The organism is Herbaspirillum sp. alder98, assembly GCF_020179755.1.
Lineage (GTDB): Bacteria > Pseudomonadota > Gammaproteobacteria > Burkholderiales > Burkholderiaceae_D > Herbaspirillum.
In genome coordinates this window covers 858,372-915,556 of sequence record NZ_JAIUCY010000001.1, presented here as the reverse complement: position 1 = coordinate 915,556, position 57,185 = coordinate 858,372, and the positions used below count along the sequence as shown (strand labels likewise).

The window sequence follows — 57,185 nt, the reverse complement described above, 5'->3', positions numbered from 1 at the left end:
GGTACGTGGGCGATGCCTTCGCCCAGGGTTTCTCGCTGGACGAAGTACATGCGCTGACCCACATCGACCCGTGGTTCCTGTCGCAGATCAAGGAGATCGTCGACATCGAACTGTGGCTCGAAAAAGAAGCATCGCTGGCCGCGCTGGACCGCGCCACCCTGTTCCAGCTGAAGCAGAAGGGTTTCTCGGATCGTCGCCTGGCCAAGTTGCTCAAGACCACCGACACCGAAGTGCGCCAGCAGCGTCACAAGCTGAACGTGCGCCCGGTCTTCAAGCGCGTCGATACCTGCGCCGGCGAGTTCTCGACCAACACCGCCTACATGTATTCGACCTACGACGAAGAGTGCGAGTCGAATCCTACCGACAAGAAGAAGATCATGGTGCTGGGCGGCGGTCCGAACCGCATCGGCCAGGGCATCGAGTTCGACTATTGCTGCGTGCACGCGGCGCTGGCCATGCGCGACGATGGTTATGAAACCATCATGGTCAACTGCAACCCGGAAACCGTCTCGACCGACTACGACACGTCCGACCGCCTGTACTTCGAGCCGCTGACGCTGGAAGACGTGCTGGAAATCGTCGACATCGAGAAGCCATATGGCGTGATCGTGCAATACGGTGGCCAGACCCCGCTGAAGCTGGCGCTGGACCTCGAAGCCAACGGCGTGCCGATCGTCGGCACATCGCCCGACATGATCGATGCGGCCGAAGATCGCGAACGCTTCCAGAAGCTGTTGCAGGACCTGGGCCTGCGCCAGCCACCCAACCGTACTGCCCGTACCGAAGCCGACGCGCTGCGCCTGGCGCAGGAAATCGGTTACCCGCTGGTGGTTCGCCCATCCTATGTGCTGGGTGGCCGCGCGATGGAAATCGTGCACGAGCAACGCGACCTGGAGCGCTACATGCGCGAAGCCGTGAAGGTTTCGCACGATTCGCCGGTGCTGCTGGACCGCTTCCTCAATGACGCCATCGAAGTCGACGTCGACTGCCTGTCGGACGGCGAGCGCACCTTCATCGGCGGCGTGATGGAACACATCGAACAGGCCGGCGTGCACTCGGGCGATTCGGCCTGCTCGCTGCCGCCGTATTCGCTGTCCAAGGACACCATCGACGAACTGAAGCGCCAGACCGCATTGATGGCCAAGGGCTTGAACGTGGTCGGCCTCATGAACGTGCAGTTCGCGATCCAGCAAGCCGAAGTCGACGGCAAGACCGTCGACACCGTGTTCGTGCTGGAAGTGAACCCGCGCGCCTCGCGCACGGTGCCGTTCGTGTCCAAGGCGACCGGCCTGCAACTGGCCAAGATCGCGGCGCGCTGCATGGTCGGCCAGTCGCTGGACAGCCAGGGCATCAAGAACGAAGTGGTGCCGCCTTACTACAGCGTCAAGGAAGCCGTGTTCCCGTTCGTCAAGTTCCCGGGCGTCGATACCATCCTCGGCCCCGAGATGAAGTCGACCGGTGAAGTCATGGGCGTGGGCAAGACCTTCGGCGAAGCCTTCGTCAAGTCGCAACTGGGCGCCAGCGTCAAGCTGCCGACGTCGGGCAAGGTGTTCCTGAGCGTCAAGAACAATGACAAGCCGCGCGCCGTGCAGGTGGCACGCGACCTGGTGGCGCTGGGCTTCTCGGTGGTGGCGACCAAGGGTACTGCGGCCGCCATTAGCGCTGCCGGCATCGCCGTCACGACCGTCAACAAGGTGGTCGAAGGGCGTCCGCACATCGTCGACATGGTGAAGAACAACGAGATCGCGCTGGTGGTCAATACCGTTGAAGAAAAGCGCAACGCGATTGCCGACTCGGGCGCCATCCGTACTTCGGCCCTGGCCGCACGCGTGACGACCTTCACCACCATCGCCGGCGCCGAGGCTGCGATCCAGGGTATGCGTCAATTGGAGGCGCTGGACGTCTACGATTTACAAGGTCTTCATAAAGCTATACACTAAACCCACAACACGTTACCTTGCCGGCAAGCATTAATGGCCGGCAAGTCCAGAGGGCATCTGAGCAATCGATGCCCTCTGTGACTTTTGGGACGTCCTGTGCGGTGATACGCAATGGGATGTCCTGCTGGGAATCCCCAGTAAATGAGCGTGTTGGATGAATGCCGAAGGAACTTCTCGACGGCATGCCATTCATCAACAAGGTGCTTCCCCGTAAAGACAAGAGTCGGTCGCCTGACGGCGGCGGGGTCTTTTTTTTTGTTTTATATCGGGACCGTTGGATTAGCCGGCGTTTTCCGGAATTCCCTAACCTTTAGCAAGAGACTTATGAGCACAGTTCCCCTTACCAAGCGTGGCGCAGAACTCCTCAAGGAAGAACTGCAACGATTGAAAACCAAAGAACGTCCCGACGTCATCAATGCGATCGCCGAAGCGCGCGCGCAGGGTGACCTGTCGGAAAACGCCGAGTACGAATCGGCCAAGGAGCGCCAGGCCTTCATCGAAGGCCGCATCGCCGACCTGGAAGGCAAGCTGGGCGCCGCGCAGATCGTCGATCCGACCGAACTCAACGCCGAAGGTCGCGTGGTGTTCGCGTCCACCGTCGACCTCGAGAACCTCGATAGCGGCGAGAAGGTGACCTATCAGATCGTCGGCCTCGACGAAGCCGATATCAAGGTGTCGAAGGTGTCGGTGACCTCGCCCATCGCGCGTGCCCTGATCGGCAAGAGCGCCGGTGACGTGGTGGCCGTGGAAGCGCCGTCCGGCATCAAGGAATACGAAATCCTGGAAGTGCGTTACGTCTGATGATGTAATGCGCTGAGCCGGCGCCGGGCGCATGCCCCGACGCCGGCATGCGCCAGAAAACAAAATGCCCGCATCAGCGGGCATTGTATTTTTGCAGGTCAGGCGAATCGTCGATGCGATTCGCCTTGCAGCATCAGCCGCCTGGCTTCTTGGTGCTGCGCTGGCGTGGCTTGGCCTTGCGGATATTGCCGCCGGCGGTGACCCGTTCGTTACCCTTGAGCATGACCTTGTTGACGGTCGGACGCTTGGTGGTGTGGGTCTTGACGATGGTGACTTCGCGCAGGCCGCCCTTGGCGCCGGCCGACTTCTTCTTTTCTTCGTCCTTCTTGGGGCGATAGATCACCAGCAGTTTGCCGATGTGTTGCACCTGCGCTGCATTGAGCTGTTCGCAGATGGCGTCGTAGATGCCGATGCGGGCTTCGCGGTCGTCGCCAAATACGCGCACCTTGATCAGGCCGTGGAATTCGAGGCTGTTATCGATTTCCTTCATGACCGATTCGGACAGGCCGCTTTCGCCGACGATCACGACAGGGTTCAGCGCATGGGCTTGGGCGCGCAGTTCGCTGCGCTCGGCGGGGGTAAGTTTCAACATGGGAATGCGATGGCGGGGCGGCGCGGTAGTGCCAAGCCGTCCCTGAAAGATATAAAACCAGTATTCTACGCGAATGGCAAAGAACAAATTAAACAAAAACTGGCTGCACGACCATATCAACGATCCTTACGTCAAGCTGGCGCAAAAGGAAGGTTATCGTGCGCGCGCGGCTTACAAGCTAAAAGAAATCGACGAAGACGAGCGTCTCATCAAGCCCGGGCAAGTCATCGTCGACCTTGGCTCGACCCCGGGCAGTTGGTCGCAATACGTGCGCAACAAGCTGGCCGGCGCCGACGGCGGGGGCATTCACGGCACCGTGATCGGGCTCGACATGCTGCCCATGGAGCCGATCGCCGACGTTCATTTCATCCAGGGCGATTTTCGCGAGGAAGCCTTGCTGGTGGAGCTCGAAGCCTTGCTGGCCGGGCGCAAGGTGGATCTGGTGCTGTCCGACATGGCGCCCAACCTGTCGGGCGTGGCCATCGCCGACGCGGCCCGGGTCGAGCATCTTATCGATCTGGCAATCGAATTTGCGCAGGCGCACATGAAGCCGTCCGGCGCGCTGCTGGTGAAATGCTTCAACGGCACCGGCTATAACGAATTGCTGCACAAGTTCAGGGCCGAATTCAAGACCGTGACGTCGAAGAAGCCCAAGGCCAGCCGCGACAAATCGTCCGAAATATTCCTGCTGGGGAAAATCCTGAAGAACCCGCGCTGAAAGGTGCGCTACAGTGAGGCAGGTTCGCTTAATTTATCGTGAGATAGGGGCGTTCCGGTCTTGTTTTGGATGTTCTCGGCACAATATCGAATGACGGGAGTCGTCATGATGGCAGGAAGTCGATGCCGGCGTGGCGGCCAGCGTGCCTTTTGATACCGCCCGTGTGATGCAACTCTGATAATAATCGGAGATGGTCCCGGTGCCCGTGCTGCACCATTGCGCGATTAAACTTAATGTCGCGTTGCGGTGTCGCACGCAATGGCGGGTGGTTTCCTAGTAAGGGTAATTGAATCCGGGTAAAATCCCGGGATACAAAGGCAACGTGGCGCGCTTCGCGTCGGAGGAGTTCCAGTGAACAACATGTTTTCCAAGGCTGCCATCTGGGTAGTCATTGCACTCGTCCTGTTTATGGTATTCAAACAGTTCGACAGCCGCAGCGTCGCTTCGGGTGCAAAGTCGATCGCGTATTCGGATTTCATCAGCGAGGTGAAGGCCGGTCACATCAAGGACGCGACCATTGAAGACCGCACTATCGTTGCCACCACGCAAGACGGCACCAAGGTCAAGACCGCCGCGACCTACCTGGATCGCGGCCTGGTCGGCGACCTGCTCAACAATGGCGTCAAGTTCGACGTGAAGCAGCCGGAAGAACAATCCTTCCTGTCGCAGGTATTCATTTCGTGGTTCCCGATGCTGTTGCTGATCGGCGTCTGGATCTTCTTCATGCGCCAGATGCAGGGCGGCGGCAAGGGCGGTGCGTTCTCCTTCGGCAAGTCCAAGGCGCGCATGCTCGATGAGAACAGCAACTCGGTCACCTTTGCCGACGTCGCCGGTTGCGACGAGGCCAAGGAAGAAGTGCAGGAGCTGGTCGAGTTCCTGCGCGATCCGACCAAGTTCCAGAAGCTGGGCGGTCGTATTCCGCACGGCGTGCTGATGGTCGGTCCTCCAGGTACCGGTAAGACATTGCTGGCACGTGCCATCGCCGGTGAAGCCAAGGTGCCTTTCTTCACCATCTCCGGTTCGGACTTCGTTGAAATGTTCGTCGGCGTGGGCGCATCGCGGGTGCGCGACATGTTCGAGAACGCCAAGAAGCACGCTCCCTGCATCATCTTCATCGACGAAATCGACGCCGTCGGTCGCCATCGTGGCGCCGGCATGGGCGGTGGTAACGACGAACGTGAACAGACCCTGAACCAGATGCTGGTCGAGATGGACGGTTTCGAGGCCAACTCGGGCGTCATCGTCATCGCCGCCACCAACCGTTCCGACGTGCTCGACAAGGCGCTGTTGCGTCCGGGTCGTTTCGACCGCCAGGTGATGGTTGGCCTGCCCGATATCCGCGGCCGCGAACAGATCCTGTACGTGCACATGCGCAAGGTGCCTATCGCACCTGACGTCAAGGCTGACATCCTGGCCCGTGGCACCCCCGGTTTCTCGGGCGCCGACCTGGCCAATCTGGTCAACGAGGCAGCGCTGTTTGCCGCCCGTCGCAACAAACGCCTGGTCGAGATGCAGGACTTCGAGGATGCCAAGGACAAGATCGTCATGGGCCCCGAGCGCAAGTCGGCTGTCATGCGCGAAGAAGAGCGTCGCAATACCGCTTACCACGAGTCGGGTCACGCGGTGGTGGCCAAGCTGCTGCCCAAGGCCGATCCGGTCCACAAGGTCACGATCATGCCGCGCGGGTATGCGCTGGGCCTGACCTGGCAGTTGCCGGAGCATGATCGCGTCAACATGTACAAGGACAAGATGCTGGAAGAAATCTCCATCCTGTTCGGTGGCCGTATCGCCGAGGAGATCTTCATGCACCAGATGTCGACCGGCGCCTCCAACGACTTCGAGCGCGCAACCAAGCTGGCGCGCGCCATGGTCACCCGCTACGGCATGTCCGAGACGCTGGGCACCATGGTCTACGAAGATTCCGAGCAGGATGCCTACTTCGGTCGCATGTCGGCCAAGACCGTGTCCGAGGCGACCCAGCAAAAGGTCGACGCCGAGATCCGTTCGATCCTCGATACGCAATATGCACTGGCGCGCAAGCTGCTGGAAGAGAACAGCGAGAAGGTCGACGTGATGGCCAAGGCGCTGCTCGACTGGGAAACGCTGGACGCCGACCAAGTCAGCGACATCATGAACGGTGACGAGCCGCGTCCGCCCCGCAATGGGATACCGGTCAAGAAGTCGTCGTCCGACAATCGTCCCGGCGATGTGACGCCGAGCGCAACCGCACCAGCCTGATTGCCCATGCTGTAACGGCAGCGGGCAAGTAAGGGCGAGGAGAAATCCTCGCCCTTTTTTCCGCCTGCTGCAAAAGCGCGGCCGTGGTTGGCCGGCGCTGGTTATTCGATAGACCGAAACAAACAGCTGATGACACACGCATTCCTGAAATGTGGCAGGTTCCGCCTGCCGATGGCGCCAGGGCGCCGGCCGCTGGTGATGGGCATTCTCAATGTCACGCCGGACTCGTTCTCTGACGGTGGGCGCCACGCCCAGCTCGAATTTGCCTTGTCGCATGCCGAGCAGATGATTGCCGATGGCGTCGACATCATCGACATCGGCGGCGAATCGACCCGTCCCGGCATCGCGCCGCTGTCGCTCGAGCAGGAGCTGGAGCGCGTCATGCCGATCATCTATGCGCTGCGCGACTGCGGCAAGCCATTGTCGATCGACACCTACAAGCCGGCCGTGATGCGCGAAGCGCTGCTGGCCGAGGTCGACATGATCAACGACATCAATGGTTTTCGTGCCGAGGGCGCCATCGATGCGGTGCGCGACAGCGAAGCCGGCCTGTGCGTGATGCACATGCTGGGCCAGCCGCAGACCATGCAGCAGGAACCGCGCTATGACGATGTGGTGCGCGAGGTCGGCGAGTTCCTGGCGCAGCAGGTGCAGCAGTTGAGCGCCGCCGGCATTGCCCGCGAGCGCATCTGTATCGATCCTGGCTTTGGATTTGGCAAGACCTTGGCGCATAATCTGGCTCTGCTCCAGCACACCCGACAATTGATCGATCAGCTCGGGCTGCCGCTGTTGGCAGGCATGTCGCGCAAGTCGATGGTGGGCGGCGTCACCGGCAAGCCGGTCGACAAGCGCATGGCCGGCAGCATCGGCGCGGCATTGGCGGCCGCGCAGCAAGGTGCCATGATCATCCGGGTGCACGACGTCGCCGAGACGGTCGATGCGCTGGCGATGTGGCAGGCGGGACGCCCGCAGAACTAACAACACTGGAGACCGCCGGTCGGCGATTCAACCCGTCTGCTGACGGTGTTATTTGGAAGGGGAACAAACATGGCAGCAAAATATTTTGGTACCGATGGCATCCGTGGTCGCGTCGGCACCGCACCGATCACGCCCGATTTCGTCATGCGCCTGGGCTACGCCGCCGGGCGCGTGCTGGCCAAGTCGCGCGATGGCGTGGCGCGTCCAACGGTATTGATCGGCAAGGACACGCGCATTTCCGGCTATATGCTCGAAGCCGCGCTCGAGGCCGGCCTGGCCGCCGCCGGCGTGGATGTGATGCTGGCCGGCCCGGTACCGACGCCGGCCGTGGCCTATCTCACGCGTGCATTGCGGCTGTCGGCCGGCATCGTGATCTCGGCCTCGCACAATCCTTTCCACGACAACGGCATCAAGTTCTTCTCGGCCTCCGGCAACAAGTTGCCCGATGCGGTCGAGGCCGATATCGAGGCCGCGCTCGAACAGCCGATGGAATGCGTGTCTTCCGAAAAGCTGGGCAAGGCGCGCCGGCTGGACGACGCCCAGGGCCGTTACATCGAATTCTGCAAGAGCAGCTTCCCCAATGCGCTCGACCTGCACGGCATGACGCTGGTGGTCGATTGCGCCCATGGCGCCGCCTATCACATCGCGCCCCATGTTTTCCACGAACTGGGCGCCGAAGTCATCAGCATCGCCAACAAGCCCAACGGCTTGAATATCAACGACAAGTGCGGCGCCACCGCGCCCCAGGCCTTGTCGGAAGCTGTGCGTACCAATAACGCCGATCTCGGCATTGCCCTCGATGGCGACGCCGACCGTTTGCTGATGGTGGACGCCGCCGGTCGCATCTACAACGGCGACGAGTTGCTGTACCTGATGGTCAAGGATCGGCTGGCCACTGGCCCGGTGGCCGGTGCGGTCGGCACGCTGATGACCAACATGGCGCTGCAGGTGGCGTTCAAGCGCATGGGCATCCCCTTTGAGCGGGCCAAGGTGGGCGACCGCTATGTGCTCGAAGTGCTGCAGGAAAAGGGCTGGCTGTTGGGCGGCGAGGGCTCCGGCCATTTGCTGTGCCTGGACAAGCACACCACCGGCGACGGCATTGTCTCGGCGCTGCAGGTGCTGTCGGCGCTCAAGCGCAGCGGCCAGACGCTGGCGCAGATGACGGCCGACCTGACGCTGTTTCCGCAGGTGCTGATCAACGTCAAGATCCCGGCCGGCTACGACTGGAAATCCAACACCGCGCTGCAGGCCGAGACGGCGGCAGTCGAAGCCGCACTGGGCGAGCGTGGACGGGTATTGTTGCGGCCCTCCGGCACCGAGCCCCTGATTCGCGTGATGGTCGAGGCTGAAGATGGAACGCTGGCGCGCAGCATGGCGCAACGCATCGCCGACAAGGTCTTGTAGTTGAAGATGCGGCACTCGAATCTGTCTATGGAAGAGCGATGACACAGCCCCAGGTTTTATTGGTGGAAGACGAACCGGCGATCGCCGAGCTGCTGCGTTTCACGATGCAGGGCGCCGGCTTTGCCACCACCCTGGCCATTGACGTGCAGCAGGCGCGCAGCCAGATCGCCGAGGCCTTGCCGCATGTCGTGCTGCTGGACTGGATGCTGCCCGACAGTTCGGGCCTGGCGCTGCTGTCGGAGCTGCGACGCGATCCGCGCACGGCTGCCTTGCCGGTCATCATGCTGACCGCCAAGGGCATGGAAGAAGACAAGGTGCGCGGCCTCAACGAAGGCGCCGACGATTACGTCACCAAGCCATTCTCGCCCAAGGAACTGGTGGCGCGAGTGCAGGCGCTGTTGCGTCGCAAGGCGCCCGAGGTGGGCAGCCAGGCGCTGACCTACGGCGCCATCATGGTCGATGCCGAACGTTTGCAGGTATCGGTGGCCGAGCGCCCGGTGGCGCTGGACCAGGCCGAATTCAAGCTGCTGCGTTTTCTGGTGGCGCACCCCGAGCGGATCTTTTCGCGGGCGCAGTTGCTCGACAAGGTGTGGGGCGACCATACCTTCATCGAAGAGCGCACGGTGGATGTGCACATCATGCGCTTGCGCAAGTCGCTGGGCGAACTGTCGCACTATGTTCAAACCGTGCGTGGCGTGGGCTACAAGTTCAGCGCCAGCGGCGAGTGAACCCAAGCCCTGATCGCCTTCAATCCAGTGGCACGCCGCGCAGCCGATTGACCTCCGCCGCCGTTACCACGCCACTGCGATTGCTCCAGCTGTTGCGCACGTAGCTCACCACAGCGGCTACTTCTTCATCCGACAACTGGTGCCCGAACGGCGGCATGCCGAACGGGTAGGGATTGCCTGCCGTCGACGGCGCATAACCACCATGCAACACGATCCTGATGACGTTCACCGGTAACGCTGCGGTGAGCGCCGGGTTGCCGTCCAGCGGCGGATAATCGGGCGCAATGCCCTGGCCGCGCACATTGTGGCAATCCACGCACAGCTGTCGATAGAGTCGCTCACCGGTACGCATGGCCTGCTCGGTCTGTGCCGCCGGCGGTGACGTCCTGTCGCCAGCCGCTGAGGTCATCACTGGCAGCGAATGCAGATAGGTGGTCATCGCGGCGATGTCTTGCGGACTCAGGTATTGCAGGCTTTGCCCGACCACTTCCGCCATCGGCCCCATCACCGATGCACGTTGCGACACGCCGCTCGATAGCAGCGCCGACAATTCTTCGCTGCGCCATTGTTTCAGCCCATGCGGCCCGTCATCCTGCAGCGAGGGGGCGACCCAGTCCAGGCCCGGAATCAATCCCCCGGTGAGATCACCCGGGTTGCCGGCCGCGCCGAACATGTTGCGTGTGCTGTGGCATCCACTGCAATGGCCCAGACCCTGCACCAGGTAGGCTCCCCGGTTCCACTGTGCGCTTCGCTGCTGCTGTGGCCGATATTCGCCCGGCTCGAAGTACAGCGCGCGCCAGCCCGCCAGCAGCCAGCGCTGGTTGTACGGAAAGCGCAACTGATGCGGGGTATTTTCGCGCGCTGCCGGAGGCAGGCTTTGCAGGTAGGCGAACAGGGCGTCGGCATCGGTGCGCGAGACCCGGGTGTAATTGGTGAAAGGGAAGGCCGGATAGAGAAAGCGGCCATCCTTGCCGCGACCATGATGCAGCGCGCGCCAGAAGTCGTCGGCATTCCACGCACCGATGCCGCTGTGGCGATCCGGGGTGATATTGCTGGTATAGAGCGTGCCGAAGGGCGTCGGCATAGCGCGTCCGCCGGCGTAGGGCGTGCCGCCGCGCGGCGTGTGGCAGGCCATGCAATTGCCGGCACGCGCCAGGTAGGCGCCGCGCGCCACCTGGGCTGCCGGATCGGCGACGGCGGTGGCCTGGCCCATCTCTTCAGGGCGCAACCATTGCCAGGCCAGCAACGCTGAAGCCAGCAACAGGAGCAGGGCCAGTGCGGCCGCCAGCAGCATCAATGCGCGCTTCATGGCGCAGCCCCCATGCTGCCGCACGGCACCGGCCAGGGCGCTGCCGGCTGGTCCGGAGGCGGTGCGGTCGATGGCGGCTGCGACGCCAGCCAGGTGCTGACGGCATTGATATCGTCGGGCGTGAGCGCCTGGGCCACATCGGCCATGCAATCCGGCGCATGGGCGCGTCGCGCGCCGTTGCGCCAGGCGCCCAATTGGGCACTGATGTAATCACGTGGCAGACCCAGCAGTCCGGGCGTGGCCGGTTGCAGGCCCGACAGCGCCTGGCCGTGGCAGGCCGCGCATGCCGGTAGCCGGCGTTGCGGCGCGCCTTGCAAGGCCAGCAGCCGGCCGCGTTCGAGTGTCGCCGCCGAGCTGTTGGCGGCGCTCGGCGTGGAGTAGGGCGGATGTTGTTCGGCGAAGTGGCGCGCGATCTGGCGCAGGTAGTCGTCCGACAGATTGGTCAGCAGGTAATTCATCGGCGGATAGCGCCGCCGCCCGTCGCGAAAGTTACGTAACTGGTTATAGAGGTAAGCTTCGGGTTTGCCGGCGATGCGCGGATAATAGCCGTCAGGCCCGGCCCGCCCTTCGGCGCCGTGGCAGGCAGTGCAGGCGGCGACCCGCTCGGCCATCGCGGGCACCCGCTGATCGCTATTCTGGGCTTGGGCCACATGGCATGCCAGCATCAGCACCACGCCCCACAGTGCAAGCAACCAGCCGTGGCACAGAGCCGGCATCAGGCGTTCAAGGCGGGTTGCGGACGTCGACGTCAACTTTGTCTCCCTGGCTGGCCGCTGCCAATGGTTGCGGCTCGATGCAGCTATTGTAGTGCAAGGCATGCAGCGATCCATCCCTACATTGTCCCTGCAAGATCGCATATCGACCGTCGGCTTTGCAATGACGGTCGCTACGGCTACAATAGCGGCCTTGCTGCCCCCGTAGCTCAGTGGATAGAGCGATCCCCTCCTAAGGGATAGGTCACACGTTCGATCCGTGTCGGGGGCACCAGCATAAAAAAAGCGCAGAAGATTCGTCTTCTGCGCTTTTTCGTTTGTGGTCCCGGGTTCAGGGGCTCTGGTTGGTGCTGTCGTAGAAGCGTTTGGCTGCCGATGACGGCTGCGATGGCGCTGCGCCGGGCGCCGCCGGCGCCGTAGGTGCTGCCGGCGCCCCCGATCCGGCTGGCGCTGCGGGTGCCGAGCTGGGTGTCCATCCGAAGAAGTTCGAAATGGCGTCGACCACGGTCACGCCGACATTGGTCACCTGGCCATTGCCGGGGGTGAAGTTGTCATAGTAGGGTTCGCCATCGATGAAGCGGATGCCGTCCGGCACCGGCAACTCGGCCTGCGGCACGCCCTTGAGGGCGGCGCGCATGTAGTCGACCCAGATCGGCAGGGCCAACTGGGCGCCGAACTCCATGCCGCCCAGGCTCTTGGGCTGGTCGTAGCCCATCCACACCACGGTGGCCAGTGTGCGCTGATAACCGGCGAACCAGCCATCGATGGCATCGTTGGTGGTGCCGGTCTTGCCGGCCAGGTCGGTGCGGCCGATGCTGTTGCTGCGCGCGCCGGTGCCGCGCTGGGCGACCGACTTGAGCAGGTTGGTCATCATGTAGCTATTGCGCTCGGCCACCACGCGCGGCGCGCCACTGCCCACCACCAGCGGCTCGGCCTTGGACAGCACCTTGCCGCGGGCGTCGGTGATCTGGGCGATCAGATACGGCGCGATGCGGTAGCCGCCATTGGCAAACACCGAATACGCGGCCGACAATTGCAGCGGATTGGTCTGGCCTGCGCCCAGCGCCATCGGCAGGTAGGGCGGCACCTTGTCGGGATCGAAACCGTAGGTGGCGGTGATGAATTCCTTGGCATATTGCACACCGATGTTGTCCAGCGTGCGAATGGCGACCAGGTTGACCGACTTCTGCAGCGCGGTGCGTACTGTCATCGGGCCGGCCGGCGCTTCATCATCCTTGGGTTCCCAGTTCGGCTGGCCACTGCCGGCGGGGTACGACACCGGCGCGTCGTTGACGATGCTGGCCGGACCAAAACCCTTTTCCAGCGCCGCTGCATAGATGAATGGCTTGAAGGTCGAGCCGGGCTGGCGCCACGCTTGCGTGACGTGGTTGAAATTGTTCTGGGTGAAATCGAAACCACCCACCAGCGCGCGGATGGCGCCATCCTGCGGCACCACCGACACCAGCGCAGATTCGACCTGCGGCAACTGCACGATCTGCCAGTTCTGCTTCGCATCCTGCATCACCCGGATCAGCGAGCCGGGGCGGATGCGGATTTCTTTCTTGGCCTTCTCGGACAAGGCATTGGCCACGAAGCGCAGGGCCTCGCCCTTGATGCTGACGCGCTCGCCCGAGCGCAGCACTACATCGACCTGCTTGGGGCCGGCGGCCAGCACCACGGCGGCCAGGATGTCATCGTTGTCGGGGTGGTCGTCCATCAGGTCATCGATGGCGGCGGCGCGCTGGTCGGCATCGGCCGGTAAGTCGATGCTCTCGACCGGGCCGCGATAGCCGTGGCGGCGGTCGTAATCCATCACACCCTTGCGCACGGCCGTATAGGCCGCCTGCTGGTCGGCGGCGTTGATGGTGGTATAGACGTTGAAGCCCTGGGTATAGGTTTCTTCCTTGTACTGCGCGTAGACCATCTGGCGCGCCATTTCCGTGACGTACTCGGCGTGCACGGTGTACTGGCTGCCCGGCGCGCGCACCTTCAGTTGTTCCTTGGCGGCGACGTCATACTGGGCCTGGGTGATGAAGCCCACGTCCAGCATGCGCTGCAGGATGTATTGCTGGCGGATGTGGGCGCGCTTGGGATTGACCACCGGGTTGTACGCCGAGGGCGCCTTGGGTAGTCCGGCCAGCATCGCGGCTTCGGCCAGCGAGACATCCTTGAGGTCCTTGCCGAAGTAGGTGCGGGCGGCTGCAGCAAAGCCGAAGGCGCGCTGGCCCAGGTAGATCTGGTTCATGTAGACCTCGAGGATCTGGTCCTTGGTCAGTGCATTCTCGATCTTGTTGGCCAGCAGCACTTCGTAGAGCTTGCGGGAGAAGGTCTTTTCCTTGGTCAGGAAGACATTGCGGGCCACCTGCATGGTGATGGTGCTGGCGCCCTGCGAGGCGCTGCCGCGTAGCACGTCGGTCACCAGTGCGCGGGCGATGCCGATGTAGTCGATGCCACCGTGCTGGTAGAAGCGATAGTCTTCGATCGCCAGCACCGCATTCTTCATGTCGGCCGGGATGTCGTCGAGCTTGACCAGGCTGCGCTTTTCTTCGCCGAATTCGCCTAGCAACACCTTGTCTTCGGACCAGATCCGCAGTGGCACCTTGGGCCGGTAATCGGTGATCAGGTCCAGCGAGGGCAGGCGCGGATTGATGAAGATCAGCGCATACACGACCAGCAGCGCACCGGCGATGCCCAATCCGAGGATGGACAGCCCGAGAAACTTGGCGATGTTGGGGTTGAGAAAACCGCGCTGGCGGCGCTGGAGACTGCTGGGCGTTGGAGAGTGCATGAGATGGCCGGAAATCTGGATGCGCTATCTTACAGCATGCGGCCAGCCGCCCCGGCCGGCGGTGGCGGCAATGCTTTACTGAATGTAACAGCGCCGCAGCTGCCCATCGGCGACGGCAAGCCGGTACAATGCCGCTCTTTCGGGCGTTTTCCCGCAATTCATCTGGATCGGCAGCGCGTCGCGCTCGCCCTACAAGCTATGGCAGTCATTTCCCTTTCCGATGCGCAACTGGCCTTTGGCCACGTGGCGCTCCTCGATCACGCAGAATTCTCGCTGGAAACCGGCGAACGGGTCGGTCTCATCGGCCGCAACGGCACCGGCAAGTCGTCGCTGCTGAAAATCATCGCCGGGCGCTCCAAGCTGGACGATGGCGTGCTGGTGATGCAGCAAAGCGTGAAAATCGCCTATGTCGACCAGGAGCCGCATTTTCCGGCCGACATGACCGTCTATGACGCCGTGGCCTCCGGCCTGGGCGAACTGCCGGCCCTGCTGGCCGAGTACGAAGCCATCACCGGCCAGTTCGGCGGCGACAACGACGATGCCCTGCTGGAGCGCATGCACCAGATCCAGACCCAGCTCGACGCGGCCGACGCCTGGTCGATCGGCAACAAGGTCGAGACCACGCTGGACAAGCTCAACCTGAACCGCGATGCGCGCATCGGCGAGCTGTCGGGCGGGATGCACAAGCGCGTGGCGCTGGCCTGCGGCCTGGTCGGCAACCCCGATGTGCTGTTGCTGGACGAACCCACCAACCACCTCGATTTCGGCTCCATCCAGTGGCTCGAAGGCTTGCTGCGCGACTTCAAGGGCAGCATCCTGCTGATCACCCACGACCGGCGCTTTCTGGATAACGTCAGTACCCGCATCATCGAACTCGATCGCGGCAAGATCCTGTCGTTCCCCGGTAATTTCAGCACCTACCAGGCACGCAAGGCCGAACTGCTGGCCAATGAAGAAGTCGAGAACGCCAAGTTCGATAAATTCCTGGCGCAGGAAGAAGTCTGGATCCGCAAGGGCGTGCAAGCCCGTCGTACCCGTGACGAAGGCCGCGTGCGCCGGCTGGAGGCGTTGCGTCTGCAGCGCGGCGAGCGCCGTGACCGCCAGGGGCAGGTCAAGCTGGAAGTGTCGGGTGGCGAGCGCTCGGGCAAGATCGTGGCCGAGCTGGAAAACGTCAGCAAGAGCTACGGCGCCAAGACCATCGTGCGCGATTTCAGCGGCATCCTGATGCGCGGTGACAAGGTCGGCCTGATCGGCCACAACGGCGCCGGCAAGACCACGCTGCTCAAGCTGATCCTGGGCGAGGAAACCGCCGACAGCGGCACCATCAAGCAGGGCACCAAGCAGCAGGTGGCGTATTTCGACCAGATGCGCGCGCAGCTCAATGAAGAGGCCAGCCTGGCCGACACCATTGCGCCCGGCAGCGACTGGGTCGAGGTCAATGGCCAGCGCAAGCACGTGATGACGTACCTGTCGGATTTCCTGTTCGCTCCCGAGCGTGCCCGTTCACCGGTGCGCACGCTGTCGGGTGGCGAGCGCAATCGCCTGCTGCTGGCCCGCCTGTTCGCCAAGCCGGCCAATATCCTGGTGCTGGATGAACCCACCAACGATCTCGACATCGATACGCTGGAGTTGCTCGAAGAGTTGCTGGAAGACTTCGAGGGCACGGTGTTCCTGGTGAGCCACGACCGGATGTTCCTCGATAACGTGGTCACCCAGGTGATCGCGGCCGAAGGCGACGGCGTCTGGCGTGAATACGTGGGCGGTTATTCGGATTGGGAACGCCTGCGTGTGACGGCGCCTGCCAAGCCGGCGCCGCGCGCCGACAAGTCGCTCTCGACCATGGCCGCGCCCGAGCCGGTGGCGCCGGCTGCGGCCAAGAAGAAGTTGAGCTACAAGGAGCAGCGCGAGCTGGAAGAACTGCCGCGCCGCATCGCCGAGCTGGAAGCCGAGCAGAAGGTCATCTCGGCCAAGCTGGCCGATCCGGATATCTACAAGAGCAAGACCGACGACGTGGTCAAGCTGAACCAGCGCTTCGCCGAGATCGACGAAGAAATGCTGACCAGCCTGGAACGTTGGGAAGAAATCGAAAAGCGGAACTAGTTGGGCCGGCGCAACGCTTCCCGCAGGTCGGGCAGCATGTCGCGCAGGCTCTCCGCATCCTCGGCCTGGGGCCGTAGCGCCAGGTAGGCCTCGAGGTCTTCCAGTGCTGCCTGGGCCAGGCCCAGGTTGGCCCGGGCCAGGCCGCGATCGCGCCGCTCGGTGACTTCTTCGGGCAGCAGGATGACCAGTCTTTCCTGCACGTCCAGCACCTGCTGCCAGCGCTGGCTTTCCATGAAGATGGCTTTCAGGTTGCGCAGCATGCGCGCCAGGATTTCGCGCGGGTGGGCCGCGCGCAGGTACGCCGCCAGTGGCAGCTCGTCGTCGTCCTCGTGTTCCTGCTGGCGTTCGAGGTAGGGTTCGAGCCGTTCTTCGAGCTCTTCGCGCGAGAGGCTGGAGCCGTTCATCGGATCGAGCACGATTTCACCCGACTGCACCGACAGCTTCATCAGGAAATGACCGGGGAAAGACACCCCTTTCATGTCCAGCCCGACCTGCTGCGCCAGTTCGATGAACACCACCGCCAACGAGATCGGAATGCCGCGACGGGTGGCGATGACGCGATGCAGGTAACTGTTGTCGGGATCGTAATAGTTGTTGATGTTGCCGGCGAAGGCCATTTCCTGGAAGAAGAAATGGTTCAGCATGCGCAACTTCTGGATCTGTGACGCATCCGTGGGCAGGCGGTCTCGCAGCTTCAGGGCCAGGTTGTCGAGCTCGACCTCCTGTTCGCCGAAGTCCATCTCCGGATAGAAGTCCTGGCCCAACGTCAAGGCAGATTCGAACAGCGGGATCGAATCGTCCTGGCGCACCAGCGAAGCAAAGTATTCGAGGGAGGTCAGCGTCATGCAGGACATCCTATCAAAATATTTTGGGAAGCGTCACCCGATTTGCTAACGACGTGCAATCCGCTTGAATTCGCTCAGGCGAAACCCCATAGCGAATAGGGGGCCGAAGTATGCGAGTGCGCACACTACCATCACCAGCAGCAACGCGCCGATGCGCAGCAGCGGATGCGCCTGCAATGCGATCCAGTCGAACTTGCCGGCAATCCAAAGGGCCACGCCGGCCAGCACCAGCAAGGCGCCCGTCATGCGTACCAGGAACATGCCCCAGCCTGGACGCGGGGTATAGATGCCCCGGTGGCGCAGCCCCCAGAAAAGCAGCAACGCATTGAGGCAGGCGCCCAGCCCGATCGACAGCGCCAGTCCGGCGTGGGCGAATTTGGGCACGAACACGGTGTTCATCAACTGGGTGGCGATCAGGACGATGACGGCGATGATCACCGGGGTGCGGATATCCTGCTTGGCGTAGAACCCCGGCGCCAGAATCTTCACCACCACCAGCCCGATCAGCCCCACGCCGTAGGCCACCAGCGCATGGCCGGTCATGGCCACCGACAATGTATCGAAACGGCCATAGTGGAACAGGGTCGCGGTCAGCGGCGTCGACAGCGTGGCCAGCCCCACGGCGGCCGGCATGGCCAGCATGAAGGTCAGGCGCAGGCCCCAGTCGAGCAGGGCCGAGTATTCGGTGGTGTCATCGGCGGCGTGGGCGTTGGACAGGCTGGGCAGGAGGATGGTCCCCAGTGCCACGCCCAGCAGCGCCGTGGGAAATTCCATCAGGCGGTCGGCGTACGACAGCCATGACACGCTGCCGTGCTCCAGTCGCGACGCGATATTGGTATTGATCATCAGGCTCAGTTGGGCGGCCGAGACGGCAAACACGGCCGGCCCCATCTTCTTGAGCACGCGCTTGACGCCTTCGTCGCGCAGGCCGATGGCCGGGTTCAGGTACAGGCGCGGCAACATGCCGATCTTCATCAGTGCCGGCACCTGCAGCGCCACCTGCAGGATGCCGCCGACCACCACCGCGAAGGCCATGGCATAGATGGGCTGGTCCATGAAGGGCGCCACGAACAGCGACGCGACGATGAAGGAAAGATTGAGCAGCACCGAGGTGAAGGCCGGGATCTTGAATTCTTTCCAGGTATTGAGGATGCCCCCGGCCAGCGCCACGAAGGCCATGAATCCGATATAGGGAAACATGATGCGGGTCATCACCACCGATGCGTGGAAGGCGTCCTGGTTGTATTGCAGGCCGGTGGCGATGAAGTAGACCACGAAGGGGGTGGCCACGATACCGGCCACGCAGGTGACCAGCATCATCCACATCAGCACGGTGGCGACATGGTCGATCAGGTGCTTGGTCTGCTCTTCGCCGCGCTGGTTCTTGTATTCGGCGAGGATCGGCACGAAGGCCTGCGAGAAGGCGCCCTCGGCGAACAACCGGCGCAGCAGGTTGGGAATGCGGAAGGCGATGTTGAAGGCGTCGGTGAAGGCCGAGGCCCCGAAGGCGCGGGCAAACAGGATTTCGCGGGCCAGTCCGGTGATGCGCGAGAGCATCGTCATGCCGGAGATGGCCGCCAGCGTTTTGTGCAAGTTCATGGAGCGGCATTATAGCGGCGTGGTCGCAGGCGACGGCGGCGCGCGTGGAATTGTCTGGATGGCAATAGACTGCGGGCAAGCTGGTCGGTTCGATCTGCCCGGCACGATGATCATGGCGGCCAGGCAACGGATCGGCCTGGCCGCTGTTGTTGGCATCGCAGGTAGTGTTTGCCCATTGCCGGAAAAGTAGTTATAATCCGAGGCTTCACAGAATTTGGCTTCGCGAGTCCTAAGGGTTAGCGGCGCATACGACTCTCGATTTAGGATAATTTCATGGCAAATACCGCACAGGCACGCAAGCGTGCACGTCAAGCAGTTAAGCAAAACGCGCACAACTCGAGCCAGCGTTCGACCCTGCGTACCGCAATCAAGGCAGTTCGCAAGGCAATCGCCGGTGGCGACAAGGCTGTTGCAACCAGCGTGTTCCAGGCTTCGGTGTCGACTCTCGACAGCATCGCCGACAAGAAGATCATTCACAAGAACAAGGCTGCTCGCCACAAGAGCCGTCTGGCTGCTGCCCTGAAGGCCCTGGCTGCCTAAATTGGCGCCGCGCTTGCTGCTTCGGTAGCAGGATTGCATGAAGGCAAGCAAAAAACCCGTCTGGTTTCAGGCGGGTTTTTTTCGTTGGTGCATCCGGTTTGTAATGCGTCGTCACGGCGCGCCGTTGTGGCGCACCGTGACGTGTCAGCGTGGCAGGCCGTCGATGCGGGTGCCGGGCTTGATGTTCTTTTGCTTGAACCAGCCGCGGTTCATCTCGAGGGCGTAGGTCGCGCCGCGCTTGGCGCAGTGCGAATCAAGCGTCTCCGGCTTCATTTCCTCGATGTTGATGATCTCGCCCTTTTCGTCGAGGAAGGCCACCGACAGCGGGATCAGCGTGTTCTTCATCCACATGCACACGCCAGCGGGGGCCTTGAACAAGAACAGCATCCCTTCGTTGTCGCCCATCTTCTCGCGGAACATCAATCCCTGTTCGCGTTCGGCTTCGGTCTGCGCAACTTCGGCCTTGATCAGGTGGATGCCGATGTTGAGCTGGGTGGTCGCAAAATGCTGTGGCGCAGCTTGCGCATGGGCCGCCGACAGGCTGGCCAGTGCCAGGGCCAGGGCGGTACAGCCGGCCAGGCGGGTGAATGCGAAGCCAAGGGAGGGGAAAGTACGGAAAGAGAGGCGCATGGTTGGCGGTTGTTCTTGGAGGTGGTCTACAAGGCAGCCACGATTATAGCGGCGCCAGAAATGCAAAAAGGCAGGTAACCCTGCCTTTTTTGAATCGCGCGGACGCAGATTACTTGGCTTCAGCAGCCTTCTTTGCCTTCTTGGCTTTCTTTGCCTTCTTGGCCTTCTTTGCCTTAGGAGCAGATGCTTCTGCCTTGGGCGCTTCAGGAGCAGCAGGGGCTTGTGCGAAAGCGGCAGTGGCGAACAGACCAGCGATCAGAGCGGCGATCAGTTTTTTCATTTTTGCGTCCTTCAGTTCAACATGTTAGGGATGTGAGGCAACGATGATTCGTGTGAATCACTGACAATAACGGCAGGCCGTGACAGAGGTTGACACTTATCAGGAACTTTTTTTCCAATAGTCATCTCTCTGTTAGTTGTCATTTTGTTAATTATCGCAATTGACCTGCCTAGTCATCGAGCAGTGCGGCATCGACTTCGCACCATTCGCCGGGCAGCAAAGGGTGCGTAGCCAGCGCGTAGGGGCCGATGGCGATGCGCACCAGGCGTAGCGTAGGTAACCCTACGGCGGCCGTCATTCGTCTCACCTGGCGGTTCTTGCCCTCGCTGATGGTCAACGCCAGCCAACTGGTGGGTTGGTCCTTGCGAAAACGGATGGGTGGCGTCCGCGGCCATAGCCACGCGGGTTCCTGGATCAGCTTGACTTCACTGCGCTGGGTGACGAAGTCGCCCAGGTCGAGCGGCTGGCGCAGCGTCTCGAGCGCACCGGGCGGCGCCATGCCTTCTACCTGCGCCAGGTAAGTCTTGGGTTGCTTCTTGCGCGGGTGGCTGATGCGATGCTGTAGCTGGCCGTCGTCGGTGAGCAGCAGCAGACCCTCGCTGTCGGCGTCCAGACGGCCAGCCGGATAGATCCCCGGAATATCGAGGTATTGGGCCAGCGTGGGGCGTTCGGGGTGGGCCGAGAACTGGCTCATGACCTGGAACGGCTTGTTGAATAAGATGAGAGGCATGCGCTACCGATTTAAGCGTTACAGTCCGCTAGTGTCGCAAAATCGCCGCCTTCAGTAAAATCGGCCCCCCGATGTGGCCGATAAGGCATGGTTTGCCAGGGGCGCCGACCGCCTTGTGCGAAATCTCTTAAAATTGCCCGCTGATTGTTTAACTGACCAGATTAACCGCCGGAGACCACGATGTCGTACCAACATATCCAAGTGCCCGCTGCAGGCGCAAAGATCACTGCCAACGCCGATTACACCTTGAACGTCCCGAGTAACCCGATCATCCCCTACATCGAAGGGGATGGCATTGGCGTGGACGTCACGCCGGTCATGCTCAAGGTGGTGGATGCCGCCGTGCAGCGCGCCTATGACGGCCAGCGCAAGATCCACTGGATGGAAATCTTTGCCGGCCTCAAGGCCACCAGGCTGTACGGCGCCGAGGTCTCGATGCCGGCCGAGACGCTGGATGTGGTCAAGGATTACCTGGTATCGATCAAGGGGCCGCTGACGACCCCGGTGGGCAGCGGCATCCGTTCGCTCAACGTGTTGCTGCGCCAGCATCTCGACCTGTATGTCTGCCTGCGCCCGGTGCGTTACTTCAAGGGCACGCCGTCGCCGCTGCGCGAACCCGAGAAGACCGACATGGTGGTGTTCCGTGAAAATTCCGAAGACATCTATGCCGGCATCGAATGGCAGAGCGGTTCCGACGATGCCAGGAAGGTGATCGAATTCCTGACCCGGGAGATGGGCGTCAAGAAACTGCGCTTTCCCGAGACCTCGGCGCTGGGCATCAAGCCGGTGTCGCGCGAAGGCACCGAGCGCCTGGTGCGGCGCGCGATCCAGTACGCCATCGAGCACGACAAGCCGTCCGTGACGCTGGTGCACAAGGGCAACATCATGAAATTCACGGAAGGGGCTTTCCGTGACTGGGGCTTTGCGCTGGCGGCCAGGGAGTTTGGCGCCGAGCTGATCGATGAAGGTCCGTGGATGCGCCTGAAGAATCCCAAGACCGGTCGCAACATCATGATCAAGGATGCCATCACCGACGCCTTCTTCCTGCAGGTGTTGATGCGTCCGGCCGAATACAGCGTGATCGCTACCATGAACCTCAATGGCGACTATATCTCCGACGCGGTGGCGGCGCAGGTGGGCGGGGTGGGCATCGCGCCCGGCGCCAACATGTCCGACTCGGTGGCGATGTTCGAAGCCACGCACGGTACCGCGCCCAAGTACGCGGGCAAGGACTACGTCAATCCGGGCTCGGTGATCCTCTCGGCCGAGATGATGCTGCGCCACATGGGATGGACTGAGGCTGCCGATCTGATCGTCGATTCGATGCAGAAAACCATCGCTTCCAAGCGCGTCACCTACGATTTCGCGCGCTTGATGGAAGGCGCCACGCAGGTGTCATGCTCGGGATTCGGCGAGGCGATGATCGAAAACATGTAAACGCGGTCGCAATGCCAGGTCAGGCCGGACTCGGGTCCGGCTTTTTTGTTGGTCGGCCGTGGTCTGATGGCGTAGCGGGGGGGAGGGAACCTGTGACGGAAAACCGACACACATAAAAAAGGCCTCGCATATGCGAGGCCTTTTTAGAGACGCACTGAAAAGATCAGTTGCCGTCTTGAATGTTCGATGCTTGCTTGCCCTTAGGGCCTTGCGTCACTTCGAAACTGACTTTTTGACCTTCTTTCAGGGTCTTGAAGCCGCTCATGTTGATTGCCGAGAAGTGGGCAAACAAATCTTCACCGCCGTCATCCGGGGTGATGAAACCGAAACCCTTGGAATCGTTGAACCACTTAACTGTACCTGTTGCCATAAAAACTATCTCTCAAATATAAACTAATCACACGAGCCGTTAAAGCAAGAAGCATCGCGCGTCACGCAGCCCCCTTTAAACTTGCCCCCTATTGAACTTACATTGACAAGCAGTAACTACTTACCAATGTTTTCCATTGTTCTCGGTCGAAAAGTAAAAGTCAAGGAAATTTCAACTTAAAGATTGGCCCGCTGTTCAGTTGATGGCGCACTGCACCCTTGATTTAGGATAATTCATCGTCATCTGCGCGACATCGGGAAAACGCGTAATATCTATTCATCTGGAGGTTACGTAATCATTGTGCGTTGCACAGTTATTGATGGTCGAATAAACGCATGGCAACCAAGCACGCAAATGATGGCGGTACAGTCCTGGAGCGACAGGAGTCGAAAGTCAAGCCGCCCCCGATGTACCAAGTTCTGTTGTTGAACGATGACTATACGCCGATGGAATTCGTCGTCGCAGTCATTCAGCAGTACTTCAACAAAGACCGTGAAACCGCGACGCAGATTATGCTCATGGTTCACCGCGATGGGAAGGGTATGTGCGGTGTGTATCCGAAGGATATTGCATCCACAAAAGTGGAACTCGTTTTAAACCACGCTCGAAAGGCAGGGCATCCCCTGCAATGCGTGATGGAGGAAGCATGATTGCGCAGGAACTCGAAGTCAGTTTGCACATGGCCTTTGTCGAAGCCAGACAATCGCGCCATGAATTCATTACCGTAGAACACTTGCTGCTCGCGCTGCTCGACAATCCGTCGGCGGCCGAGGTGCTGCGTGCCTGCTCGGTCAATATTGACGATCTGCGCAAGACGCTGACCAACTTTATTACCGACAACACGCCCACCGTGCCTGGCACCAACGAGGTGGATACCCAGCCCACGCTGGGTTTCCAGCGCGTGATCCAGCGCGCCATCATGCACGTGCAGTCGGCGTCCAACGGCAAGAAGGAAGTCACCGGCGCCAATGTGCTGGTGGCGATCTTCGGCGAGAAAGACTCGCACGCGGTGTACTACCTGCATCAGCAGGGCGTCACCCGCCTGGACGTGGTCAATTTCATTTCGCACGGTGTGCGCAAGGACCAGCAGGCAGATCCGCAGAAGGCACCCGAAGGCGCCGAGGACGTGCAGGCCGAAGGCCAGCAGAAGGAAAGCCCGCTCGATCAGTTCACGCAGAACCTGAACAAGGCCGCAGCCGAAGGCAAGATCGATCCGCTGATCGGACGCGATTCCGAAGTCGAGCGCGTCATCCAGACCCTGTGCCGTCGCCGCAAGAACAACCCGCTGCTGGTGGGCGAAGCCGGCGTGGGCAAGACGGCCATCGCCGAAGGCCTGGCCTGGCGCGTGACGCAGGGTGATGTGCCCGAGATCCTGAAGAATGCCGTGGTGTATTCGCTGGACATGGGTGCATTGCTGGCCGGCACCAAGTATCGCGGCGACTTCGAGCAACGCCTGAAAGCGGTGCTCAAGCAGCTCAAGGACAGCCCCAACGGCATCCTGTTCATCGACGAGATCCACACCATCATCGGCGCCGGTTCGGCCTCCGGTGGCACGCTGGACGCGTCCAACCTGCTCAAGCCGGCGCTCTCGAGCGGCCAGCTCAAGTGCATCGGCGCGACCACCTACACCGAATTCCGCGGTGTGTTCGAAAAAGACCACGCCCTGTCGCGTCGCTTCCAGAAGATCGACGTCAACGAGCCGACCGTCGAGCAGACCGTGCAGATACTGCGCGGCCTCAAGTCGAAGTTTGAAGAGCACCATGGCGTGAAGTATTCGGCATCGGCCCTGACCTCGGCGGCCGAACTGGCGGCGCGGTTCATCAACGACCGCCACCTGCCAGACAAGGCCATCGACGTGATCGACGAGGCCGGTGCTGCGCAACGCATCCTGCCGAAGTCGAAGCAGAAGAAGACCATCGGCAAGTCCGAGATCGAGGAAATCATTTCCAAGATCGCGCGTATCCCGCCGCAGTCGGTCAACCAGGATGATCGCGCCAAGTTGCAGACCATCGACCGCGACCTGAAGAATGTCGTGTTCGGCCAGGATCCTGCGATCGAAGCGCTGGCGTCCGCCATCAAGATGGCGCGCGCCGGCCTGGGCAAGACCGACAAGCCGATCGGCTCGTTCCTGTTCTCGGGACCGACCGGTGTGGGCAAGACCGAGGTGGCCAAGCAACTGGCCTTCATCCTCGGCATCGAGCTGGTGCGTTTCGACATGTCCGAATACATGGAACGTCATGCGGTGAGCCGGCTGATCGGCGCGCCACCGGGTTATGTCGGTTTCGACCAGGGTGGCCTGCTGACCGAGGCGGTCAACAAGAAGCCGCATTCGGTGCTGCTGCTGGATGAAATCGAGAAGGCGCACCCCGACATCTTCAACATCCTGTTGCAGGTGATGGATCACGGCACGCTGACCGACAACAACGGCCGCAAGACCGACTTCCGCAATGTGATCATCATCATGACCACCAATGCGGGCGCCGAGGCCTTGCAGAAGCGCACCATCGGCTTCACCGAGAAGAAGGAAGCCGGCGACGAGATGGTCGACATCAAGCGTATGTTCACGCCTGAGTTCCGTAACCGTCTGGATTCGATCATCAGCTTCCGCCCGCTGGACGAAGAAATCATCCTGCGCGTGGTCGACAAGTTCCTGATGCAGCTCGAAGAGCAGTTGCACGAGAAGAAGGTCGATGCGGTGTTCTCGGAGAGCCTGCGCAAGTTCCTGTCGAAGAAGGGTTTCGATCCGCTGATGGGTGCGCGTCCGATGTCGCGCCTGATCCAGGACATGATCCGCAAGGCGCTGGCCGACGAGCTGTTGTTCGGTCGCCTGGTCAGTGGTGGTCGTGTGACGGTCGAGATGGACGACAAGGAGCAGGTCAAGCTGGAGTTCCCGGAGGGCGACGACTCGGCGCCGCCGGAAGAACCGCAGGAAAAGCTGGAAGTGGAATAAGTCATTCATTCCACTGCAGGCGTAAAAAAGCCGGAACCTTGGTTCCGGCTTTTTTTCGTCCTGACGATCCCTCAATCCCCGTCGCCCTGACGAAAGTCAGGGTCCAGCGTCTTTCCTCGCGTATCGAAGAAAGCACCGGCAGCCCCGCAAATGCATCAGTGCCGCCCGTGCGTAACGCATCAGGGAACCAGCGGCTTGCCGGCTTCCTGCTTGGCCTTCACGATCTGCGAGACCTTGTCGATCATCGACAGCCGATAAGCGGTCGATGGATGCAGGGCCGTATAGCCGTTCGGCACGCTGGCCGGGTATTGCTCGGCCAGTCGCTTCCAGAATGCGGGCACGTTGTCGATGCTGTAGCCGGCGCGCGCCAGCAGATACAGCGACAGCGTATCGGCGGCCGCATCGAGGTCTTGCGGATAGACGCGGATGCCGGCGGTGCCGGCTGTTGTGGTCGGGTCTGGATGCGGCAGCAGCAGGTTGTCGATCACTTCGGCAGTGGTCGAGACCATGCGCTGGCGAATCGCGTGACCGAGGATGTTGTGCGCCATGTCCTTGGCGATCAGGTAGGCCAGCTCCTCATCGGTCTGCGTGAATTTCAGCATGCCACGGGTAATCAGCACCCGGCGTCCATCCGAATAGGTATTGACGTTCTCGGCATTGCCCAACTCGATGCTGAACGCGCAGGCATACGTCAATGGCACGTTCTGCGTACGCTGTTGCGTGCCCCGTTGCACGGTCAGGGCGATCGGCGCCTTCTTCACCACCAGCGGGCTCAGCAGGACCGCAGCCTGGCGTTCGGCATCGGTGCCCTGCGGCATCGGCTTGCCGGCCAGCGCCAGCAGCAGATCGCCGCGCTGGATGCCGGCCTGTTCGGCGCCGCTGCCGGGCAGCACGCCCGTCACCTGCAGGCGATCGTCATAGCCCAGGCTGCGCGCAGTCTCGGCATATTCGATCGGGAACGAGTAACGGTTCTTGGCCGTGAAGCCAAGCAGGTTGCGTGCATTGCCGCGACACAGTTGGGCGTTATTGGTGAGGAGCGGGGCGGCCACGCGATACAGGCGGTCCTGTTGGGCGATCAACTCGCGCAACGCCTTCTGCTGCGGGTTATCGGTCGGTTTGGCCACTGGCGTGACGACCGGTGTCGGGGCCGTCGCGGTAGCCGGTGCGACGACGACGGGTTCTTGCGTCGCGCACGCCGCCAGGGCGAACAGCGGCGCAGTGATTGCGATATTTCTGATCTTCTGCCATGCCGGCAGGAGCGGGTCGAGCATGCGGTTCTCCATCATTGTTTGCCTTTGCTGCCTAAGCCGCTGCGGGAGCTTCACCGGGTGGGCCAGGTTCATCGGGGTAGGACAAACTCTGCCGTACCACGGTTCCATTTTGGATGGTTCGGCGGCCGGACAGGACCTGCCGCGTTCTCGACGGGCAAACAGTTTCGGTTGATAAGGGATTCAGGACTTGCCGGTGCTGCCGAAGCCGCCGACACCGCGGCCGGTTTCGGTGGAAAACTCATCGACCAGATGCATGGCGACCTGAATCACCGGCTGGAACATCAACTGCGCGATGCGTTCGCCCGGGGTGATTTCATAAGGCTCGGTGCCATCGTTGGCCAGGATCACGCCGATCTCGCCATGGTAATCGGCATCGATGACGCCGATGCCTTGCGCCACGCGTACGCCGTGCTTGAGCGACAGGCCCGAGCGAGAGGCGACGATGGCGACCAGGCCCGGGTCCATCATGTTGATGGCGATGCCGGTCTTGACCAGGGTACGGCCGCCTGGCGGCAAGGTGACGGCTTGCTCGATGCAGGCGCGCAGATCCAAGGCGGCGGAGCCTTCGGTGGCATAGGACGGCAACTCGATCTTATCGCCCAGCAACGGGTTGACTACGCGGGTTTCAATTCTTCTGAACATCTTTAATCCTTGGCTATTTTTGGATTCTTGTTATAGCAATCACAAACAGGCGCGCTGCGCCGGTGGGGGATTTTATCAAGATAGCGAGGGGGGAAGGTGAAACCGATTGTCACGGCGCCTTGGCCCAGGACGACTGCATGAACGTAAATTCGGGTAGGTCGTTTGCGTCGCCCCCTATAACCGGCTATCGTTGCGCATTTCTCCGACCTGTTGCACGCGCCTAATCCATGGAAAATTCCGTTCGTTCAGAGAAATCAAGGCAGCTCATCATCCAGTCTGCGCTTGCCGTGATCGCACGCGATGGCGCCAACAAGCTGACCATCGATGCCATCGCCAAAGAGGCCGGCATCAGCAAGGGCGGCGTGCTGCATCATTTCCGTACCAAGCAGGCGGTTCTGGTGGCGCTGCTGGACAATCAGCGAACCCATTTCGCCAAGTTTGCGCGCGACTTCCTCGACAGCGATGGAAAGAATTCCCAGGAGCCATCCCTGGCCATGCAGATTTCTGTATTGCGCGAGGCCACCAAGCAGCCGCAATCGGTCGCGTTGGCGATTCTCGGCGCCATCAATGAGCAACCGTCGTTGATGGAAGGGCTGCGCACCGAAGACTCGGTTCATGTGGCCGCCATCAGGAACGAGGCAGATGACCCCGAGATGGCGATCCTGCGCTGGACGGCCGCGCGTGGGCTGCTGTGGACCTCGATCTTCAACATGTGCCCGTTGTCGGATGAAGAGCGCGCGCAATGCTTTGACATGTTGCTCGATGAATCGCGCTGGCAAAAGTCGCCGGCCAGGCGCGCCAAGGCAAAGAACGCCATCAAGTAACTCCCCCTCCTTAATATCCCTGCGCGATCCATCGCGCCTCCGGGCCGGTAAAACCACGGTTACAATAAAAACCGTCTGGACGGTATGTAAACTGGAAATACGGTGCTATAGTGCTTTCAAGGCCGGTGAGACCGACTCGAAACCGATGGCCGAAAAACCTAGCTGGCTGCACCTGCGCGACAGCGTAGCGCCGTAGCCGCACCCACCAAGGATATTAGCAATGCGTACTAACACTTCGGTGAAGCGTTTGGGCTTCGTCGCGCTCCTTTGCGCCCTGTTGACGGCTTGTGCGAGTTCGGACCCCGTGAAATACACGGGAATCGATTCGACCAGAGTGCTGGCGAACAATGTCGACGACAGCACGGGTCGTGTGCCTTTTTCTTATTCGTTGCCGGTCGACTGGAGCAGTTATCGCGCCGCGATAGTGGCGCCGGTGGTGATCTATCGCGGCGCCGACCATCAGTTCGGCGACATGAGTGAAAGTGACAAATCGGCACTGGCAAGTTACATGCAGCAAAAATTCACGGAAGAACTCAGAAGCCGCTTCACGTTGAGCGATACCCCGCGCAGCAACACGCTGCTGATCAAGTTGACCCTGACCGGCGCCAATACCAATACCGCCGTGCTGTCGACCTTCACCCGTTTCGATATCGGCGGCGGCCTCTACAACGCGGTGCAGAATGCGCGTGACCGCGAGGCGCTCATTGGTGGATCGGTGATCTATTCGGTCGAAGTCTACGACGCCAATGACCAGCGCCTGCTCAAGGCATTCATTACCAAGCAGTACCCGAAACCGTGGGATATAGGCGCGAGCATGGGTGCCCTCAGCGCCTCGAAGGCAGGCCTTGAAAAAGGTGCGAAGGCATTGTTGACGCAGCTGCGCTGACAAGAATCGGTACGTTCCAGTGGTCCACTGCATGCCAGCTCATGCCAGATCGATCAATCGTGGCCGTCGCGACTGGCGAGGGATGTTGGTGTCGGCGGCGTTGATGTCGCTGGTGGCGAGCAACCTCTTTCCGATTGTCGAAATGACGGCCAGGGGCAGCACGACCCGATTGCGGTTGTGGGAGTGCTTGCGCGGCGTCAACGATGGGCTGGCATGGCCGTTCTGGCTGTTGCTGGCGGTCACCCTGCTGTTTCCTCTGTGCGAGCTGACGAATATGCTCTATTCACTACTTGGACGCCAGCGCGCCGCACCAGGCGAACGCAGTCGTCTCATGCAGTTGCTCGATGGCCTGCGGCCATGGAGCATGATCCTGATGTACATGGGCGGGATGCTGGTCAGTATCAGCAGGATGGATACGATGGCGGTGATGCTGCCCGGGGTGGCGCTGGTGGCAATGGGGGTGCTGATCATTTTGCTGGCGGCGCTGCTGGTGATCGATACCAGCGACCTGAGAAAATGAAAGCGTCGCTCGGCGCGCCTGCCGCACGCCGGGCCTGATGGCCTAGCTGGCGTCGGCGCGGCGCGCGATCTCGCGCACCAGCTGGCGTGCCAGCGTCAATTTGTCGGCGCGCGGCAATTCGCTATGGCCATGCTGGTCGAACAGCATCAATGCATTGTCGTCACGGCCGAAGGTCTGCGGGCCCAGGTTGCCCACCAGCAGCGGTATATTCTTGCGCGCGCGCTTGGCTGCGCCATGTTGCTCGAGCTGTTCGGATTCGGCCGCGAAGCCGACGCAGAACGGCCGTTTCGGCAGCGCTGCCACGGTGGCCAGGATATCCGGGTTCTGGGCAAATTCCAGCTGCGGCAGGTCGCCGTCGGCATTCTTCTTGATCTTGTGTTCGCTGGCATTTGCCACCCGCCAGTCGGCCACCGCCGCCACCGCCACGAACACGTCCTGGCCGCTCACATTGGCCAGCACCGCATCCAGCATCTGCTGTGCGGTCTGCACATCGATGCGCCGCACCCCATAGGGCGCGGCCAGCGCGGTCGGGCCGGACACCAGCATGACCTCGGCGCCGGCTTCGCGCAGCGCCCGGGCCAGGGCATATCCCATTTTGCCGGACGACAGATTGGTGATGCCGCGCACCGGATCGATCGGTTCGAACGTGGGGCCGGCGGTCAGCAGCACGCGGCGGCCTGCCATCAGCTTGGGCTGAAAGGCAGCGATGATTTCTTCCAGCAGTTGTTCGGGTTCCAGCATGCGACCCATCCCGACTTCGCCGCAAGCCTGGTCGCCCGAATCGGGACCCAGCAGCAGGATGCCGTCCTGGCGAATCTGCGTCACATTGCGCTGGGTCGCCGGGTTCTGCCACATCTCGACATTCATGGCCGGCGCCACCATCAACGGCACCCGCGCAGGGCGCGCCACGCACAGCGTCGAAAGCAGGTCGTCGCAGGTGCCGTGGGCCAGGCGGGCGATGAAATTGGTGGAGCAAGGCACGATCACGATGGCGTCGGCATCGCGGGTGAGGTCGATGTGCGGCATGTTGTTGGCAATGCGCGCATCCCACTGGTCGGTATAGACCGTGTTGCCGGTCAGCGCCTGCATGGTCACGGCGGTGATGAAGCGGGTCGCCGCCTCGGTCATCACGACTTGCACCGACGCGCCGGCGCGGCCCAGGGCGCGCGCCAGTTCGGCGGCCTTGTAACAGGCCACGCCACCGGTCAGGCCCAGTACGATTTTCTTGCCAGCCAGCTCCATGCTTGCTCCCTTGTCCCTTGCTTGCCGCGATTCGAACTTACTTCTTGGAGACCCGCCGCAGTTCGTCCACGACGAACAATACCGCACCTACGCAGATCGCACTGTCGGCCACGTTGAAGGCCGGCCAGTGCCAGTTGCCCACATACACATCCAGGAAGTCGATCACATGGCCGTACACCACGCGGTCGATCACATTGCCGATGGCGCCGCCCAGGATCAGGGCCAGCGCCCAGCAGAACATGCGTTGCCCGGGATGGCGGCGCAGCATGTGCACGATGAAGATGGCCGCGCCAATCCCGATGATGGTAAAGAAATAGCGCTGCCAACCGCCGCTGGCGGCCAGGAAGCTGAACGCCGCGCCCTTGTTATAGACCAGCACCAGGTTGAAGAAGCCCGTGACCGGCACCGACTCGCCGTAGTGGAACAGCTTCAAGATGGTGATCTTGCTCAACTGGTCCAGCAGCAGCACGATGGTGGCGATGCCGAGCCACGGCAGCAGGCCCTGGCTGGATGTCGACGAGGCGGAGAGTGGACGCTTTTTGGTTGCCATGAGAGTTATTGTTTAAGGCTGGATGCTCCCGGCGACAAGCCGGGAGCGGTCCTAAGTGGAGATCAGGCGAAGCGGCGTTGCTCGCCCTGGCCAAACAGGTTCGAATAGCAGCGACCGCACAGGCCAGGATGCTCGGCATGAGACCCGACGTCGGCGCGATAGTGCCAGCAGCGTTCGCATTTCTGTTCGGTCGACGGCGTCACGATCACGCTTTCGGCTTCGACACTGTCGACCGGCGTGACGCTGGCGGCGGAAGTGATCAGCACGAACTTGAGATCGTCGCCCAGGCTTTGCAGCAGGGCTGCCTTGTCGCCGGCGACCTTCAGTTCGACTTCGGCCTGCAGGGACGAACCGATGCCGCCGGCGATCCGCACCTCTTCCAGTTGCTTGGTGACGGCGGCGCGCACTTCGTGCAGCACGGCAAACTTGGCCAGCAAGGCTTCGGCGTCGGCCACTTGCGGCACCGCGTGGTAGGTCTGGCTGAAGATGGTGTCGTCGCTCTGCGCCAGTGCCTCCGGCGTGGCAAAGAAACGCCAGGCTTCTTCGGCCGTGAACGACAGGATCGGCGCCATCAGGCGCAGCAGCGCCTGGGTGATGTGCCAGACGGCGGTCTGTGCCGAACGGCGCGCCTCTGATGTCACGCCGCTGGTGTAGAGGCGATCCTTGAGGATGTCGAGATAGAAGCCGCCCAGGTCTTCCGAGCAATACATCTGCAGCTTGGCCACCACCGGATGGAACTCGTAAGTCTCGAAATGCGCCAGCACCTCGGCTTGCAGGCGTGCCACGTTGGCGATCGCATAGCGGTCGATTTCCAGCAGGTCGGCCACCGGCACCGCATCCTTGGCAGGATCGAAGTCGGAGGTGTTGGCCAGCAGGAAGCGCAGCGTGTTGCGGATGCGGCGATACGATTCGGTCACGCGCTTGAGGATTTCGTCCGAGATCGAGATCTCGCCCGAGTAGTCGCTGGAGGCGATCCACAGGCGCAGGATTTCCGCGCCCAGCGAGTCAGCCACCTTTTGCGGCTCGACGCCGTTCTTGAGCGACTTGGACATCTTGCGGCCTTCGCCGTCGACCACGAAGCCGTGCGTCAGCAGCGCCTTGTAGGGCGCCACGCCGTTGAGCATGGCCGACGTCAGCAGCGACGAGTGGAACCAGCCGCGGTGCTGGTCCGAGCCTTCCAGGTAGAGGTCGGCCGGGAACTGCAATTGCTGCTGGTGCGATCCGCGCAGCACGGTCTGGTGCGTCGTGCCCGAATCGAACCAGACGTCCAGCGTGTCGCGGTTCTTGAGGTAATGCTCGGCGTCGTCGCCCAGCAGCTCGCGTGGCTCCAGCGCCTGCCAGGCTTCGATGCCGCCCTGCTCGATGCGCTGGGCGATCTGCTCGATCAATTCCGGCGTGCGCGGGTGCAGCTCGCCCGTTTCCTTGTGCACGAAGAAGGCCATCGGCACGCCCCACTGGCGCTGGCGCGACAGGGTCCAGTCGGGACGGTTGGCGATCATGCCGTGCAGCCGCGCCTTGCCCCAGGCGGGGTAGAAGGCGGTGTCTTCGATCCCCTGCAGGGCGGTCTGGCGCAGGCTCAGTTCGCCGTCCTTGGGAGTGTTGTCCATGCTGGCGAACCACTGCGAAGTGGCGCGATAGATGATCGGCGTCTTGTGGCGCCAGCAATGCATGTAGCTGTGATCGAACATCACCAGCTTGAACAGCGAACCCACTTCGTCGAGCTTGGCGCAGATCGGCTTGGAGGCTTCCCAGATGGTCAGGCCGGCAAACAGCGGCAGGGTCGACGCATAGCGGCCGTCGCCCATCACCGGGTTGATGAAGTCGTCGTCCTTCATGCCGTGCGCCTTGCACGAGATGAAGTCTTCGATACCGTAGGCCGGCGCCGAGTGGACGATGCCGGTGCCGCTGTCGGCGGTCACGTAGTCGCCAAGGAAGATAGGCGACAGGCGGTCATAGCCGGCATCGGCCTTGGCCAGTGGATGGTGGAAGCGGATCAGCGACAGCGCTTCGCCACGGGCGGTGGCGATCACGCGGCCTTCCAGGCCGTAGCGCTGCAGACAGGCCTCGACCAGGTCACGGGCCAAAATCAGCAGCAGCGGTTCGCCATTGCGCGAGGTTTCCACCAGCGCATACTCGAACTCGGGGTGGACGTTGAGCGCCTGGTTGGACGGGATGGTCCAGGGCGTGGTGGTCCAGATCACGATGTAACCGTGGCGAGTCGGCAGCTCGGCCAGGCCGAAGGCGGTTGCCAGCTTGTCGTGTTCGGCAAAGGGGAAGCCGACGTCGATGGCCGGGTCGCGCTTGTCCTGGTATTCGACTTCGGCCTCGGCCAGCGCGGAGCCGCAATCGAAGCACCAGTTGACCGGTTTCAGGCCGCGATAGACATAGCCCTTCTCCAGGATCTTGCCGAGCGCGCGCAGCTCGTCGGCTTCATTGGAGAAGTTCATGGTCTTGTACGGGTTGTCCCATTCGCCCAGCACGCCCAGGCGGATGAAATCGCGGCGCTGCAGGTTGATCTGCTCTTCGGCATAGGCGCGGGCCTTGGCCTGCACCTCGGCCACCGGCAGGTTCTTGCCGTACTTCTTCTCGATCTGGATCTCGATCGGCATGCCGTGGCAATCCCAGCCCGGCACGTATTGGGCGTCGAAGCCGGCCATGTTGCGGGCCTTGACGATCATGTCCTTGAGGATCTTGTTGACGGCGTGGCCCAGGTGGATCTCGCCGTTGGCATACGGCGGGCCGTCATGCAGGATGAACTTGGGGCGGCCGGCGCTGGCGCGACGGATGCGCTGGTAGAGCTTCTGCTCTTGCCATTGCTTGACCCACTGCGGCTCGCGCTTGGCCAGGTCGCCGCGCATCGGGAAATCGGTTTCGGTCATGTTGACCGGATACTTGGAAGGCGTCTTGCCTGGCTTGTCCTGCTTGCCCGGCTTGACCGGCGATTCGTTGTTCGACATGAGGTTTCTCGTAAGGAATGCTGTTAATTCTGGGGCCGCACCAGTGCGCGGCAGGAAGACGGGGTGCTGGACGACGGGGCTTGCAGCCACCGCCGGCCAGCGTCAAATTCGGTCGGTCGCCGAAATGGCAAAGCCGCCGTTCTGCGCGAAGTAGGCGCGCGCCTGGTCGGCGTCGCGGGCAATGGCTGCGGTCAGCGTGGGCAGATCGACGTATTTTTCTTCGTCACGCAGCTTTTTCAGGAATTCGACCCGCAGCAGCTTGCCGTAGCAATCGCCCTGGAAATCCAGCAGGTGCGTCTCGAGCAGCACCCGGCCACTGTCGTCGACCGTCGGCCGCACGCCCAGGCTGGCCACTGCCGGCAGCGGTTGCGCCGCCAGTCCGTGCACCTGCACCACGAAGATGCCCGACAAGGCCGGGCGCTTGTGGCCGACCCGCATGTTGAGCGTGGGAAAACCGATGGTGCGGCCCAGTTTCTTGCCGTGCACCACATGGCCGGTGATCGCATACGAGTGACCCAGCAGCTGGCGCGCCAGCTGGAGGTCGCCCGCGGCCAGCGCCGCGCGCACCGCCGACGACGAGATACGCACCCCGGCATTGGTCACGGTCGGCATCGAATGCACCTCGAAGCCATGTTCACGACCGGCCTCGATCAGGGTTTGCAGGTTGCCGGCACGCCGGGCGCCGAAGCAGAAGTCGTCGCCGACCATCAGCCAGCGCACGTGCAGGCCCTGCACCAGGATCTTTTCGATGAAGTCTTGTGGCGACAACGCCGCAAAGTGGCTGCCGAAATGTTCGACGATGACGCGGTCGATGCCGGCGTTGGTCAGCGACTGCAGCTTGTCACGCAGGTTGGCGATGCGGGCGGGAGCGATCTCGGGCTTACCGAGCAGTTGCGCAAAGAACTCGCGCGGGTGCGGTTCGAACGTCATCACCGCAGCGTCCAGCCCGAAGCGGCCCGCAGCCTCGCGCACCTGCGCCAAGAGCGCCTGGTGGCCAAGATGCACGCCGTCGAAGTTGCCGATTGTCAGCGCACAGGGCGCGCGTGATTCGGCGTTGGGAAGTCCGCGAAATACCTTCATCTAGACAGGGGAAAGTGACGCTGTTGCAAAAGCCCTCCATTATAAATGTTTTCGGAGGCTTTCCCTTATTTGCGGCCGCGCTTGGTGCAAAGCATTGTTTTTGATGGTTTCACCACGGAAACTTGCCATTCATGCAATGGTGTCTAACGGTGCGCCTGCAGCGTCGGGTCGGTGGTCTGTTCCTGGCGCGCCTCGGCCAACATCCAGATGGTGATCTTGCGCACTTCCAGCTTGCTCTGGGTGATGTGGGCGCGCAGCAGGATCTGCGCCTCGGTGGTCTTGCGCTTGGCGATCAGCTGCAATATCTTGCCGTGCTCTTCATAGGTCGCATCGACCCGGTTCTTCTTCAGGAAGTCGAGCCGCCGCACGATGCGGATCTTTTCGGTGACCTGGGTATGCACCCGGGTCATCTCGTCGTTGCCCGCCGCCGCCACCAGGTTGGTGTGGAAGGCCTCGTCGAGCTCGGCCACCATCACCGCGTCCGACAGGCGCGCCTCGGGCGCCACCAGCCAGGTGCCGTTGAGCGATTGCAGCCCGGCCGACGGTTCTTGCTGCTGGCACAGTTTTTCCAGCGACGCCATCTCGAGCACGATGCGCAGGTCATACAGGTTGTCGAGCCGGTCAAAGTCGATCGGACAGACTCGCCAGCCGCGCCTGAAACCGACCTCGAGGTAACCCTCTCGCTGCAACCTGAACAGCGCATCGCGCAGCGGCGTGCGGGACACGCCCTGGCGCTGCGCCATCTCGGTCTCGGTGAAGTTGTCCCCGGGCAGCAGGCGAAAATTGAAGATCTCGTCCTTGAGCCGGGTGTAGACCTGTTCGGCAAGTGGATTGGCGACGGTGACTGTCATGGTGAGCTGGTTCGTGTTCGGTTAGCGCATGACAAAAGCTTATGCCATCAGGCTGACATGGGCGGCGACGATGCGCCAGCCTGGTTCCATCTTCACCCACGTCTGCATCTGGCGGCCGGTGCGATCAGAGGTGTGGTCGGTGAATTCGGTCGAGACCGTAGCATAGTCGGTGCCGAAGGTAGTGACAACGGTGCGCTGCAGCTTGCGCGAGGACGGCACCGGCGCGCAGCTCTGCCGGTACTGGCGGATCGCCTCGCCGCCCAGCAGCACCTCGGCCACGCCGTAGCGCACCGTTTGCGGGTGATACCAGAACCAGCGGTCCAGGGTCGGGATGTCATTGATCAGCAGCGCATATTCGTAGTCGGCGAAGACTTGTTCGACCTCGGCGACGACTTGCGGCAGGTTGATTTGATGGGACGGTGTCATGCGGCGGCTCCGGCAAGAGGTTGGAATGCGTGTTGCAGTTCAGCCAGGCTGGCCTTCCAGCCGACGATGCCGCCCTGGGCAATCAGCATGGTCAGCGTTGCCTGGTGCAGCGAGGGGAAGTAGCTGGCGCAGGCGTCCTCGATGATCAGGCATTCGTAGCCGCGATCGTTGGCTTCGCGCATCGAGGTCTGCACGCACACTTCGGTGGTGACGCCGGCGAACAGCAGGTGGCTGATGCCGCGCTGCTGCAACTGCGCATGCAGGTCGGTGGCATAGAAGGCGCCCTTGCCGGGTTTGTCGATGACCAGTTCGCCCGCCACCGGCGCCAGCTGCGGCAGGATCTGGTTGCCTGGCTCGCCGCGCACCAGGATGCGGCCCATCGGACCGACATCGCCAATGCCCAGTGCAGCATTGCCGCGCCGGCGTTTGGCGGGCGGGCAATCCGACAGGTCCGGCAGATGCGATTCACGGGTATGCACCACCAGCAGGCCGGCCGCGCGCGCGGTGGCCAGCAGCGCGGCGACGGTGGGCACGATGGCCGCCAGCGGGCGCACGTCGTTGCCCAGAGCGCTGCCGAAGCCGCCTTCCTCGACGAAGTCGCGCTGCATGTCGATCACCACCAGCGCCGTGCTGCGTGGGTCGAACGGATAGGGGTACGGTTGTGCCTGGACGATCATGCCGACTCCCGTTGGGTTGAGGTGTGGCCGGCCATGTGGCGGCCCAGTTCGGCGCGGTCGGCGCCGTGCGTGGCGACCTGTTCGGCGGCATGCACGATGGCGCCGTCGGTCATCACCAGGATCCGGTCCGACAGCGCCAGCAGTTCGTCCAGGTCTTCGCTGACCAGCAGGATCGCCGCGCCTTGTTCGCGCGCCTGTAACAGCCTGGCATGGATGTCGGCGACCGACGCAAAGTCGAGCCCGAATACCGGGTTGGCGACGATCAGCACATTGGCCGCTTGCTGGTCGTTGCTGGCGTCGCCCAGCTCGCGGGCCAGCACTGCGCGTTGCACGTTGCCACCCGAGAGCGTGCCGATGGCGCGTTCAGGCACCGGCGGGCGCACGTTGAAGGCGCTGATCAGGCTGTGCGCCTGGCGCCGCAAGGCAGAACGATCCAGGCTCCAGGCCAGCCATCCCCGGCGCCTGAACGGCGCCACGTCGAAATTGCGCAGCGCCATGTTCTCGGCCACGCTCATGCCGGCAATGCAGGCGTTGCGCAGTGGTTCCTCGGGCAGGGCAAATACCCGGCGCGCCCGCATTTCACTGCGCGTGGCGCCATAGGCTGCGCCATCGATGCGCACTTCGCCCGACAGCCGGCGGCGCTGGCCCAGCAGCGCTTCGACCAGTTCCTTCTGGCCATTGCCGGAGATCCCGGCCAGGCCGACGATCTCGCCGCGCCTGACCTGCAGCGACAAGGCGCGCACGGCGGCCACGCCGCGGTCGTTGTTGACGGTGAGCGATGCCACCTCCAGTCCCGGCACCGCGGTCACCGGCACCGGCGGTCGTGCGGCCAGCGCCTTTTCTTCGCGCGCGTGTCCCATCATCCAGTGCGCCAGTTCGGCCGGGCCGGTGTCGGCCACGCGGGCGCTGCCCACCAGCTGTCCCCGGCGCAACACCGTGACATCGTCGGCGTAGGCCGTGACCTCGTGAAACTTGTGGGTGATCATCAGGACCGTCAGCGCCTGGCGCCGGGTCAGGGTGTGCATCAGGCCCAGCACTTCGTCGGCCTCCTGCGGGGTCAGCACCGAGGTCGGTTCGTCGAGGATCAGCAGGCGGCGTTGCAGGTAGAGTTGCTTCAGTATCTCGAGCTTCTGTTTTTCGCCGGCCGACAGGCTCGATACCGGGCGCTCCAGGTCGAGCGCGAACGGCATGGTCTGCATGAAGGCGCGCAGCGCCGCCCGTTCGCCGGACCAGCGGATGCGCAACGGCAGGTCGCCGCGCGCCAGCAACAGGTTCTCGGCCACCGACAGGCTGGGCGCCAGCGTGAAATGCTGGTACACCATGCCGATGCCGAGTTGATTGGGCACGCGCGGGCCGCGTATCTCGACTTCGCGCTGGTCGGCCACGATGGCGCCCTGGTCGAGCGGGCTGTAGCCCACCAGTCCCTTCACCAGCGTGCTCTTGCCGGCCCCGTTCTCGCCCAGCAGCGCATGGATGGTGCCGGCGCGAATCTTCAGCGACACCCGGTCCAGCGCGCGAAAGCTGCCGAAGGATTTGCCGGCGCCGATGATCTCCAGCTCGAGCGCGTGCACGATCAGGCTCCCAGTGCCTGGATCAGCGACTGCGCATCGGATACCGCGCCGAACACGCCGCCCTGCATCTTGATCATCGACAGCGCAGCCAGGTGGTTGGCATGGTCGGTGGCGCCGCAGCAGTCGGCCAGCATCACGCATTCATAGCCGCGGTCGTTGGCCTCGCGCATGGTGGTGTGCACGCAGACATCTGTGGTGATCCCGGTCAGGACCAGGTTGCGGATGCCACGGGTGCGCAGCAGCAGGTCGAGATCGGTGGCGCAGAACGAGCCCTTGCCGGGCTTGTCGATGATGATCTCGCCGGCCAGCGGCGCCAGCTCGTCGATGATTTCCCAACCCGGTTCGCCCCGCACCAGGATCCTGCCGCACGGGCCGGGATCGCCGATGCCGACGCCATTGGTGCCGATCTGGCGCGAGCGCCAGCGCTTGTTGGCCGGCAGGTCCGACAGGTCGGGGCGATGCCCTTCACGGGTGTGGATGATGGCGTAGCCGCCGGCCCGCATGGCGCTCAGCACCCGTTTGATCGGTTCGATCGGCGCCCGCGTGAGCGACAGGTCGTAGCCCATCTTGTCGACGTAGCCGCCGATGCCGCAGAAGTCGGTCTGCATGTCGATCACCACCAGTGCAGTATTGGCGGGCGTGAGCGCGCCGTCGTAGGGCCATGGATAGGGTTCGGCCTGGATGAAGAGTTGCGACATTGACGGCTCCGTAAATGGTTGGCGAAGTTGGCGAGATTAGCGGGGTTAGCGGGTCAGGCTGAGTTCGCCGGGGCTGCTGGCGAGGGTGCGATCGGGGCGGCAGGTCAGGATCATGATCAGCAGCGTCAGCGCGTAGGGGGCGGCATTGAACAGGTAATAGCCGGCGCTGATGCCGACCGCCTGCAAGGCCGGACCGAGCGCGCCGGCCGCGCCGAACAGCAGCGCCGCCAGCAGGCAACGCCACGGTTGCCAGCGGGCGAAGATCACCAGCGCCACGGCCATCAGTCCCTGGCCGCTCGACAGGCCTTCGTTCCAGCTGCCCGGGTAATAGAGCGACAGGTAGGCGCCGCCGACGGCCGCCAGGAAACCGCCGGCCGAGGTGGCGGCGATGCGCGTGGCATTGATCCGATAGCCCAGCGCGCGTGCCGTGTCGACGTGGTCGCCCACCAGTCGCAGCGCCAGCCCCCAGCGCGTGGCCGACAGGCTCCACTGCAGCAGCAGCGCCAGCAGCACGCCGATGATGAACAGCGCATTGATCTGCAAGGCATGATGCAGCCGCTCGTTGTCGCTCCAGAAGCCGAGGTCGATCGAAGGCAGCATCGGCGCCTGCGGCTGGATGAAGGGTTTGCCCAGGAAGAAGGCGAGGCCGGTGCCCAGCAGCATCAGGGCGATCCCGAAGGCGATGTCGTTGACCCTCGGCAGCGAACACACCAGCCCGTGCAGCGCCCCCAGCAGCAAGCCCGAGCCGCCTGCGGCCAGCACCCCCAGCCAGGCCGAGCCCGACAGCAGCGAGGCCGCATAGCCGGTCATGGCGCCACAGACCAGGATGCCTTCGAGACCCAGGTTGACGCGTCCGCCTTTTTCGGTGAGGCATTCACCGAGACTGACGAACAGGAACGGCGTGCCGACCCGGATCGCTCCGGCCAGCAGCGCCAGCAGCAGGGTGGAATAATCGATTTCAGCCATGCTTGACCTCGTTGGATGTCGCTTGCCAGCGCAACTTGAGCGCATCGAGCCGGCCGCCGATGGATTCCCATGCCAGCAGGTTGCAGAACAACAGCCCCTGTAGCACCAGGGTGGTAGCGTCGGGCAGGTCGAGCCGGCGTTGCAGCAGGCTGCCGCTGGCTTCGACGCCGCCGATGACCACCGCGCAGACGATGATGGCCAAGGGATTCTGGCGCGCCGCGAAGGCCACCAGGATCCCGGAAAAACCGTAACCGGCCAGCAGCGCGCTGTTGGCGCTGCCATGCACGGCGGTCACTTCGAACAGCCCCGCCAGGCCGGCGGCGGCGCCACCCAGCGCGCAGGCCAGCAAGACCAGGCGATTGACCGGCAGCCCCACCAGGCGGGCTGTGCGCACATTGCCGCCCACCACCGCCAGGGCAAAACCGGTCACGCTATGGCGCAGGAAGACCCAGGCCGCGACACAGGCCAGCACGCCCCAGACCAATCCCCAGTGGACTTCCAGCCCGGGCAGGGCGCTCACCAGATAGGTGTCCGGCAGCGGCACGGTGGAGGGTTTATTGAGACTGGCCGGGTCGCGCAGCGGGCCTTCGACCAGGTGCTTGAAGAGCGCCACGGCAAGGTAGGACAGCAACAGGCTGGAGATGGTCTCGTTGACGCCGCGCCACTGCCGCAGCGCCCCGCACAGCGCGATCCACAAGGCGCCGGCCAGCATCGCCGCCAGCGCCATCAAGGGCAGCATCAGTGCCTGCGGCCATGCCGGCAGCAGCGAGGGAGTCACCGCTGCCGCCAGTCCGCCCAGGGCCAGCGCCCCTTCGCCGCCGATGACCACCAGCCCGACCCGCGCCGGCAGCGCCACGCAGAGCGCCGTCAGCAGCAGGGGAGCGGCCCGTTGCAAGGTGTTCTGCCAGGCAAAGGTCGAGCCAAACGCGCCCTGGTAGATCAGCAGGCAGGCGTCCAGCGCCGGCCGTCCCTGCAACAGCAGGAACAGCACGAACAGCAGCAGCGTACCCAGCAATGCATACACGGTCGGCAGCAGCGGGGCGGCGGCGTTGAATGCGCTGGCGCGCCAGCGCAGGACGGCAACTGAAGTCATGGCGCCTCCCGGGCGAAGTTCAGACCTGGCCCACGACGCCGGCCACCAGATAGTTCATCTTCTCCAGTGCGACATCGGTCTGCGCCTGCACCGTGCCGGAGGCGATCACCACATTGCCCTTGTTGTCCTTGATCGGGCCCTTGAAGATCTGGAATTTGCCGGCCAGCATCTGCGCCTTGATCTCTTCGGCGCGGGTCTTGGCGGCGGCGCTGACGGCCGCGCCATAAGGCGACATGCGCACGAAGTTATCCTTCAGTCCGCCGCGCAGGAAGTTGATCATCGGCTTGCCCTCGAGCGTGGCCTTGACGATCTCGGTGTAGGGCGTGGCCCAGTTCCATTCGGCGCCGGTCAGGTAACCCTTGGGCGCCAGCCCGGCCTGGCTGGCGTGGTAGCCGGTGGTCATCACGCCGCGTTTTTCTGCGGTCTCGACGATCACCTTGGGACCATCGACGTGACAGGTGATCACGTCGCAGCCCTGGTCGATGAGGCTGTTGGCGGCTTCGGCTTCCTTCACCGGCAGCGACCAGTCACCGGTGAAGATGACCCGGGTCGTGATGCTGGGGTCGACCGACTGCGCGCCCAGCGTGAAGGCATTGATGTTGCGCAGCACCTGCGGGATCGGCTTGGCGGCGATGAAGGCCAGCTTCTTGCTGCGGCTCATGTGGCCGGCGATCACCCCCGACAGGTATTCGCACTCTTCGATATAGCCGAAGAAGCTGCCCACGTTCATCGGATGCTTGCCGGCAGTCCACAGGCCGCCGCAGTGGGCGATGCGCACCTTGGGATATTTCTCGGCGATCTTCAGCACGTGCGGATCGAAATAGCCGAACGAGGTGGGGAAGATCAACTGCGCGCCATCCTGCTGGATCATCGCTTCCATGGTCTTTTGCACCGCCACCGTCTCGGGCACCTTTTCTTCTTCGATCACCTTTACGCCGGGCAGCTTCTTGATGATGGCTGCGGCTTGCGCATGTGACTGGTTGTAGCCGAAGTCGTCGCGCGCGCCGACATAGATGAAGCCCACGGTCAGCGGCGCGGCGGCCAGCAGGTCCAGCGGAAAGGCGGCGCCCAGTGCGGCAGCTCCGGTGATTTTCAACAAATCGCGACGTGTCTTCATGTTCTATGGCTCCTGTGGACGTGGGGTGATGAATATCGGGATTACGACAGCGTCAGCGTGCCTGGCGCCTGCATGCGCGCCGGGCGTCGCACTTCGCGCTGGAAGATTTCCATGCTCAGTTTCTTGGCCGAGACGAAACCAGGCTGCGACAGCGTCTCGATGGTGCGCGGGCGCGGGTCGTCGTATTTCAGGATGTCGGCCACGGCAGTCGGACGCTTGGTCAGCAACAGGATCTCGTCGGCCAGGTAGACCGCTTCTTCCAGGTCGTGCGACACCAGCACCATGGTGGTGCCGGTCTGCATGAAGACCTCTTGCAGTTTTTCGCGGATGAACAGCGTCATCTCGAAGTCCAGCGCCGAGAACGGTTCGTCGAGAAACAGCACCTCCGGCCCCGGCGCCAGCGCGCGCATGATGGAGGCGGTCTGCTGCTGTCCGCCCGACAATTCGTAGGGATAACGCATCAGGTCGAACTTGACGTCGAAGGACGCCACCAGTTCATCGATGCGGCGCTTGATCTCGGCCTTGGAACGTCCTTCCACCTTGAGCGGGTAGGCGATGTTGTCGATCGTGCGCAGCCACGGAAACAGCGCATCGCGGTAGTTCTGGAACACGTAGCCGATCTTGGTATCGGCCAGCGACTTGCCGTCGAACAGGATCTGGCCGCGGTCGACCGGCGTCAGTCCGGCGATCATGTTGATCAGGGTCGACTTGCCGCAACCGTTGGGCCCGAACACCGACACGATCTTGTGCTTCGGAATGTCGAGATCGAAGTCTTCGTACAGCGGCCAGCCGGCGAAGTACTTGGTCAGGCCGCGGATGGTGATATGGGTGCCAGGCGGACCCGGCACGAAGGGGGGCTCGACCGCCAGGTCGACCTTGGGACTGATGACGACGCTCATCTTCCGCTCCAGTGGACAATACGTTTTTCGATGACGATGAAGACCACATTCAATGCATAGCCCAACGCGCCGGCCGACAGGATGGCGGCGTACATCTCGCGCACATTGAGCACTTGCTGGGCATCGATGATGCGATGGCCCAGGCCGTTTTCGGAGCCGATGAACATCTCGGCCACGATCACGATCACCAGCGCCATCGAGACCGCGCTGCGCAGGCCCACGAAGGTCGGCTGCAGGCTTTCCCAGATCAGCACGTCCTTGAAGATGCGCCAGTTCGACGCCCCCATCACGCGCGCCGCCATGACCCGCTGCTTGCGGGCATTGAGCACGCCATAGGCGCTGTTGAACAACACGATCAGCAATGCGCCGAAGGCGGCGATGGCGACCTTGTTGACGTCGGACACGCCAAAGATCAGCAGGAACAGCGGGATCAGTGCCGACGACGGCGTCGAGCGAAAGAAGTCGATCAGGAACTCGACGCTGCGATAGGCGCGCTCGTTGCTGCCCAGCAGCACGCCCAGCGGCACGCCGATGACGGCCGCGATGACGAAGGCCTGCACGGTGCGCCAGACCGTCACCGCAAAGTCGGTCAGCAGCGCGCCGCCGGCCAGGCCGTTGACCATCGCCACCAGCGTGGCGCCCGGCGGCGGCAGCAGGATTGCCTTGATCCAGCCGGCGCGCACCACCAGGTCCCAGATGACGAACAGCACCAGCGGGCCGATCACCGGCAACAGCCTGAGCCATGGCGACGGCTTGCCTGGCGCGACGGGGGCGGAGGTGTTTGACATGACGGTTTCAGCCCTTGTAGAGGATGCTGTCGACCAGCACGCGGGTCGAGAACACGCCCTTCTCGACGAACAGGTCATAGAACTTCTGGAAGTAGGCGACGTCGCTGGGCTTGAATTCGGAATACAGCATGTAGGACGCCAGCGGCACTTCATTGGTCAGCGAACCCTCGATGGCGGTATAGCCCTTCAGGTAGGCGCGCGCCTGGTCCGGATTGGTGCGGATCAGTTCGATGCCGCGGGTGTAGGCGGCGATGTACTTCTTGGCCAGGTCCGGATGCTTCTTGATGAATTCGGTGGTCAGCGCGGCGGCGCCGCCGTGCCAGGGCGCCATCGGATCGCCCAGGATGTACTTGGCAATCACGCCCGCTTCGAGCAGGCGGGTGGTGTTGTTCATGCGGCCGACGGTGCCGGTCGGCTCCAGCGTATAGACCGCGTCGACCTGGCCCGCCGCCAGCGAGGCGACGTGCTGGCCGATCGGCAGTTCGACCACGGTGGCACCGGTGGCGCCGGCGCGCTCGAGCACGGTCTTGGCCAGGGTCACGTTCTGGATGCCGGGGCCGGAGGCGACCTTCTTGCCCTTGAGTTCGGCGATCGACTTGATCGGGCTGTCCTTGGGCACCAGGAATTCATCCAGCACGTACTTGGCGTTGCTGGGATTGGTGGCGAAGATCTTGAACAGGCCCGGCTGGGCGATCTCGCCGATGGCCAGGTTGCCGGCGCCGGTGCCGTTGGCCGAGCCGTCGGCGCGACCGGCGAGCATGGCTTCCATCACCTGCTGGGCGCCGGCGAATTTCTGTGGTTGCACGTCCAGTCCGGCCTGCTTGAAATACCCGGCTTCCACTGCTGCGTAGAAGGGCAGGCCGGCCGCGACCGGCCAATAACCGATGCGGATCGGCACGCTCTGCGCCCGCACGATGGCCGGCGCACCGGCCAGCAGCGCACTGGCTGCGAGCGCGCCGGCGCCGGCGATGAACTGGCGACGCGGCTGGTTGGGTTGCGATGGGTTCTTTTTCATTGCAGGCTCCGTGGTGAGATGGCAGAAAATCGAATCAGGCGAGGCTGGCCAGGTAGGTCACCCAGGCGCCGTGGTGGGTAATGTCGGTGGCGCCGTCGAGGCCGGCCGGTTCGCAGATGAAGCCCTTGACGGCGCTGCCATCGGCCAGCTCGACGGTGCCGATGCCGAGCGGGGCGGCAATGGCGGCGACGAAGCCGCCAAACTGGCGTAGCGGCATCTGCCACACCTCCACCGCGATGGCGGCGCCTTCGGTGGCGGTGCGCGCCAGGCCTGGTTTTGGGGGCGTGGTGCCGGGCAGGGCGTACAGCCGGTATCTGGGCGCGGTGGTGGTGACGGCCACCCGATGCGCGCCGGCTTCCAGCAGTTGCCAATTCAGTGGTTGCCCGCTCAGGTGTGCACCGACCACGCACACGGCGATGCTGGCTTCGCTGGCCGGCAGCGGGGCGGTGGCGATGGCGTCGGCCTGGCTGGCGCCGCCCAAGGCCTGCTGGAAGCGGGCGCCGGCTTCGGCCAGCATCTGGTCGCTGCCGGCCGGGCCGATCAGCGTGACGCCGGCCGGCAAGCCGTCGCGCCGCCAGAGGCCGGGGATCGCCAGCGCCGCCATGTCCATCAGGTTGACGAAGTTGGTGTAGTAACCGAGTTGCGAATTGCGCACGATCGGGTCGGCTTCGACTTCGGCGATGGTGGGGAAGGTGGTGGTGGTCGGCACCAGCAGCAAATCGCTGTCGGCCAGCAGGGTCTCGGCTTCGCGCCGCAGCTCGGCCAGGTGGTATTGGGCGTTGAAGGCGTCGACGGCGTCGTAGTTCTCGGCCTGGGCCGTGATCTGGCGCACCACCGGGTGCACCGCCTGGTTGTGTTCGATGAAGAAATCGCCCAGCACCGCGCGGCGTTCGCCGACCCACGGCCCCTGGTACAGCATCTGCGCGGCATCGGTGAAGACATCGAAGGCAATGCCCGTGACGGTGACGCCGGGCAGCGCCGTGATCTGCGCCAGCGTGCGCTCATAGGCTTCCTGGGCGATGACGTCGCCGTAGAACTCCGGCTGCTGCGGCACCGCCACCCGATAGCCGCGTCGCTTTACGCCCGCCATCGGCAACGCGCGCGAATACGGATCGGCGGCATCGAAGCCGGCGGCGCTGCGCAACACCTGCCAGGCGCTGCCCACATCGTGGGCGAAGATCGAGATGCAATCCAGCGTGCGGCATGCCGGCACCAGGCCGTGGTTGCTGATCAGGCCGCGACTGGGCTTGAGGCCCACCAGGTTATTAAAGGCGGCCGGCACGCGGCCCGAGCCGGCGGTGTCGGTGCCCAGCGAGAACAGCACCTGGCCCAGTCCGACCGCTACCGCCGAGCCCGAACTGGAGCCGCCCGAGACGTACTCGGGCTTGAAGGTATTGCGCACCGCCCCATAAGGCGAACGCACCCCGACCAGCCCGGTGGCGAACTGGTCCAGGTTGGTCTTGCCGACCAGCAGCGCGCCGGCCTGTTGCAGGCGGGTGACCACGGTGGCGTTGCTGGCGGCCACCCGCGCGTATTCTGGACAGCCAGCGGTGGTGGCCATGTCGGCCACGTCGATGTTGTCCTTGACGGCGAACGGCACGCCGAACAGCGGCATGCTGTCGAATACCGCCGCGCCCTTGATCTGCAACATCAGGTCGAGCGCCGCCGCCTGCTGTCGCAGCTGCTTGGCCGGCACGCGGCTGATCCATACCTCGTCGCGCGCGGCGCTGTCGATGCGGGTCAGCAGATCGCCGATCAATTTGCCTGGCGTCAGGCTGCCATCGCGATAAGCGGCAAGCAGGGCGCCGATGGAAGTAGGGGCCGCAAGGACCTCGGGGATAACGGAAGAATGAGCTGGCATGGTTATATTCAATCTTGAATACAAGAATGAATATATTCAAAGCAGGGAGCGTGCCAGCAGCTTAAAATTCTTGTTTCAGCGGTGAAATCCGCTTGGGAAGGGAGTTTCCGGTCGATGTTGTAGCGCGGGAATGTTGCGGGTGAGCGCGTTGGGCGAGACAAAACGGGGCAGCGTGCGCAGGCTTGGCGCATCCAGGCACGCCAGCGGGGCAGTTGCGCTCACTATCTATATATAAGCAGGCAAGCGGCTTACATCTCGCCCCAGATCGCATTGAGCGCCGCCAGCGCCGCCAGCCCGGCAGTTTCGGTGCGCAGCACGCGCGGGCCCATCGATAGCATCAGCGCGCCTTGCGCGCAGGCAAGTTGCTCTTCCTCTTCGCTGAAGCCGCCTTCGGGGCCGATGAGCAGGGTGACTGCCTGCGGCGGATGATGACGCGCCCAGCCCGACAGCGGTTGCTCGCCACGCGGCGAGAGCAGGATGCGGTGGTGCAGGTCGCTCTGGCCGATCCAGCGCCTGAAATCGGCCAGCGGCGCCAGGTGCGGCAGCCGGTTGCGGCCACTCTGCTCGGCGGCGGCTTGCACGATGCCATCCCAATGGGCCTGTTTCTTTTCGGCACGCTCGCCCGACAGGCGCACCACGCAGCGCTGCGCCGCCAGCGGCTGGATGGCGGTCACGCCCAGCTCGACCGCCTTCTCGATGATCCATTCCATCTTGCTGCCCTCCGGCAAGGCCTGCGCCAGCGCCAGTGCGTAAGGCAGTTCCGCCTCGCGCGGGGAGAAGGTCTTGACCTCAGCCTGGGCGCGCCGCTTCTCGATAGTGGTCAAAGTGGCAACATGTTCGCCGCCCTCGCCATTGAACAGGGTAATATGGTCTCCCGGTTGCAGGCGCAGTACGTGGACGTGATGCGCGACGTGTTCGGGCAGCGAGACGGTGGCGCCGATGGCGAGCGGCTGGGGGCAGAAGAAGCGGGGCATGGCAGGCGATCCTGATGGTGACCCTGAATTCTAATGCCTCGCATGCCCGGCTGGCCGGTGTAAGTGAATGAAGCGCGGCGCACTCTGTTAAAATACAGGCCCGCGCGACCCCGGGAAACGGGGCCGATTGCAGCACCGGAGCCAGCCTTAGCTGTGCGCTAGGCTCCTCGTACCAGGTTTTGACGCCTGCGGGCGTACCCAGCAACTCTTTGACACCGACATGATCTCCACTCTCCCCACCGACAAGATGGCCAACGCGATCCGCGCGCTGGCGATGGACGCTGTACAAAAAGCTAATTCTGGACACCCGGGCATGCCGATGGGGATGGCAGAAATCGCCGTGGCCTTGTGGGCCAAGCACTATCGCCACAACCCGGCCAACCCGCAATGGGCCAACCGCGATCGCTTCGTGCTGTCCAACGGCCACGGCTCGATGCTGCAATACGCGTTGCTGCACCTGACCGGCTACGACCTGTCGATGGATGACATCAAGGCCTTCCGCCAGCTGCATTCGAAGACCGCCGGCCACCCCGAAGTCCATATCACGCCGGGCGTCGAGACCACCACCGGCCCGCTGGGCCAGGGCCTGACCAATGCCGTGGGCATGGCGCTGGCCGAAAAGCTGCTGGCCGCCGAATTCAACAAGCCCGACCTGGCGGTGGTCGACCACCACACCTACGCCTTCGTCGGCGACGGTTGCCTGATGGAAGGCATCTCGCACGAAGCCTGTTCGCTGGCCGGCGTGCTCAAGCTGTCCAAGCTGATCGTGCTGTACGACGACAACGGCATCTCCATCGACGGTCACGTCGAGGGCTGGTTCAAGGATGACACCCCGAAGCGCTTCGAGTCGTATGGCTGGAACGTCATCGGCGGCGTCGACGGCCACAACGTCGAAGCCGTCAGCGCGGCGATCCACCAGGCGCGCCTGGCGGACAAGCCGACCCTGATCTGCTGCCGCACCGTGATCGGCAAGGGCTCTCCCAACCTGGCCGGCACCGACAAGGTGCACGGCGCCGCGTTGGGCGACAAGGAAATCGCTGCCGTGCGCGAAGCCCTGGGCTGGAGCTCGGCGCCGTTCGAAATTCCCGCCGATGTCTACAGCGCCTGGGATGCCAAGGGCACCGGCGCCGACTTCGAAGCGGCCTGGCAAGAGTTGTTCAACGCCTACGCGGCCAAGTACCCGACCGAAGCGGCAGAACTGCAGCGCCGCCTCAAGGGCGAGCTGCCTGCTGCATTCGACCAGACCGTCGCCGCCTTCATCAACTCGACCCTCGAGAAGCAAGAGAACATCGCCACCCGCAAGGCCAGCCAGAATGCCATCGGCGCCTATGCGCCGGTGCTGCCCGAGTTCCTGGGCGGTTCGGCCGACCTGACCGGTTCCAACCTGACCAACTGGAAGGAATCGATTCCGGTGCGCGCCGACCAGGCCGGCAATCACATCAATTACGGTGTGCGCGAATTCGGCATGAGCGCGATCATGAACGGTATCGCCCTGCACGGCGGTTACCTGCCGTTCGGCGCGACCTTCCTGACCTTCTCGGATTACAGCCGCAATGCGCTGCGCATGGCCGCGCTGATGAAGTTGCGCGCCCTGTTCGTGTTTACCCACGATTCGATCGGCCTGGGCGAAGATGGCCCTACCCACCAGTCGGTGGAGCACGTCTCCAGCCTGCGCCTGATCCCCAATCTCGATAACTGGCGTCCGTGCGACACCACCGAATCGGCGGTGGCATGGGCCGAGTCGATCCGTCGCAATGATGGTCCGAGCACGCTGATCTTCTCGCGCCAGAACCTGCCGTTCCAGCCACGCAACGATGCCCAGATCAAGGACATCGCGCGCGGTGGTTACGTGCTGCGCGATGCAGCCGATGCCAAGCTGATCCTGATCGCCACCGGTTCCGAAATCGAACTGGCGGTCAAGGCGGCCGACGCGTTGAGCGCCGAAGGCATTGCAGTGCGCGTGGTGTCGATGCCGTCGACCGATGTGTTCGATCGCCAGGATCGTGCCTACCAGGCCAGCGTGTTGACCCGTGGCGTGCCGCGTGTGGCGATCGAAGCCGGCGTGAGCGCGTTCTGGTACAAGTACGTGGGCCTGGACGGCGCCGTGGTCGGGATCGACACCTTTGGCGAATCGGCGCCGGCCAATGTGCTGTTCAAGCACTTCGGCCTGACCGTCGAGAACGTCGTGGCCAAGGCCAAAGAAGTCCTGGCCTGATCAGTGGCGATGACTTCACAAGACCTGGCAGCAGAGCAGATCACGATTCGTCGCGCCCGGATCGGCGACGCCGCGTCGATTGCCGGCGTGCGCATCGATAGCTGGCGCGCCAGCTATCGTGGCCTGGTGCCTGACAGCTATCTCGATAGCCTGCAGCCCGAGCAAAGCGTCAAGTTGTGGCAGCAGGTGCTGGGCGCGTCGTCCGACGCGGCCTGCACCTACGTGGCCGAGGCCGATGGCGAGATCATCGGTTTTGCCTCGGGCATGACGCTGGCCGACAGCCGCTTCGGCTGCGACGCCGAACTGACCGCCATCTGCGTGCTGCCCGACGAGCAGCGTCGTGGCTTGGGCAAGAAATTGCTGGCCAACGTGGCGGCCACGCTGATTGGCGCCGGCGCCACCGGGTTGATGGCCTGGGTGCTGGCCAAGAACGAAGGCGCGCGGGAATTTTTCGGCGCATTGGGCGCCGAACAGCTCTACGAACAGACATTCACGTGGGACGACGGCAGCGAGATCGACGAAGTCGGTTTCGTCTGGCGCCAGATCAAGGCCTGAGGCGTCAAGAACAACAAAGCCCGGGGCCGGACCGATTTGCATTGATTTTTTTTATACCTTAAGGAGAACAGCATGGCGATTCGCGTGGCAATCAACGGTTATGGCCGCATCGGCCGCAATATCCTGCGCGCCCATTACGAAGGCGGCAAGAAACACGACATCGAGATCGTGGCCATCAATGACTTGGGCGATCCCAAGACCAACGCCCACCTGACCCAGTATGACACTGCCCACGGCAAGTTCCCGGGCACCGTGGTGGTCGATGGCGACTCGATCGTAGTCAATGGCGACCGCATCAAGGTGCTGGCGCAGCGTAATCCGGCCGAATTGCCATGGGGCGAACTGGGCGTGGACGTCGTGCTGGAGTGCACCGGCTTCTTCACCACCAAGGAAAAAGCCAGCGCCCACATCAAGGGCGGCGCCAAGAAAGTCATCATCTCGGCACCGGGCGGCAAGGATGTCGACGCCACCGTTGTGTTCGGCGTCAATGACGGCGTGCTCAAGTCCAGCGACACCGTGATCTCGAACGCATCGTGCACCACCAACTGCCTGGCACCGCTGGTGAAGCCGCTGAACGACAAGATCGGCATCGAAAACGGCTTGATGACCACCATTCACGCCTACACCAACGACCAGGTCCTGACCGACGTCTATCACGAAGACCTGCGTCGCGCCCGTTCGGCCACGCAATCGATGATCCCGACCAAGACCGGCGCTGCCGCCGCCGTCGGCCTGGTGCTGCCGGAACTGAACGGCAAGCTGGACGGTTTCGCCATCCGCGTGCCGACCATCAACGTGTCGATCGTCGACTTGTCGTTCATCGCTTCGCGCGACACCACGGTCGATGAAGTCAACGAGATCCTGAAGGCCGCATCGGAATCGGGTCCGCTCAAGGGCATCCTGGCCTACAACACCGATCCACTGGTGTCGGTCGACTTCAACCACAACCCGGCATCGTCCAACTTCGACGCTACCCTGACCAAGGTCTCCGGCCGTCTGGTGAAGGTTTCGTCGTGGTACGACAATGAGTGGGGTTTCTCGAACCGCATGCTCGACACCACGGTGGCCCTGGTCAACGCCAAGTAATAAGCCATCACAATGCTGTCCGCAGACACCAGTCTGCGGCGGTATTGGCAATTTCCGGGTTGATTCGGCTTCTTTTCATCGGATGCAAGGGCTTGCACCCCGGTGAAAATACGACATCAGCCTGCAAAAGATTGAGAGGCTGTTGCAAACTCCGGTTTGCAATGGCCTTTCGTCCGTCTGCAGTATTGTAATTCTTGCAAGAACAACCCGAATCCACGAGGGACGTAATGTCAGCATCGTCATTTCAAGTGCATCGCCTGGCCGCCAAACTGGCGTTGATCGGCGCGGTTACCCTGTCGCTGTCCGCTTGCGATTACATCGGCAGTTTTTCCAAGCCCAAGCAGACGCCCGAAGAAGCCAAGGCCGAAGGTATCGCGCTGGGCGCCGGTTGCCGTCAGGCTGGGCAGTCGCTGGAAGACTGTTATACCCGCAATCCCGAGGCCCTGAAGGCGGGTATCTTCGCCGGCTGGAAGGACATGCACGAATACATGGCCGCCAAGAATATCCAGAACTCGACGCCGCCCGCGCCGCCGACCCCGGCGCCGGAAGCGGCCAAGGACAGCAAGGACGGCGCCGCCCGTGACAGCAGTCGTGCCCGTGAACGTGAGCGTGACAGCAGCCGTTCGCGTGAGCGCGAAAGTTCGTCTTCGTCATCATCTTCGCGTGACTCGGCCTCATCGTCGTCTTCGCGTGACAGCAACCGCGCCAGCCGCGACGAAAAGCCGACGCCCAAGTATTGATCTGAGTCAGGCGCGACGGGCGGCCGGACTTGCCCTGCGCCAACCGGCCCGGTAACATCCGGGTCCGACGCCCCGCATGCGGGGCATTTTTGTTGTGCGCCGGTGGGGGACATTGCCGCGCTGTCAGACCATCAATGGATCAATGAAACCACAATCGACGCCGCTGCCACCACACGTACCTGAAACTGCCTTCGGCATCTGGTTCCTGCGCACTCCGACCTGGACCCAGCACGTGCTGGAGCGCGCCTTCAAGGATCTCGAACCCTTGATCCCGGCGCGCCGCGACAGTTATCCGGTGGTGGCCGATGTCGGTTGCGGCTGGGGCCGTTCGCTCAAGAAGCTGCATGACCGCTTTGCCCCGCAGCGCCTGATCGGCATGGACATCGACCCCGAGATGATCGCGGCGTCGCGTGCCGAAGTCGAAGGCAGCGGCATCCGGGCCGAATTCATCCAGTGTTCCAGTTCACAGATGACGCTTGAAGACAATAGCGTTGACCTGCTGTTCTGCCACCAGACCTTCCATCACCTGATCGAGCAGGAAGAGGCGATCGCCGAGTTCTATCGCGTGCTCAAGCCGGGCGGCGTGCTGCTGTTTGCGGAGTCGACCAAGCGTTATATCGACTCATGGATCATCCGCTTGCTGTTCCGTCATCCGATGGAAGTGCAGAAGACCGCTGAGCAATACCTGGCGCTGGTGCGCAGCGCCGGCTTTACGGTGGCACCGGAGTCGGTCTCTTACCCGTTCCTGTGGTGGAGCCGCGAAGACCTGGGCATCATGGAACGCGTGTTCAAGATCAAGCCGCCAGCGGTGCGCGAAGAGACGCTGATCAATCTGGTGGCCGTGAAGCCGCTGGTGGCCACCAATTAAATAATTAACGTTCCCCGTCATCCTGACGAAAGTCAGGACCCAGCGACTTTTAGCGGTCATCGAGACGCAACAAACGCCACTGGGTACCGGCCTTCGCCGGCACGACGAGATATTTATAACGCTATCGCCGTCATCCTGACGAAAGTCAGGACCCAGCGACGTTATAGGGCGTCCCCTCTCTACTGCCCGAACACCTGCTGCCACAAGTCGATCACGCAGGCGCGTTCGTGCTCCACCCGCACGCCGTCGATATGCGCCCGCTCCGAGCCTTGCAGCCGGATCTGGTGCTGCAAGCGGCGGAAGATGCGATAGGCGTTGGCGGTCTCGGCCGCCATGGTCGTCTCGATCAGCCCCAGTTGCGCGGTCAGCTTGAGCAGCGCGATGTTGCCGATGTCGCCGGTCAACTGCGGATAGTCGTGGGCGTAGCGCAGCACCAGGTATTGCACCATGAACTCGACGTCGATCATGCCGCCCTGGTCGTGCTTGAGGTCGAACAGGGTAGTGCGGTTGGGGTGCGCCTCGCGCATGCGGCGCCGCATCGACAGCACTTCCTCTTCCAGTCGTGCCACATCGCGCGGCTGTCGCAGCACCCGCTCGCGCAAGGCTTCGAAGCGTTCGCCGATGGCGGCGTCGCCGGCGCAGAAGCGGGTCCGGGTCAAGGCCTGGTGTTCCCAGATCCAGGCGGAATTGAGCTGGTATTTCTCGAACGAAGCCACCGACGACACCAGCAAGCCGCTGGCGCCGTCCGGGCGCAGCGCGACGTCGATGTCGAACAGCGTGCCGGCGGGCGTGTGGCTGGTCATCCAGGTAATGAAGCGTTGCGCCAGCTTGGCGTAGTGGGCCGGCGCTTCCTGGTCGTCATCGTCATACAGAAACACCAGGTCCAGGTCGGACACATAACCCAGTTCCTTGCCGCCCAGCTTGCCGTAGGCGATCACCGCGAAGCGCGGGACCTCGCGGTGGCGCTGGGCGATGGTCTGCCAGACCGCCTTGACGGTGACGTCGACCAGGATATCGGCCAGCGCCGAGAGTTCGTCGGCCAACTTCTCGACCGACCAGTCGCCTTCCAGGTCCTGCGCCAGCAGGCGGAACAGCTCGCTGTGGTGCAACTCGCGCAGGATATCCATCTGGCGTTCGGTGTCGCCCGGCGCAGTATCGAGCTGGCGCTGGCAATTGGCGGCAAAGGCGACCCAGTCGGACGCCGCCTTGAGGTTGCGGTCGTCCAGCAGTTCATCCAGCAGGATCGGGTGCTGGGTCAGGTAGGTGGCGGCCCAGCCGCTGGCGCCGATCATGCGCACCAGGCGTTTCAGGGCATGCGGATATTCGGTCAGCAGGGCCAGGTAGGCGGCGCGGCGGGCGATGGCATCGAGAAAGTCGAGCAGCCGCGTCAACGCCGGAAGGTGGTCGTAGTGCAGCGCCGAAATCAGGGGCAGGGCGGCATTGATGAGCGTATTGAGGCGCAGGCGGCTCTGTTCCGGCAGGCTTTGCATGCGCGGCGATTGCCATAACAGTTCCAGTCGCTTGGCCGCCGCGGCGATCTCGCCGGCGGGAAAACCCACCAGTTGCAACGCGTCGCTGATGGCTTCAATGCCATCGGTGTCCGACAGGCCCGGCGCTTCGTCATCGGTCTCGCCGCCCTGGCGATCATTGAAGATGGCGTCGAACTGGCGCGCCACCACCAGGCGGTGCGCCTCCAGCGCCTGCAGCAGGGCCGCGCTGTCGGCCAGGCCCATCATCTGCGCCACCAGCAGCAGATCGTCCGGATTGACCGGCAGCGTATGGGTCTGGGCGTCTTCCAGGTATTGCAGGCGATGTTCGAGGTCGCGCAGGAAGGTGTAGGCCGCCAGCAGTTCTTCCACCACGTCCGGCGCCAGCAGGTCCTTGTCGGCCAGCGTGCGCAGCGTGGCGCGAGTGGAGCGGTCGCGCAGGTCGGGGTCGCGGCCGCCGCGGATCAGCTGGAACACCTGGCTGGCGAATTCGATCTCGCGGATGCCGCCGCGCCCCAGCTTGACGTTGTTGCTGCGGTCCGGATGCAGCGCCTCCTGGCGCTTGACCTCGGCCCGGATCTGCGCGTGCATCGAACGCAGCGCATCGATCGAGCCGTAGTCCAGGTAGCGGCGGAAGATGAATGGGTGGCTGATCGCTTCGAGCGCGACGATATCCTCGGCCTCGCCGGTCAGCGCGCGGGCCTTGGTCCAGGCATAGCGCTCCCATTCGCGGCCCTGGCGGATCAGGTATTCCTCGACCATGTTGAAGCTGGCCACCAGCGGCCCCGAATTACCGTTGGGCCGCAGCGCCATGTCGACCCGGAAGGTGAAGCCGTCTTCGGTAATCTCGGCCAGCGCGCCGATCAGCTTCTTGCCCAGGCGCACGAAGAACTCGTGGTTGGACAGCGACTTCTGGCCGTCCCCGGCCCGGGTGTCGCCGTCCTCCGGATAGACGAAGATCAGGTCGATGTCGGACGAGACATTGAGTTCGCCGCCGCCCAGCTTGCCCATGCCCAGCACGATCATGTGCTGCACCCGGCCCGATTCCTCGCCGATGGGCTCGCCATAAAGGGCGCATTGCTCGACCATCAGCGCCTGCAGGTGCGTCTGTACCGCGAAGTCGGCAAAGGCGGTCATGGTCGCGACCACCTCGGCCAGGTCGGCCCGGCCACTGAGGTCGCGCTCGATCAGGGTGCATATCACCAGATTGCGCAGGCGCCGCATGGCGCCGTTGAGGCTGGCGCCACCGGCCAGGTCGGCCTGCACCCGGGCCTCGAAGTCGGCGCGTACCAGTGGCGCCGCGGCGACCTGCGTGACCAGCGCCGGGCGGCTGTCGTCGGCCAGGGTCCAGCGGGTGAAGTAGCGTGAAGTCTGGGCGCTGACGAGGGAACGGGGCGTTTTGGTCATCGAAGTGAGGTGAAAAACATGTGTAAAAGAAAGAAAATCGCCCGCCAGATCGCTACAGCAATGGTCGTGACGTCCGAAAATCAGTTTGTGCGGCAACCTCGGCGAAGTCACCCGAGAAGTGCGGCCAATTTTATCCCCGGTTTTTAAACTTATGCGGCGCTACCGGTTCATAGGCGATGGCAAGGGCATGTTTTCCATGCGATCATGGCGTCCGCGCGAATTATTCCAC

General features: G+C 63.0%; 50 protein-coding genes and 1 tRNA gene (1 of these 51 only partly in view). 21 read left to right on the top strand and 30 right to left on the bottom strand.

Annotated features, from left to right (window positions below; all coding sequences use genetic code 11):
• A protein-coding gene (gene carB, locus LBW87_RS04250; protein ID WP_225200173.1) for a carbamoyl-phosphate synthase large subunit crosses the window boundary here: on the top strand, positions 1-1,940 show its 3' portion. It extends 1,294 nt beyond the left edge of the window; only the last 1,940 of its 3,234 coding nucleotides appear in the window; the start codon falls outside the window, past its left edge; it ends in the stop codon at positions 1,938-1,940.
• A 324-nt stretch (positions 1,941-2,264) separates the two neighbouring features.
• Positions 2,265-2,741: a transcription elongation factor GreA gene (gene greA, locus LBW87_RS04245; RefSeq protein WP_008119667.1), complete on the top strand. Its 477-nt coding sequence runs from the start codon at positions 2,265-2,267 to the stop codon at positions 2,739-2,741.
• Positions 2,742-2,874: 133 nt separating this feature from the next.
• Here greA and yhbY read toward each other — a convergent pair whose 3' ends face one another.
• Positions 2,875-3,333 carry a ribosome assembly RNA-binding protein YhbY gene (gene yhbY, locus LBW87_RS04240; RefSeq protein WP_225200172.1) on the bottom strand — a complete coding sequence of 153 codons (459 nt, stop codon included), beginning with the start codon at positions 3,331-3,333 and terminating at the stop codon, positions 2,875-2,877.
• A 73-nt stretch (positions 3,334-3,406) separates the two neighbouring features.
• Here yhbY and LBW87_RS04235 point away from each other — a divergent pair, with 73 nt between their 5' ends.
• From LBW87_RS04235 to phoB, 5 genes are all read left to right on the top strand, one after another.
• Complete coding sequence (locus LBW87_RS04235; protein ID WP_225200171.1) at positions 3,407-4,051, top strand: RlmE family RNA methyltransferase; 645 nt, start codon at positions 3,407-3,409, stop codon at positions 4,049-4,051.
• 351 nt (positions 4,052-4,402) lie between these two features.
• Positions 4,403-6,289 carry an ATP-dependent zinc metalloprotease FtsH gene (gene ftsH, locus LBW87_RS04230; protein ID WP_320442708.1) on the top strand — a complete coding sequence of 629 codons (1,887 nt, stop codon included), beginning with the start codon at positions 4,403-4,405 and terminating at the stop codon, positions 6,287-6,289.
• Between the two features lie 129 nt (positions 6,290-6,418).
• On the top strand, positions 6,419-7,267 hold the full coding sequence (gene folP, locus LBW87_RS04225) for a dihydropteroate synthase (RefSeq protein WP_225200170.1): 849 nt from the start codon (positions 6,419-6,421) through the stop codon (positions 7,265-7,267).
• Positions 7,268-7,336: 69 nt separating this feature from the next.
• Positions 7,337-8,671 (top strand): phosphoglucosamine mutase, encoded by a 1,335-nt coding sequence (glmM, locus tag LBW87_RS04220; RefSeq protein ID WP_225200169.1) that lies wholly within the window; start codon positions 7,337-7,339, stop codon positions 8,669-8,671.
• 38 nt (positions 8,672-8,709) lie between these two features.
• On the top strand, positions 8,710-9,399 hold the full coding sequence (phoB, locus tag LBW87_RS04215) for a phosphate regulon transcriptional regulator PhoB (RefSeq protein ID WP_225200168.1): 690 nt from the start codon (positions 8,710-8,712) through the stop codon (positions 9,397-9,399).
• A gap of 19 nt (positions 9,400-9,418) precedes the next feature.
• On the opposite strand, the gene LBW87_RS04210 is transcribed toward phoB, so the two are convergent.
• Together LBW87_RS04210 and LBW87_RS04205 are read right to left on the bottom strand one after the other, a co-directional pair.
• Positions 9,419-10,708, bottom strand: coding sequence for a c-type cytochrome (locus LBW87_RS04210; RefSeq protein WP_225200167.1), 1,290 nt, complete (start codon positions 10,706-10,708; stop codon positions 9,419-9,421).
• On the bottom strand, positions 10,705-11,424 hold the full coding sequence (locus tag LBW87_RS04205) for a c-type cytochrome (protein ID WP_225200166.1): 720 nt from the start codon (positions 11,422-11,424) through the stop codon (positions 10,705-10,707). The genes LBW87_RS04210 and LBW87_RS04205 overlap by 4 nt, the downstream gene beginning before the upstream one ends.
• Positions 11,425-11,619: 195 nt before the next feature.
• On the opposite strand from LBW87_RS04205, the gene LBW87_RS04200 reads away from it, so the two are divergent.
• A tRNA-Arg gene (locus LBW87_RS04200) sits at positions 11,620-11,695 on the top strand.
• 57 nt (positions 11,696-11,752) lie between these two features.
• Here the strand turns inward: LBW87_RS04200 and LBW87_RS04195 are convergent.
• Positions 11,753-14,209 (bottom strand): penicillin-binding protein 1A, encoded by a 2,457-nt coding sequence (locus tag LBW87_RS04195; protein ID WP_225200165.1) that lies wholly within the window; start codon positions 14,207-14,209, stop codon positions 11,753-11,755.
• 198 nt (positions 14,210-14,407) lie between these two features.
• Between LBW87_RS04195 and LBW87_RS04190 the strand changes: the two genes are divergently transcribed.
• Positions 14,408-16,309 carry an ATP-binding cassette domain-containing protein gene (locus LBW87_RS04190; protein ID WP_225200164.1) on the top strand — a complete coding sequence of 634 codons (1,902 nt, stop codon included), beginning with the start codon at positions 14,408-14,410 and terminating at the stop codon, positions 16,307-16,309.
• On the opposite strand, the gene LBW87_RS04185 is transcribed toward LBW87_RS04190, so the two are convergent.
• Both LBW87_RS04185 and murJ read right to left on the bottom strand, forming a co-directional pair.
• Positions 16,306-17,154, bottom strand: coding sequence for a SirB1 family protein (locus LBW87_RS04185; protein ID WP_225200163.1), 849 nt, complete (start codon positions 17,152-17,154; stop codon positions 16,306-16,308). The genes LBW87_RS04190 and LBW87_RS04185 overlap by 4 nt on opposite strands.
• A gap of 45 nt (positions 17,155-17,199) precedes the next feature.
• On the bottom strand, positions 17,200-18,753 hold the full coding sequence (murJ, locus tag LBW87_RS04180; RefSeq protein ID WP_225200162.1) for a murein biosynthesis integral membrane protein MurJ: 1,554 nt from the start codon (positions 18,751-18,753) through the stop codon (positions 17,200-17,202).
• Positions 18,754-19,026: 273 nt separating this feature from the next.
• Between murJ and rpsT the strand changes: the two genes are divergently transcribed.
• Positions 19,027-19,293: a 30S ribosomal protein S20 gene (gene rpsT / locus LBW87_RS04175; RefSeq protein WP_225200161.1), complete on the top strand. Its 267-nt coding sequence runs from the start codon at positions 19,027-19,029 to the stop codon at positions 19,291-19,293.
• A 144-nt stretch (positions 19,294-19,437) separates the two neighbouring features.
• On the opposite strand, the gene LBW87_RS04170 is transcribed toward rpsT, so the two are convergent.
• The 3 genes from LBW87_RS04170 to LBW87_RS04160 form a co-directional block, all read right to left on the bottom strand.
• Positions 19,438-19,923 (bottom strand): DUF192 domain-containing protein, encoded by a 486-nt coding sequence (locus LBW87_RS04170; RefSeq protein WP_225200160.1) that lies wholly within the window; start codon positions 19,921-19,923, stop codon positions 19,438-19,440.
• A gap of 109 nt (positions 19,924-20,032) precedes the next feature.
• Complete coding sequence (locus LBW87_RS04165) at positions 20,033-20,203, bottom strand: hypothetical protein (protein ID WP_008119636.1); 171 nt, start codon at positions 20,201-20,203, stop codon at positions 20,033-20,035.
• Positions 20,204-20,372: 169 nt separating this feature from the next.
• Positions 20,373-20,933: a pseudouridine synthase gene (locus LBW87_RS04160; RefSeq protein WP_225200159.1), complete on the bottom strand. Its 561-nt coding sequence runs from the start codon at positions 20,931-20,933 to the stop codon at positions 20,373-20,375.
• A gap of 180 nt (positions 20,934-21,113) precedes the next feature.
• Here LBW87_RS04160 and icd point away from each other — a divergent pair, with 180 nt between their 5' ends.
• On the top strand, positions 21,114-22,370 hold the full coding sequence (gene icd / locus LBW87_RS04155; RefSeq protein ID WP_225200158.1) for an NADP-dependent isocitrate dehydrogenase: 1,257 nt from the start codon (positions 21,114-21,116) through the stop codon (positions 22,368-22,370).
• Positions 22,371-22,533: 163 nt separating this feature from the next.
• Here icd and LBW87_RS04150 read toward each other — a convergent pair whose 3' ends face one another.
• Positions 22,534-22,740 (bottom strand): cold-shock protein, encoded by a 207-nt coding sequence (locus LBW87_RS04150; RefSeq protein WP_008119630.1) that lies wholly within the window; start codon positions 22,738-22,740, stop codon positions 22,534-22,536.
• Between the two features lie 335 nt (positions 22,741-23,075).
• On the opposite strand from LBW87_RS04150, the gene clpS reads away from it, so the two are divergent.
• Both clpS and clpA read left to right on the top strand, forming a co-directional pair.
• Positions 23,076-23,390 carry an ATP-dependent Clp protease adapter ClpS gene (gene clpS, locus LBW87_RS04145; protein WP_008119628.1) on the top strand — a complete coding sequence of 105 codons (315 nt, stop codon included), beginning with the start codon at positions 23,076-23,078 and terminating at the stop codon, positions 23,388-23,390.
• Positions 23,387-25,690 carry an ATP-dependent Clp protease ATP-binding subunit ClpA gene (gene clpA / locus LBW87_RS04140; RefSeq protein ID WP_225200157.1) on the top strand — a complete coding sequence of 768 codons (2,304 nt, stop codon included), beginning with the start codon at positions 23,387-23,389 and terminating at the stop codon, positions 25,688-25,690. The genes clpS and clpA overlap by 4 nt, the downstream gene beginning before the upstream one ends.
• A gap of 179 nt (positions 25,691-25,869) precedes the next feature.
• Here clpA and LBW87_RS04135 read toward each other — a convergent pair whose 3' ends face one another.
• Positions 25,870-26,961 (bottom strand): M48 family metallopeptidase, encoded by a 1,092-nt coding sequence (locus LBW87_RS04135; protein ID WP_225200156.1) that lies wholly within the window; start codon positions 26,959-26,961, stop codon positions 25,870-25,872.
• Between the two features lie 180 nt (positions 26,962-27,141).
• Positions 27,142-27,603, bottom strand: coding sequence for a dUTP diphosphatase (gene dut / locus LBW87_RS04130; protein ID WP_225200155.1), 462 nt, complete (start codon positions 27,601-27,603; stop codon positions 27,142-27,144).
• Positions 27,604-27,830: 227 nt separating this feature from the next.
• On the opposite strand from dut, the gene LBW87_RS04125 reads away from it, so the two are divergent.
• The 3 genes from LBW87_RS04125 to LBW87_RS04115 all read left to right on the top strand — a co-directional run bounded on the left by LBW87_RS04125 (position 27,831) and on the right by LBW87_RS04115 (position 29,833).
• Positions 27,831-28,427, top strand: a complete 597-nt coding sequence (locus tag LBW87_RS04125; protein ID WP_225200154.1) for a TetR/AcrR family transcriptional regulator — start codon at positions 27,831-27,833, stop codon at positions 28,425-28,427.
• 220 nt (positions 28,428-28,647) lie between these two features.
• Positions 28,648-29,313, top strand: coding sequence for a DUF3313 domain-containing protein (locus tag LBW87_RS04120; protein WP_225200153.1), 666 nt, complete (start codon positions 28,648-28,650; stop codon positions 29,311-29,313).
• 31 nt (positions 29,314-29,344) lie between these two features.
• Positions 29,345-29,833 carry a paraquat-inducible protein A gene (locus LBW87_RS04115; protein ID WP_225200152.1) on the top strand — a complete coding sequence of 163 codons (489 nt, stop codon included), beginning with the start codon at positions 29,345-29,347 and terminating at the stop codon, positions 29,831-29,833.
• Positions 29,834-29,875: 42 nt separating this feature from the next.
• On the opposite strand, the gene coaBC is transcribed toward LBW87_RS04115, so the two are convergent.
• The 17 genes from coaBC to LBW87_RS04030 form a co-directional block, all read right to left on the bottom strand.
• Entirely contained in the window at positions 29,876-31,075 is a 1,200-nt protein-coding gene (coaBC, locus tag LBW87_RS04110; protein ID WP_225200151.1) for a bifunctional phosphopantothenoylcysteine decarboxylase/phosphopantothenate--cysteine ligase CoaBC, read from the bottom strand.
• Between the two features lie 37 nt (positions 31,076-31,112).
• On the bottom strand, positions 31,113-31,625 hold the full coding sequence (gene lspA / locus LBW87_RS04105) for a signal peptidase II (protein WP_225200150.1): 513 nt from the start codon (positions 31,623-31,625) through the stop codon (positions 31,113-31,115).
• A gap of 62 nt (positions 31,626-31,687) precedes the next feature.
• A complete protein-coding gene (gene ileS / locus LBW87_RS04100; protein ID WP_225200149.1) occupies positions 31,688-34,582 on the bottom strand; it encodes an isoleucine--tRNA ligase in 2,895 nt (964 codons plus the stop codon).
• A gap of 102 nt (positions 34,583-34,684) precedes the next feature.
• A complete protein-coding gene (locus LBW87_RS04095) occupies positions 34,685-35,662 on the bottom strand; it encodes a bifunctional riboflavin kinase/FAD synthetase (RefSeq protein WP_225200148.1) in 978 nt (325 codons plus the stop codon).
• A 143-nt stretch (positions 35,663-35,805) separates the two neighbouring features.
• Entirely contained in the window at positions 35,806-36,513 is a 708-nt protein-coding gene (locus LBW87_RS04090; protein ID WP_225200147.1) for a GntR family transcriptional regulator, read from the bottom strand.
• Positions 36,514-36,552: 39 nt separating this feature from the next.
• Complete coding sequence (gene hpxZ / locus LBW87_RS04085) at positions 36,553-36,939, bottom strand: oxalurate catabolism protein HpxZ (protein WP_225200146.1); 387 nt, start codon at positions 36,937-36,939, stop codon at positions 36,553-36,555.
• Positions 36,936-37,616, bottom strand: a complete 681-nt coding sequence (locus LBW87_RS04080; protein WP_225200145.1) for a cysteine hydrolase family protein — start codon at positions 37,614-37,616, stop codon at positions 36,936-36,938. The genes hpxZ and LBW87_RS04080 overlap by 4 nt, the downstream gene beginning before the upstream one ends.
• A complete protein-coding gene (locus LBW87_RS04075) occupies positions 37,613-39,187 on the bottom strand; it encodes an ABC transporter ATP-binding protein (protein WP_225200144.1) in 1,575 nt (524 codons plus the stop codon). The genes LBW87_RS04080 and LBW87_RS04075 overlap by 4 nt, the downstream gene beginning before the upstream one ends.
• A 2-nt stretch (positions 39,188-39,189) precedes the next feature.
• Positions 39,190-39,885, bottom strand: coding sequence for a cysteine hydrolase family protein (locus LBW87_RS04070; RefSeq protein WP_225200143.1), 696 nt, complete (start codon positions 39,883-39,885; stop codon positions 39,190-39,192).
• 45 nt (positions 39,886-39,930) lie between these two features.
• Positions 39,931-40,851 (bottom strand): ABC transporter permease, encoded by a 921-nt coding sequence (locus LBW87_RS04065; protein ID WP_225200142.1) that lies wholly within the window; start codon positions 40,849-40,851, stop codon positions 39,931-39,933.
• On the bottom strand, positions 40,844-41,944 hold the full coding sequence (locus LBW87_RS04060) for an ABC transporter permease (protein WP_225200141.1): 1,101 nt from the start codon (positions 41,942-41,944) through the stop codon (positions 40,844-40,846). The genes LBW87_RS04065 and LBW87_RS04060 overlap by 8 nt, the downstream gene beginning before the upstream one ends.
• Before the next feature lie 19 nt (positions 41,945-41,963).
• Entirely contained in the window at positions 41,964-43,061 is a 1,098-nt protein-coding gene (locus LBW87_RS04055) for a BMP family ABC transporter substrate-binding protein (protein ID WP_225200140.1), read from the bottom strand.
• Positions 43,062-43,102: 41 nt separating this feature from the next.
• Complete coding sequence (locus tag LBW87_RS04050; protein WP_225200139.1) at positions 43,103-43,960, bottom strand: ABC transporter ATP-binding protein; 858 nt, start codon at positions 43,958-43,960, stop codon at positions 43,103-43,105.
• The gene (locus LBW87_RS04045; RefSeq protein ID WP_225200138.1) at positions 43,957-44,748 is read right to left on the bottom strand and encodes an ABC transporter permease; all 792 of its coding nucleotides are present in this window, start codon (positions 44,746-44,748) and stop codon (positions 43,957-43,959) included. Before LBW87_RS04045 ends, LBW87_RS04050 begins: the two co-directional genes overlap by 4 nt.
• A 7-nt stretch (positions 44,749-44,755) precedes the next feature.
• On the bottom strand, positions 44,756-45,763 hold the full coding sequence (locus tag LBW87_RS04040; protein WP_225200137.1) for an ABC transporter substrate-binding protein: 1,008 nt from the start codon (positions 45,761-45,763) through the stop codon (positions 44,756-44,758).
• Positions 45,764-45,797: 34 nt separating this feature from the next.
• A complete protein-coding gene (atzF, locus tag LBW87_RS04035; protein WP_225200136.1) occupies positions 45,798-47,624 on the bottom strand; it encodes an allophanate hydrolase in 1,827 nt (608 codons plus the stop codon).
• Between the two features lie 248 nt (positions 47,625-47,872).
• Positions 47,873-48,598 (bottom strand): 16S rRNA (uracil(1498)-N(3))-methyltransferase, encoded by a 726-nt coding sequence (locus tag LBW87_RS04030; RefSeq protein WP_225200135.1) that lies wholly within the window; start codon positions 48,596-48,598, stop codon positions 47,873-47,875.
• A 220-nt stretch (positions 48,599-48,818) separates the two neighbouring features.
• Here LBW87_RS04030 and tkt point away from each other — a divergent pair, with 220 nt between their 5' ends.
• The 5 genes from tkt (at position 48,819) to LBW87_RS04005 (ending at position 54,062) form a co-directional block, all read left to right on the top strand.
• The gene (gene tkt / locus LBW87_RS04025; protein ID WP_225200134.1) at positions 48,819-50,813 is read left to right on the top strand and encodes a transketolase; all 1,995 of its coding nucleotides are present in this window, start codon (positions 48,819-48,821) and stop codon (positions 50,811-50,813) included.
• A 9-nt stretch (positions 50,814-50,822) separates the two neighbouring features.
• Positions 50,823-51,368, top strand: coding sequence for a GNAT family N-acetyltransferase (locus tag LBW87_RS04020; protein ID WP_225200133.1), 546 nt, complete (start codon positions 50,823-50,825; stop codon positions 51,366-51,368).
• Between the two features lie 72 nt (positions 51,369-51,440).
• On the top strand, positions 51,441-52,454 hold the full coding sequence (gap, locus tag LBW87_RS04015; RefSeq protein ID WP_225200132.1) for a type I glyceraldehyde-3-phosphate dehydrogenase: 1,014 nt from the start codon (positions 51,441-51,443) through the stop codon (positions 52,452-52,454).
• 227 nt (positions 52,455-52,681) lie between these two features.
• Positions 52,682-53,194 carry a hypothetical protein gene (locus LBW87_RS04010; RefSeq protein ID WP_225200131.1) on the top strand — a complete coding sequence of 171 codons (513 nt, stop codon included), beginning with the start codon at positions 52,682-52,684 and terminating at the stop codon, positions 53,192-53,194.
• A gap of 142 nt (positions 53,195-53,336) precedes the next feature.
• Positions 53,337-54,062: a class I SAM-dependent methyltransferase gene (locus LBW87_RS04005; protein WP_225200130.1), complete on the top strand. Its 726-nt coding sequence runs from the start codon at positions 53,337-53,339 to the stop codon at positions 54,060-54,062.
• Between the two features lie 179 nt (positions 54,063-54,241).
• Here LBW87_RS04005 and glnE read toward each other — a convergent pair whose 3' ends face one another.
• Complete coding sequence (glnE, locus tag LBW87_RS04000) at positions 54,242-56,956, bottom strand: bifunctional [glutamate--ammonia ligase]-adenylyl-L-tyrosine phosphorylase/[glutamate--ammonia-ligase] adenylyltransferase (protein WP_225200129.1); 2,715 nt, start codon at positions 56,954-56,956, stop codon at positions 54,242-54,244.
• Positions 56,957-57,185: the final 229 nt, after the last annotated feature.

Bases quoted from the DNA above. Each gene is read 5' to 3' on its own strand.
- folP (WP_225200170.1), top strand. From the start codon at position 6,419: ATGACACACGCATTCCTGAAATGTGGCAGGTTCCGCCTGCCGATGGCG.
- LBW87_RS04135 (WP_225200156.1), bottom strand. From the start codon at position 26,961: ATGCTCGACCCGCTCCTGCCGGCATGGCAGAAGATCAGAAATATCGCA.
- LBW87_RS04080 (WP_225200145.1), bottom strand. From the start codon at position 37,616: ATGATCGTCCAGGCACAACCGTACCCCTATCCGTTCGACCCACGCAGC.
- hpxZ (WP_225200146.1), bottom strand. From the start codon at position 36,939: ATGACACCGTCCCATCAAATCAACCTGCCGCAAGTCGTCGCCGAGGTC.
- LBW87_RS04235 (WP_225200171.1), top strand. From the start codon at position 3,407: ATGGCAAAGAACAAATTAAACAAAAACTGGCTGCACGACCATATCAAC.
- LBW87_RS04020 (WP_225200133.1), top strand. From the start codon at position 50,823: ATGACTTCACAAGACCTGGCAGCAGAGCAGATCACGATTCGTCGCGCC.
- LBW87_RS04060 (WP_225200141.1), bottom strand. From the start codon at position 41,944: ATGACTTCAGTTGCCGTCCTGCGCTGGCGCGCCAGCGCATTCAACGCC.
- coaBC (WP_225200151.1), bottom strand. From the start codon at position 31,075: ATGGAGCTGGCTGGCAAGAAAATCGTACTGGGCCTGACCGGTGGCGTG.
- LBW87_RS04095 (WP_225200148.1), bottom strand. From the start codon at position 35,662: ATGAAGGTATTTCGCGGACTTCCCAACGCCGAATCACGCGCGCCCTGT.
- LBW87_RS04165 (WP_008119636.1), bottom strand. From the start codon at position 20,203: ATGAAAAAACTGATCGCCGCTCTGATCGCTGGTCTGTTCGCCACTGCC.
- LBW87_RS04115 (WP_225200152.1), top strand. From the start codon at position 29,345: ATGCCAGCTCATGCCAGATCGATCAATCGTGGCCGTCGCGACTGGCGA.
- rpsT (WP_225200161.1), top strand. From the start codon at position 19,027: ATGGCAAATACCGCACAGGCACGCAAGCGTGCACGTCAAGCAGTTAAG.
- clpA (WP_225200157.1), top strand. From the start codon at position 23,387: ATGATTGCGCAGGAACTCGAAGTCAGTTTGCACATGGCCTTTGTCGAA.
- icd (WP_225200158.1), top strand. From the start codon at position 21,114: ATGTCGTACCAACATATCCAAGTGCCCGCTGCAGGCGCAAAGATCACT.
- LBW87_RS04045 (WP_225200138.1), bottom strand. From the start codon at position 44,748: ATGTCAAACACCTCCGCCCCCGTCGCGCCAGGCAAGCCGTCGCCATGG.
- ileS (WP_225200149.1), bottom strand. From the start codon at position 34,582: ATGTCGAACAACGAATCGCCGGTCAAGCCGGGCAAGCAGGACAAGCCA.
- yhbY (WP_225200172.1), bottom strand. From the start codon at position 3,333: ATGTTGAAACTTACCCCCGCCGAGCGCAGCGAACTGCGCGCCCAAGCC.
- LBW87_RS04065 (WP_225200142.1), bottom strand. From the start codon at position 40,851: ATGGCTGAAATCGATTATTCCACCCTGCTGCTGGCGCTGCTGGCCGGA.
- LBW87_RS04160 (WP_225200159.1), bottom strand. From the start codon at position 20,933: ATGCCTCTCATCTTATTCAACAAGCCGTTCCAGGTCATGAGCCAGTTC.
- LBW87_RS04090 (WP_225200147.1), bottom strand. From the start codon at position 36,513: ATGACAGTCACCGTCGCCAATCCACTTGCCGAACAGGTCTACACCCGG.
- LBW87_RS04120 (WP_225200153.1), top strand. From the start codon at position 28,648: ATGCGTACTAACACTTCGGTGAAGCGTTTGGGCTTCGTCGCGCTCCTT.
- glnE (WP_225200129.1), bottom strand. From the start codon at position 56,956: ATGACCAAAACGCCCCGTTCCCTCGTCAGCGCCCAGACTTCACGCTAC.
- atzF (WP_225200136.1), bottom strand. From the start codon at position 47,624: ATGCCAGCTCATTCTTCCGTTATCCCCGAGGTCCTTGCGGCCCCTACT.
- LBW87_RS04205 (WP_225200166.1), bottom strand. From the start codon at position 11,424: ATGCCGGCTCTGTGCCACGGCTGGTTGCTTGCACTGTGGGGCGTGGTG.
- LBW87_RS04005 (WP_225200130.1), top strand. From the start codon at position 53,337: ATGAAACCACAATCGACGCCGCTGCCACCACACGTACCTGAAACTGCC.
- clpS (WP_008119628.1), top strand. From the start codon at position 23,076: ATGGCAACCAAGCACGCAAATGATGGCGGTACAGTCCTGGAGCGACAG.
- LBW87_RS04050 (WP_225200139.1), bottom strand. From the start codon at position 43,960: ATGAGCGTCGTCATCAGTCCCAAGGTCGACCTGGCGGTCGAGCCCCCC.
- LBW87_RS04070 (WP_225200143.1), bottom strand. From the start codon at position 39,885: ATGTCGCAACTCTTCATCCAGGCCGAACCCTATCCATGGCCCTACGAC.
- LBW87_RS04030 (WP_225200135.1), bottom strand. From the start codon at position 48,598: ATGCCCCGCTTCTTCTGCCCCCAGCCGCTCGCCATCGGCGCCACCGTC.
- LBW87_RS04170 (WP_225200160.1), bottom strand. From the start codon at position 19,923: ATGCGCCTCTCTTTCCGTACTTTCCCCTCCCTTGGCTTCGCATTCACC.
- LBW87_RS04195 (WP_225200165.1), bottom strand. From the start codon at position 14,209: ATGCACTCTCCAACGCCCAGCAGTCTCCAGCGCCGCCAGCGCGGTTTT.
- greA (WP_008119667.1), top strand. From the start codon at position 2,265: ATGAGCACAGTTCCCCTTACCAAGCGTGGCGCAGAACTCCTCAAGGAA.
- phoB (WP_225200168.1), top strand. From the start codon at position 8,710: ATGACACAGCCCCAGGTTTTATTGGTGGAAGACGAACCGGCGATCGCC.
- dut (WP_225200155.1), bottom strand. From the start codon at position 27,603: ATGTTCAGAAGAATTGAAACCCGCGTAGTCAACCCGTTGCTGGGCGAT.
- gap (WP_225200132.1), top strand. From the start codon at position 51,441: ATGGCGATTCGCGTGGCAATCAACGGTTATGGCCGCATCGGCCGCAAT.
- LBW87_RS04190 (WP_225200164.1), top strand. From the start codon at position 14,408: ATGGCAGTCATTTCCCTTTCCGATGCGCAACTGGCCTTTGGCCACGTG.
- murJ (WP_225200162.1), bottom strand. From the start codon at position 18,753: ATGAACTTGCACAAAACGCTGGCGGCCATCTCCGGCATGACGATGCTC.
- LBW87_RS04150 (WP_008119630.1), bottom strand. From the start codon at position 22,740: ATGGCAACAGGTACAGTTAAGTGGTTCAACGATTCCAAGGGTTTCGGT.
- lspA (WP_225200150.1), bottom strand. From the start codon at position 31,625: ATGGCAACCAAAAAGCGTCCACTCTCCGCCTCGTCGACATCCAGCCAG.
- LBW87_RS04210 (WP_225200167.1), bottom strand. From the start codon at position 10,708: ATGAAGCGCGCATTGATGCTGCTGGCGGCCGCACTGGCCCTGCTCCTG.
- LBW87_RS04185 (WP_225200163.1), bottom strand. From the start codon at position 17,154: ATGACGCTGACCTCCCTCGAATACTTTGCTTCGCTGGTGCGCCAGGAC.
- LBW87_RS04125 (WP_225200154.1), top strand. From the start codon at position 27,831: ATGGAAAATTCCGTTCGTTCAGAGAAATCAAGGCAGCTCATCATCCAG.
- LBW87_RS04055 (WP_225200140.1), bottom strand. From the start codon at position 43,061: ATGAAGACACGTCGCGATTTGTTGAAAATCACCGGAGCTGCCGCACTG.
- glmM (WP_225200169.1), top strand. From the start codon at position 7,337: ATGGCAGCAAAATATTTTGGTACCGATGGCATCCGTGGTCGCGTCGGC.
- LBW87_RS04010 (WP_225200131.1), top strand. From the start codon at position 52,682: ATGTCAGCATCGTCATTTCAAGTGCATCGCCTGGCCGCCAAACTGGCG.
- tkt (WP_225200134.1), top strand. From the start codon at position 48,819: ATGATCTCCACTCTCCCCACCGACAAGATGGCCAACGCGATCCGCGCG.
- LBW87_RS04040 (WP_225200137.1), bottom strand. From the start codon at position 45,763: ATGAAAAAGAACCCATCGCAACCCAACCAGCCGCGTCGCCAGTTCATC.